Annotated in this window: 54 protein-coding genes (1 of these 54 running past the window's edge); 29 read left to right on the plus strand and 25 right to left on the minus strand. The window is 46.0% G+C overall.

Annotated elements, in window-relative coordinates:
- Positions 1 to 294: 294 nt before the first annotated feature.
- The 6 genes from ABU165_RS23165 (at position 295) to ABU165_RS23190 (ending at position 4,265) form a co-directional block, all read left to right on the plus strand.
- Positions 295 to 426, plus strand: coding sequence for an FbpB family small basic protein (locus tag ABU165_RS23165; RefSeq protein ID WP_022543828.1), 132 nt, complete (start codon positions 295 to 297; stop codon positions 424 to 426).
- Between the two features lie 56 nt (positions 427 to 482).
- Complete coding sequence (locus ABU165_RS23170) at positions 483 to 626, plus strand: acid-soluble spore protein N (RefSeq protein ID WP_009790921.1); 144 nt, start codon at positions 483 to 485, stop codon at positions 624 to 626.
- Between the two features lie 172 nt (positions 627 to 798).
- Positions 799 to 1,035, plus strand: a complete 237-nt coding sequence (gene tlp / locus ABU165_RS23175; protein ID WP_009790922.1) for a small acid-soluble spore protein Tlp — start codon at positions 799 to 801, stop codon at positions 1,033 to 1,035.
- Positions 1,036 to 1,193: 158 nt separating this feature from the next.
- Complete coding sequence (locus ABU165_RS23180) at positions 1,194 to 3,557, plus strand: AAA family ATPase (protein WP_318060624.1); 2,364 nt, start codon at positions 1,194 to 1,196, stop codon at positions 3,555 to 3,557.
- Positions 3,532 to 3,966 carry an acyl-CoA thioesterase gene (locus tag ABU165_RS23185; RefSeq protein WP_009790924.1) on the plus strand — a complete coding sequence of 145 codons (435 nt, stop codon included), beginning with the start codon at positions 3,532 to 3,534 and terminating at the stop codon, positions 3,964 to 3,966. Before ABU165_RS23180 ends, ABU165_RS23185 begins: the two co-directional genes overlap by 26 nt.
- A gap of 8 nt (positions 3,967 to 3,974) precedes the next feature.
- On the plus strand, positions 3,975 to 4,265 hold the full coding sequence (locus tag ABU165_RS23190; protein WP_009790925.1) for a hypothetical protein: 291 nt from the start codon (positions 3,975 to 3,977) through the stop codon (positions 4,263 to 4,265).
- A gap of 40 nt (positions 4,266 to 4,305) precedes the next feature.
- Here the strand turns inward: ABU165_RS23190 and ABU165_RS23195 are convergent, their stop codons facing one another.
- A complete protein-coding gene (locus tag ABU165_RS23195; RefSeq protein ID WP_318060565.1) occupies positions 4,306 to 4,596 on the minus strand; it encodes a HesB/YadR/YfhF family protein in 291 nt (96 codons plus the stop codon).
- Between the two features lie 236 nt (positions 4,597 to 4,832).
- On the opposite strand from ABU165_RS23195, the gene ABU165_RS23200 reads away from it, so the two are divergent.
- On the plus strand, positions 4,833 to 5,093 hold the full coding sequence (locus ABU165_RS23200) for a hypothetical protein (RefSeq protein ID WP_035400921.1): 261 nt from the start codon (positions 4,833 to 4,835) through the stop codon (positions 5,091 to 5,093).
- Between the two features lie 479 nt (positions 5,094 to 5,572).
- On the opposite strand, the gene ABU165_RS23205 is transcribed toward ABU165_RS23200, so the two are convergent.
- Positions 5,573 to 6,709, minus strand: a complete 1,137-nt coding sequence (locus tag ABU165_RS23205) for a two-component system sensor histidine kinase NtrB (protein ID WP_318060564.1) — start codon at positions 6,707 to 6,709, stop codon at positions 5,573 to 5,575.
- A 321-nt stretch (positions 6,710 to 7,030) separates the two neighbouring features.
- Positions 7,031 to 7,618, minus strand: coding sequence for a glycerol-3-phosphate 1-O-acyltransferase PlsY (gene plsY / locus ABU165_RS23210; protein ID WP_009790933.1), 588 nt, complete (start codon positions 7,616 to 7,618; stop codon positions 7,031 to 7,033).
- A 259-nt stretch (positions 7,619 to 7,877) separates the two neighbouring features.
- Between plsY and ABU165_RS23215 the strand changes: the two genes are divergently transcribed.
- Positions 7,878 to 8,135, plus strand: coding sequence for a type B 50S ribosomal protein L31 (locus tag ABU165_RS23215; RefSeq protein WP_094769241.1), 258 nt, complete (start codon positions 7,878 to 7,880; stop codon positions 8,133 to 8,135).
- A gap of 54 nt (positions 8,136 to 8,189) precedes the next feature.
- Here the strand turns inward: ABU165_RS23215 and ABU165_RS23220 are convergent, their stop codons facing one another.
- The gene (locus ABU165_RS23220; protein ID WP_022543831.1) at positions 8,190 to 8,669 is read right to left on the minus strand and encodes a DinB family protein; all 480 of its coding nucleotides are present in this window, start codon (positions 8,667 to 8,669) and stop codon (positions 8,190 to 8,192) included.
- A 198-nt stretch (positions 8,670 to 8,867) separates the two neighbouring features.
- Here ABU165_RS23220 and ABU165_RS23225 point away from each other — a divergent pair, with 198 nt between their 5' ends.
- The 11 genes from ABU165_RS23225 to ABU165_RS23275 all read left to right on the plus strand — a co-directional run bounded on the left by ABU165_RS23225 (position 8,868) and on the right by ABU165_RS23275 (position 23,709).
- Positions 8,868 to 9,188 (plus strand): DUF3243 domain-containing protein, encoded by a 321-nt coding sequence (locus ABU165_RS23225; protein WP_009790936.1) that lies wholly within the window; start codon positions 8,868 to 8,870, stop codon positions 9,186 to 9,188.
- 134 nt (positions 9,189 to 9,322) lie between these two features.
- Positions 9,323 to 10,759, plus strand: a complete 1,437-nt coding sequence (locus ABU165_RS23230; RefSeq protein WP_318060563.1) for a phospholipase D family protein — start codon at positions 9,323 to 9,325, stop codon at positions 10,757 to 10,759.
- A gap of 214 nt (positions 10,760 to 10,973) precedes the next feature.
- Positions 10,974 to 12,692 carry a glycosyl hydrolase family 18 protein gene (locus ABU165_RS23235; RefSeq protein WP_318060562.1) on the plus strand — a complete coding sequence of 573 codons (1,719 nt, stop codon included), beginning with the start codon at positions 10,974 to 10,976 and terminating at the stop codon, positions 12,690 to 12,692.
- Between the two features lie 96 nt (positions 12,693 to 12,788).
- Positions 12,789 to 14,090, plus strand: a complete 1,302-nt coding sequence (locus tag ABU165_RS23240) for a purine/pyrimidine permease (RefSeq protein WP_009790939.1) — start codon at positions 12,789 to 12,791, stop codon at positions 14,088 to 14,090.
- Positions 14,091 to 14,198: 108 nt separating this feature from the next.
- The gene (locus ABU165_RS23245; protein WP_318060561.1) at positions 14,199 to 15,062 is read left to right on the plus strand and encodes a GNAT family N-acetyltransferase; all 864 of its coding nucleotides are present in this window, start codon (positions 14,199 to 14,201) and stop codon (positions 15,060 to 15,062) included.
- 195 nt (positions 15,063 to 15,257) lie between these two features.
- On the plus strand, positions 15,258 to 15,671 hold the full coding sequence (locus ABU165_RS23250) for a CoA-binding protein (protein WP_094769245.1): 414 nt from the start codon (positions 15,258 to 15,260) through the stop codon (positions 15,669 to 15,671).
- A gap of 349 nt (positions 15,672 to 16,020) precedes the next feature.
- Positions 16,021 to 18,000: a DNA topoisomerase IV subunit B gene (parE, locus tag ABU165_RS23255; protein WP_022543834.1), complete on the plus strand. Its 1,980-nt coding sequence runs from the start codon at positions 16,021 to 16,023 to the stop codon at positions 17,998 to 18,000.
- Positions 17,997 to 20,429, plus strand: coding sequence for a DNA topoisomerase IV subunit A (gene parC, locus ABU165_RS23260; protein WP_129612239.1), 2,433 nt, complete (start codon positions 17,997 to 17,999; stop codon positions 20,427 to 20,429). Before parE ends, parC begins: the two co-directional genes overlap by 4 nt.
- Before the next feature lie 242 nt (positions 20,430 to 20,671).
- Positions 20,672 to 22,117, plus strand: coding sequence for an alanine/glycine:cation symporter family protein (locus ABU165_RS23265; protein ID WP_009793910.1), 1,446 nt, complete (start codon positions 20,672 to 20,674; stop codon positions 22,115 to 22,117).
- Positions 22,118 to 22,384: 267 nt separating this feature from the next.
- On the plus strand, positions 22,385 to 23,155 hold the full coding sequence (locus ABU165_RS23270) for a hypothetical protein (protein WP_318060560.1): 771 nt from the start codon (positions 22,385 to 22,387) through the stop codon (positions 23,153 to 23,155).
- A 77-nt stretch (positions 23,156 to 23,232) separates the two neighbouring features.
- Positions 23,233 to 23,709, plus strand: a complete 477-nt coding sequence (locus ABU165_RS23275) for a staygreen family protein (protein ID WP_318060559.1) — start codon at positions 23,233 to 23,235, stop codon at positions 23,707 to 23,709.
- Between the two features lie 535 nt (positions 23,710 to 24,244).
- On the opposite strand, the gene ABU165_RS23280 is transcribed toward ABU165_RS23275, so the two are convergent.
- Positions 24,245 to 24,616 (minus strand): rRNA methyltransferase, encoded by a 372-nt coding sequence (locus ABU165_RS23280; protein ID WP_336989608.1) that lies wholly within the window; start codon positions 24,614 to 24,616, stop codon positions 24,245 to 24,247.
- Positions 24,617 to 24,863: 247 nt separating this feature from the next.
- Here ABU165_RS23280 and ABU165_RS23285 point away from each other — a divergent pair, with 247 nt between their 5' ends.
- A complete protein-coding gene (locus ABU165_RS23285) occupies positions 24,864 to 25,316 on the plus strand; it encodes a nucleoside deaminase (RefSeq protein WP_035402596.1) in 453 nt (150 codons plus the stop codon).
- A gap of 33 nt (positions 25,317 to 25,349) precedes the next feature.
- The gene (ade, locus tag ABU165_RS23290) at positions 25,350 to 27,110 is read left to right on the plus strand and encodes an adenine deaminase (protein ID WP_318060558.1); all 1,761 of its coding nucleotides are present in this window, start codon (positions 25,350 to 25,352) and stop codon (positions 27,108 to 27,110) included.
- A gap of 68 nt (positions 27,111 to 27,178) precedes the next feature.
- On the opposite strand, the gene ABU165_RS23295 is transcribed toward ade, so the two are convergent.
- Positions 27,179 to 28,066 (minus strand): vanadium-dependent haloperoxidase, encoded by an 888-nt coding sequence (locus tag ABU165_RS23295; RefSeq protein ID WP_318060557.1) that lies wholly within the window; start codon positions 28,064 to 28,066, stop codon positions 27,179 to 27,181.
- Between the two features lie 151 nt (positions 28,067 to 28,217).
- Entirely contained in the window at positions 28,218 to 30,089 is a 1,872-nt protein-coding gene (htpG, locus tag ABU165_RS23300) for a molecular chaperone HtpG (protein ID WP_318060556.1), read from the minus strand.
- 247 nt (positions 30,090 to 30,336) lie between these two features.
- Between htpG and ABU165_RS23305 the strand changes: the two genes are divergently transcribed.
- The 6 genes from ABU165_RS23305 to ABU165_RS23330 all read left to right on the plus strand — a co-directional run bounded on the left by ABU165_RS23305 (position 30,337) and on the right by ABU165_RS23330 (position 35,666).
- Entirely contained in the window at positions 30,337 to 31,332 is a 996-nt protein-coding gene (locus ABU165_RS23305; protein WP_353762692.1) for a glycosyltransferase, read from the plus strand.
- Between the two features lie 46 nt (positions 31,333 to 31,378).
- Positions 31,379 to 32,428 carry a selenide, water dikinase SelD gene (gene selD / locus ABU165_RS23310; protein ID WP_083783106.1) on the plus strand — a complete coding sequence of 350 codons (1,050 nt, stop codon included), beginning with the start codon at positions 31,379 to 31,381 and terminating at the stop codon, positions 32,426 to 32,428.
- Positions 32,429 to 32,542: 114 nt separating this feature from the next.
- The gene (gene phnD / locus ABU165_RS23315) at positions 32,543 to 33,445 is read left to right on the plus strand and encodes a phosphate/phosphite/phosphonate ABC transporter substrate-binding protein (protein ID WP_148949488.1); all 903 of its coding nucleotides are present in this window, start codon (positions 32,543 to 32,545) and stop codon (positions 33,443 to 33,445) included.
- An 11-nt stretch (positions 33,446 to 33,456) separates the two neighbouring features.
- The gene (phnE, locus tag ABU165_RS23320; RefSeq protein ID WP_101547728.1) at positions 33,457 to 34,212 is read left to right on the plus strand and encodes a phosphonate ABC transporter, permease protein PhnE; all 756 of its coding nucleotides are present in this window, start codon (positions 33,457 to 33,459) and stop codon (positions 34,210 to 34,212) included.
- Positions 34,213 to 34,227: 15 nt separating this feature from the next.
- A complete protein-coding gene (gene phnC, locus ABU165_RS23325) occupies positions 34,228 to 34,980 on the plus strand; it encodes a phosphonate ABC transporter ATP-binding protein (RefSeq protein WP_318060554.1) in 753 nt (250 codons plus the stop codon).
- An 83-nt stretch (positions 34,981 to 35,063) separates the two neighbouring features.
- On the plus strand, positions 35,064 to 35,666 hold the full coding sequence (locus tag ABU165_RS23330) for a polysaccharide deacetylase family protein (protein ID WP_050767302.1): 603 nt from the start codon (positions 35,064 to 35,066) through the stop codon (positions 35,664 to 35,666).
- A gap of 21 nt (positions 35,667 to 35,687) precedes the next feature.
- Here ABU165_RS23330 and ABU165_RS23335 read toward each other — a convergent pair whose 3' ends face one another.
- From ABU165_RS23335 to ABU165_RS23365, 7 genes are all read right to left on the minus strand, one after another.
- Entirely contained in the window at positions 35,688 to 36,203 is a 516-nt protein-coding gene (locus ABU165_RS23335; RefSeq protein ID WP_009793892.1) for an NUDIX hydrolase, read from the minus strand.
- 98 nt (positions 36,204 to 36,301) lie between these two features.
- Positions 36,302 to 37,348, minus strand: a complete 1,047-nt coding sequence (gene mnmH, locus ABU165_RS23340) for a tRNA 2-selenouridine(34) synthase MnmH (protein WP_009793891.1) — start codon at positions 37,346 to 37,348, stop codon at positions 36,302 to 36,304.
- 218 nt (positions 37,349 to 37,566) lie between these two features.
- A complete protein-coding gene (locus tag ABU165_RS23345) occupies positions 37,567 to 38,991 on the minus strand; it encodes an FAD-binding domain-containing protein (protein ID WP_224951965.1) in 1,425 nt (474 codons plus the stop codon).
- A 169-nt stretch (positions 38,992 to 39,160) separates the two neighbouring features.
- Positions 39,161 to 40,255, minus strand: a complete 1,095-nt coding sequence (locus ABU165_RS23350) for a branched-chain amino acid aminotransferase (protein ID WP_318060553.1) — start codon at positions 40,253 to 40,255, stop codon at positions 39,161 to 39,163.
- Positions 40,256 to 40,441: 186 nt separating this feature from the next.
- The gene (locus tag ABU165_RS23355; protein ID WP_009793888.1) at positions 40,442 to 41,038 is read right to left on the minus strand and encodes a hypothetical protein; all 597 of its coding nucleotides are present in this window, start codon (positions 41,036 to 41,038) and stop codon (positions 40,442 to 40,444) included.
- Between the two features lie 135 nt (positions 41,039 to 41,173).
- The gene (locus ABU165_RS23360; RefSeq protein WP_318060552.1) at positions 41,174 to 42,586 is read right to left on the minus strand and encodes a flavin monoamine oxidase family protein; all 1,413 of its coding nucleotides are present in this window, start codon (positions 42,584 to 42,586) and stop codon (positions 41,174 to 41,176) included.
- 161 nt (positions 42,587 to 42,747) lie between these two features.
- Entirely contained in the window at positions 42,748 to 43,374 is a 627-nt protein-coding gene (locus ABU165_RS23365) for a flavodoxin family protein (protein ID WP_094769261.1), read from the minus strand.
- A gap of 226 nt (positions 43,375 to 43,600) precedes the next feature.
- Between ABU165_RS23365 and ABU165_RS23370 the strand changes: the two genes are divergently transcribed.
- Positions 43,601 to 44,137, plus strand: a complete 537-nt coding sequence (locus ABU165_RS23370; protein ID WP_318060551.1) for a ribonuclease H-like YkuK family protein — start codon at positions 43,601 to 43,603, stop codon at positions 44,135 to 44,137.
- Positions 44,138 to 44,142: 5 nt separating this feature from the next.
- Here ABU165_RS23370 and ABU165_RS23375 read toward each other — a convergent pair whose 3' ends face one another.
- The 11 genes from ABU165_RS23375 to ABU165_RS23425 all read right to left on the minus strand — a co-directional run bounded on the left by ABU165_RS23375 (position 44,143) and on the right by ABU165_RS23425 (position 57,053).
- On the minus strand, positions 44,143 to 44,607 hold the full coding sequence (locus tag ABU165_RS23375) for an SRPBCC family protein (protein ID WP_318060550.1): 465 nt from the start codon (positions 44,605 to 44,607) through the stop codon (positions 44,143 to 44,145).
- A gap of 90 nt (positions 44,608 to 44,697) precedes the next feature.
- Positions 44,698 to 46,053, minus strand: coding sequence for an aspartate aminotransferase family protein (locus ABU165_RS23380; RefSeq protein WP_009793882.1), 1,356 nt, complete (start codon positions 46,051 to 46,053; stop codon positions 44,698 to 44,700).
- Positions 46,054 to 46,084: 31 nt separating this feature from the next.
- A complete protein-coding gene (locus ABU165_RS23385) occupies positions 46,085 to 47,557 on the minus strand; it encodes a CoA-acylating methylmalonate-semialdehyde dehydrogenase (protein WP_374703146.1) in 1,473 nt (490 codons plus the stop codon).
- 116 nt (positions 47,558 to 47,673) lie between these two features.
- Positions 47,674 to 47,901, minus strand: a complete 228-nt coding sequence (locus ABU165_RS23390; RefSeq protein ID WP_009793880.1) for a hypothetical protein — start codon at positions 47,899 to 47,901, stop codon at positions 47,674 to 47,676.
- 21 nt (positions 47,902 to 47,922) lie between these two features.
- On the minus strand, positions 47,923 to 49,377 hold the full coding sequence (locus tag ABU165_RS23395; protein WP_101547735.1) for an NCS1 family transporter: 1,455 nt from the start codon (positions 49,375 to 49,377) through the stop codon (positions 47,923 to 47,925).
- Positions 49,378 to 49,518: 141 nt separating this feature from the next.
- Positions 49,519 to 50,934: a dihydropyrimidinase gene (hydA, locus tag ABU165_RS23400; protein WP_318060549.1), complete on the minus strand. Its 1,416-nt coding sequence runs from the start codon at positions 50,932 to 50,934 to the stop codon at positions 49,519 to 49,521.
- 13 nt (positions 50,935 to 50,947) lie between these two features.
- The gene (gene preA, locus ABU165_RS23405) at positions 50,948 to 52,237 is read right to left on the minus strand and encodes an NAD-dependent dihydropyrimidine dehydrogenase subunit PreA (protein WP_094769266.1); all 1,290 of its coding nucleotides are present in this window, start codon (positions 52,235 to 52,237) and stop codon (positions 50,948 to 50,950) included.
- Positions 52,230 to 53,609 carry an NAD(P)-dependent oxidoreductase gene (locus ABU165_RS23410; RefSeq protein WP_009793876.1) on the minus strand — a complete coding sequence of 460 codons (1,380 nt, stop codon included), beginning with the start codon at positions 53,607 to 53,609 and terminating at the stop codon, positions 52,230 to 52,232. The genes preA and ABU165_RS23410 overlap by 8 nt, the downstream gene beginning before the upstream one ends.
- Positions 53,610 to 53,676: 67 nt before the next feature.
- Entirely contained in the window at positions 53,677 to 54,567 is an 891-nt protein-coding gene (locus ABU165_RS23415) for a nitrilase-related carbon-nitrogen hydrolase (protein WP_022543843.1), read from the minus strand.
- Between the two features lie 270 nt (positions 54,568 to 54,837).
- Positions 54,838 to 55,653 (minus strand): adenosylmethionine decarboxylase, encoded by an 816-nt coding sequence (gene speD / locus ABU165_RS23420; RefSeq protein WP_009793874.1) that lies wholly within the window; start codon positions 55,651 to 55,653, stop codon positions 54,838 to 54,840.
- Positions 55,654 to 55,874: 221 nt separating this feature from the next.
- Positions 55,875 to 57,053 carry a M20 family metallopeptidase gene (locus tag ABU165_RS23425; RefSeq protein ID WP_148949480.1) on the minus strand — a complete coding sequence of 393 codons (1,179 nt, stop codon included), beginning with the start codon at positions 57,051 to 57,053 and terminating at the stop codon, positions 55,875 to 55,877.
- Between the two features lie 155 nt (positions 57,054 to 57,208).
- Between ABU165_RS23425 and ABU165_RS23430 the strand changes: the two genes are divergently transcribed.
- Positions 57,209 to 57,671 carry the 5' portion of an aldehyde dehydrogenase gene (locus ABU165_RS23430; RefSeq protein ID WP_396349984.1) on the plus strand. 947 nt of this gene lie beyond the right edge of the window, so only the first 463 of its 1,410 coding nucleotides appear in the window; the start codon lies at positions 57,209 to 57,211; the stop codon falls past the right edge of the window.

Below are 57,671 nucleotides of genomic sequence, written 5' to 3' on the forward strand. Positions count from 1 at the left end.
AGTACACGAAATGGCCGCAAGAAGGCCAGTCATGTATGCCAACAGTTTCCCGAAGTACACGAAATGGCTGTGAAAAAGCCAGTCATGCATCTAAACAGGTCCCCGGGATACATGGCATTGCCGCGAGAAGCTAGTCATGTAACCCACTTCTAAAAAATTCCTAAATAACCACAAGTCTTAAGCAAATATCCTACAACTACTCCCTTTTACTTTAAATTTTCAAAAAGTTGTAATAATTACAGGATTTTTTGGGCATATTAACTGTTAGAATAGGAAATAAGGAAGGTGAAAGAAATGAGAAAACCTAGAAAACAGACATTTGCAGAGCTTGTCCTTGAAAACAAGCGCCAGCTTCTGAAAGATCAGGCTGCCATAGATCGCATTGAAGTAAGGCTTGAAGAAAAACGTATGGGCAAAGCTGAATAAATTCCCATTCGTAACTCCCCCTCTTAAGGAGATATTAAAAGGGAGGAGGGATAAGCATGGGCAATCCGAAAAAAGACAGCAGCCAGTTTGTGCCGAACCATATAGGAACCAAATCAAGAGGATTCGGCGGCAACAAAGGCAAGAAGATGCAGGATACATCAGGAAAGCACGCACAGGTCATTCAAACTAAAGGCGAATAGATGATAAATCACAGCCGTCCCTAATCAAGGGCGGCTGTTTGTATGATCACTTATTTATCTTTAAGTGCATGTTTATGCCTCCCCTTTTACCCACTCATTTCCTACATGAAAAAACAACATATTCCGTAAACTAATCAGGCAACAATCCACTACCGCCAAGGAGGGTTACGTAATGGCACATAACAGGCCAAATCCCGATGACAGAAGCGATAACGTTGAGAAGCTGCAATCAATGATCGTCCATACAATTGAGAATATGCAGGAAGCAGAGGCTTCTATGGAGTTCGCAAACGAAGAAGACAAAAAGCGCATCGAAGCTAAGAACGAGCGCCGCCGGGACAGCCTGGATGCTTTCCGGTCAGAGGTAAAGGACGAATATCGGGCGCAGCAGGAAAACGGATTAGAATAGTAAAGCCATCGGCCCGGGATATCCACCAGAACCCGGGCCCTTTCCATATCCGTAACAGCACGGCAGAATGCTTAGTACATACAAAAATATATGGTAAAATAATAGCGGACGCGAAAAGCGGAGAGTAAATAATTTTTGTAAAAGAAGATGTGATAGTGATGAACCAAAGGAAACAACATGCTTCCCCAATCTCCGCCCGTATTGCGGAATGGGAAAAAGAGTACAGCGAGAACGGATATATATCCAATGAAGGCAGATTGTTAAGCCTGCTGAAGGAAATAGACACTGATGAAGATTCTGGATCTGTTTCTGCAATCCTTACACTTGCCGCTCTTTCAAGGCTTGGCAGGAATAAAGATGACAGCCTTGCCGCTGCCTGGATGGACAAAGCTTTAGAGCTGGATCCGCAAAATGGACAGGCCCGGAGATTTATGGCCCAGAGGGATTGGAAGAAGCATCGTGAGCTTCTTGACATGCTCGTATTTCCCTCTATCAGGGAAACCGACAACCGGACAGCAAAGCGGAAAATTGCTGAGCAGTATATCAGTATCTGCCGCAGCTTTCTCGATGCATCTGAAGAAGAGAAGGAAAGATTATCAGGCAAAAGGGAAGTGTCAGAGGAACTGACAGACCAGAAGTTCCAAGATATATACGCCAGCCTGATCAGCCTGCTTGAATCGGCTGCTGATGAAACAGCTTTGCTGCTCAAGGCTGCTGAAGAGTATGAAGAATCGATTTCAGGGGTTTTCCATACAGCAACCCATGTTAACGACATGAAAAAGCATATAGACAGAATTGCCGGTCTGAAAGAAGAGTGGCATGCATTATTCCAGACTGAAGAAGAAGTAACTGAAGAAATCAGTGCACTTGAAAGCCTTAATAGTATGATCGGCATGGAAAAAGTAAAAAGCCGGGTGAATGATTTCTATAAATTCCTGAAGTACCAGAAGAAAAGAAAGCAGCTCGGCTTCCAGATCAAAGATGAAATGAGCCTCCATATGATCCTGACGGGCAACCCCGGAACAGGAAAAACGACACTCGCAAGGCTGCTTGCAAAAATTTATCATGAACTTGGCGTCCTGCCGCGGGAAGAAGTGGTAGAAGCAGACCGCTCCCAGCTTGTAGGCGCATATGTCGGGCAGACAGAGGAAAATGTCCGCTCTGCTGTTGAGAGGTCTCTCGGCGGCGTGCTTTTCATCGACGAAGCATACAGCCTGAAACGGGAAGGCCAGACAGGGAATGATTATGGCCAGACAGCGATTGATACTTTGGTCTCGATGATGACTGGGTCAGAGTATGGCGGCAAGTTTGCAGTGATCCTGGCAGGGTATCCGGAAGAAATGCGGCAGTTTCTTGATGCCAATCCCGGGCTCAGAAGCCGCTTCCCTCAATCCAACCAGCTTCATCTTCCAGATTATACAGAAGAAGAGCTGGTGGAAATCGCTGACAGAATAGCAAAGGATAATGATTATATCCTTACTGATGAAGCAAAATCAGAGCTTAAAGGCAGACTTGAGAAGGAAAAGGTGGATGACACTTTCGGAAATGCACGGACAGCCAAAAATATCGTCCTCGACGCCATTTTTGAAAAAGGGGCGCAATCCGAAGCTACTGACCATCTGCTTCCTTATACACTGCTTGAAAAGGATGACTTCATACTTCACCAGGATGATGGCACAAGAAGAAATCCTGAGAAGCAGCTGGAAATGCTTGTCGGCCTAGAAAATATTAAAGAAGAAGTAGAATCGCTGATATCGTTTGTAAAAATGCAGCAGTACCGCCGTGGACAAAATCTCCCGTCAGTGCCTGTACAGCTTCATTCCGTATTCACCGGCAATCCCGGAACAGGTAAAACGACAGTGGCGAAGATTTATGCAGAGCTGCTTCATAAATGCGGGATGCTGAAAAGAGGGCATCTCATCGTTGCCGGCCGTTCCGACCTTGTTGCAGGCTATGTAGGACAAACAGCGATCAAGACAAAGAAGATCATCAGGGAAGCATTGGGCGGCGTACTCTTTATAGACGAAGCGTATGCCCTCTTAAGCGAATCGCCTGGTGACTTTGGGAAAGAAGCAATCGACACTCTGGTTGATGAAATGACAAAGCATAATGAAAACCTGGTTGTCGTACTTGCCGGCTATTCCAATGAAATGGAAAGGCTGCTGCAGAGCAACCCGGGGCTGAAATCCCGCTTTAAGAAGTTCTTTCATTTTAAAGACTATAATACAGAAGAACTTATCCAGATCATCAAGAACTACGCTGCTCAATACAAGTATGATTTGACGGATGGAGCTATCGCTTATCTGGATGAAGCATTGCCTGGCATAAAAGCTGGAGGCAACGGGCGCCTGGCAGCCAATCTGGCTGATGAATCCATTCAGTTCCAGGCCTTCAGGCTCATGGAGGGTGACGAAAGCCAATTGAAGGAGAATGCGTCCCTTCTTGAGAAAGAGGATTTTGAAAAGGCGGTAAAGAAAATCACAAAGGGGAATAAAGATGCTGATATCAACGAAAGAAATTGAAGTCCGATATGCGGAAACCGATCAAATGGGCGTGGTGTACCATGCCAATTATCTGGTCTGGATGGAGCTTGGACGCACCAGGCTGATTGAGGAGCTGGGCTTCAATTATGCAGAGCTTGAAAAAGACGGAATCATTTCTCCTGTTATTGATATTGCCGCTTCCTATAAAAAGCCTGTCAGATATGGTGAAAAAGCAGTCATCAGGACTTGGATCGAAGAGTATGATGGATTCCGTGTCACATACGGATATGAAATATTGACAGAGGGCGGTGAATTGTCTGTAGAAGGCATTTCCAAGCATGTTTGTGTGAAAAAAGAAAACTTCCGCCCCATTTCAATCAAACGGAAATATCCTGACTGGCACGAAGCTTATGAAAAAGCGAAAAAAGCACCTGAAGCTGCTGAGTAGGTGATCCAGTGGCATTTGGAATTGGAAAGAAAGAATTGAGAGAATGGAAAGAAAAAATTGATAAAGGGGAAATTGCCTTTCTGACTCATTACTGGCTGGATGACCGCTTCCCCGGCTGCAAAACAGTGACAAAGGTAGGCTGCAGCGATCTGGATAAGCTGAAAAGGTGGGGGCATTCCCATGGCCTTAAGCCGGAATGGATTGATATTAGAAAGGACGGTTATTCACATTTTGATTTGCTGGGTGACAGGCAAAAACAGATTCTTGCCAAAGAAGGAATCCGCAATCCCCTGGACTGAACTGAAAAAGAAGAAAGCAGCTGCTTAGAAAGGCAGCTGCTTACTCTTCATATTTGAATACAGGCTCATTTGCCTTGTGATTCATTTCTACATACAGATCTTGATCATTAAAAAACCAAAGATCTTTTTCTTCAATAAAAAATGCAATGCCGCCTTTTTCCGTTACTGCACCTGTATTAACAGGCTCTTCATTGGCAACTCCGAGAGAGAAACCCTGCTGAACGGTGCTGCATCCGCCATAGCGGGCAAAGAAACGGAGGTGGTCACCTTTTTCCAGTGAAAGTTCATCTTTGTACCATTGTGCGGCATCGTCATTTATATGTATGTTCATGTGAAGTCTCCTTTCCCGCAATCTGTTTTCCATAATCATTATAAAGGAGTATGCAGTGTAAAGCGAATAATTGAATCAGGCTGCCCAAGTGAAACAGGCCTATTTATACTTTATGTTTTTATTGCAAAAAATAACCCTTATCAGGGTAATTCGCACAAGCACTTTGATCGCACCAAGGCCGTTTGACAGGATGGACGGTCAGGGTAAAGAAAAAATAAAATGAAGGATGTGTCAGTTTGTCTCAATATCGATTAATGAATATGATCGGCATTTTTATTTTCGGAGGAATAGCGCTTCTTGTCGTACTGCAGACAGATAAAGCAGAAAAGGCCATTGAAGCAGGCGCTTTTGCCGCTGTCATGGCTGTCATTTATTTTGTTCTTGCTGCAATTTGCGAGAAAAACCGGAGCATTTTTATACCAGTTATCGGGGTGCTGGCAGTCTTGGCGGTCAGCATGATTTTTCTGCAGGGATTCTTCTTTGGATCGCATCATTAGAAGAAAACTGCCTGCATGCAGTTACAGTAAAAGGGGGTGGGACGATGTTTAAAATGACTGGTGCTGCAGCCGATAAGCTGCTGGATTCTGTTGAAAAGGAAAGAAAGACAGCGGAGGAGAAGCTGTATGTACGCCTTTCAATGGGAATCGGCTGAGGCGGCCCTCAGCTTAAGCTGTCTCTGGAAGAGCAGCCCATTACCGATGATAAAACTTTTGAATTCGGCGATCTGTCTATGTTGATTCATGAGAAGGATTTTGTCTATTTTGACCATACAAAACTTGATTATATAAAAGATGTATTTGGAAATGCCAAGTTCCAATTGATTAAGTTATAGCTTCTAATAGGCAGGTAAGCGGATGTCTCACGCGGGCATCCGCTTTTTTCGTCTCAACCATCATCGAGGCGGGCAATTCATCCGGCTTGTTGTTCGGTGCTTTCCACTGTATTTGAGAGTATTATTTTCAGGAACAGCCTTTTTTTAATTCCTTCTCTCAGGGATTATTTCCGGCTCTGCCAGTTTCTCTGCCTCCTCAGCTTCAATGGGGAGAATAACCTTCACAGCCGTTCCTTCTCCCGGCCTGCTTGATATATCAATGCTCCCGCCCAATTCCTCGACTATTTTCTTGCAGACTGACATGCCAATGCCTGTGCCGGTTTCTTTAGTCGTATAAAACGGCTCATAAATTCTTTGCAGTGTTTCTTCAGACATGCCGCAGCCATTATCCTGTATGGTAATGACAGCATGCTTGCTGCAGCATTCTACCTTTGCCTGTACAGAGCCGGCCATGCTTTGTATGGTCATTGCTTCCATTGCATTTTTGAACAGGTTGGAGAGCACCTGCTTGAGCTCACCGGGAACAGCTGCCATTGTTGGATCATTGGGTGAAGGTTCGAATAAAAGCAGGCTTCCCCTTAAAACGGCTTCGCTTTCGTAAAGCATGACAATCTCTTTGACAATCTGATTGATATGCACTTTTTTCATTTTGTTCTCGGAAGGTTTATTGGCATTCAGAAAACTGCCGATAATTTCGTTTGCCCGGCTGATCTCCCCTAAAGCAATACTGGCATATTCCTCTTTTCCGATTTCCCTGAGCTGCGGCTTGAGCAGCTGAAGGAAGCCTTTGACCGTCGTGAGCGGATTCCGGATTTCGTGAGCGATGCCAGCCGCCAGCTTTCCAAGATTAGCCTGAAATTCATAAGCGACTGCCATTTCCTGTACCTGTTCTGCAGTCTGTATAAGCTTTTCCTTTTTTTTCTTCAATGCTTTGGAAAAAACAGCCGCTTTTTCCTCGAATTCTGCCAGTACTTGCTCAATTTCCGCAGCCAATGGTTCAATCGGGAAGCAGAATATATGGATGGTTTCGTTGTCAGCTCCATCAGCCCGGTAAATGCGGAACCAGCCTTCTATAAAATGAAAATCAACATATTCTGCATTACTTCCAAGAAGGAATGCCTGAAGCTCCTGCGCATTCTGGCCGTCGGCAAGAAGTTCGGAAATATGCTTTTGGCAATGTTGCTGCTGGTTACCTGAGGCCGAGATGATGTATAAATCCCGGGATAAAATAAAATAGGGAAAAGGAAACGATTCTTGAGATAAAGAGTTTACGGGTATCACAATATACCCTCCTTAAAACGAGTAATGTATGCGTAATCCATCTTTTTAAGCCGCTCAGCAGTCAGGGGCCATAGCGTAATATATGAATCTTTTTCAGTATTATGTGCGGAATTTGAAAAAAAAGAAAGTTTTTAGTCGAAATGATGGATAATTATGACTTTTATACTATTATACAAAACTGGTATGTCCACTACAATAACGCACGATATTTTTCTTTTGCAGAACAGCTGTTTTATGGTGTTTTTTGGTTGCTTGATCAGCATTGGCAGAGGGGCTTGGGAGGAAAAAAATAAACGGCCTTCCAGCCGTTTATTTTTTGGTCTAAAGCCAGGAGATCTTTGGCTCTGTTTTATCTTTTATTCGTTTAATATTGGCCCTGTGCCTGTAGATGACAAAGAAGGCAAGGATGGATACAACTACAGTGAGCAGCGGATCCCATTCACCTACGAAAAGGGAATAAACCACAGCTGCCACGGCAGCCAGCATAGATGAAAGGGATACATATTTGGTTATGTATAAGCTGAGGAAAAAGATGGCCACGATTACTGCAAACATAAGCGGTGCACATGCAAGCAGCACTCCTCCGGATGTTGCCACTGCCTTTCCGCCTCTAAATCCGGCAAAAATAGGATACATATGGCCTATTACAGCAAATATGCCTGCTACAAGCCAATTAAAATCCGAGCCCAGGAAATAGGGAAGGAGAGCTGCCAGGGTCCCTTTTAAAATATCCGCAGTGGTAACAATGATGCCTGCCTTGACGCCAAGCGTCCTGAATGTATTTGTTCCGCCAAGATTGCCGCTGCCATGCTGGCGGATATCTGTCCCGTAAAATGCCTTTCCGATCCAGAGCCCGGAAGGAATCGATCCGAGCAAATAAGCCAGTACAATGATAATGCCTGCTGTCATAAATTCTCTCCTTTATTCAAAATCCGCGATTTCCGCCGTTATTTGGCGGGAATCGATTGCTTGTTCTGGTATCAAATCAAAGAGGATTAGCCAGGTCTTTATATTGTACCATGTTAGGCTAACTTAGCACCAGGTACTAATCAATGTTTATAGATATAGTACCCGGGAAAATGATAAATAGGTAAGAGTTGAGCAATAAAGTTGATAATCGTAATCGTTTCGATTACAATTAAATTATCCTATAAAAGAGGTGACTTCAATGAGACAGGATATTCATCCGGAATACAGGCAGGTAGTATTTATGGACGTGAACAGCGGCTATAAATTTTTAAGCGGCTCTACGAAGAAGACGAATGAAAAGATAGAATGGGAAGACGGCAACACTTATCCGCTGTTGAAGGTGGAGGTAAGCTCTGACACTCATCCGTTTTATACCGGCAAACAGAAATTTGCCGATAAAGGCGGCCGTGTAGACCGTTTTATGAAAAAATACAATATGGAAAACAAAGAAAAATAAAAAGCAGCCCGCAGGCTTCCCAGCCTGGCGGGCATTTTTTATGACAGAGAGTTCTCAGACTTGTTCTTTCCTATAGATCTGGTAAATCTTTTTAATTGCTTCCATATGGAGAGCTTCATGGTAAAAGCTGAAGAGAAAGGCTTCCCCTGCTGTATGGAACGTGATGCCGGCCTTATTAGTAAAAGGTTCTGGCAGTATTTCTTCCAGACGGCCAGGCATAAATTGAAGAATCCTTTCCTTTTGGTCTGCTAAGGCATCGGCAATCTCCTTCAGGCTCGGAGGCTCCTGCTCCCAAGAACGGGGGCTGGTTCCCGCGCTAAAAAGCTCTTCATAAGAAGCCGGCAGTCCTGATTTTTCGTTAAGCAGTAAGAATGCAATTTTTTCCTGAATATAGACGATATGGCCGAAGTTCCAGCGGATGCTGTTATTGAAGCCTTCTGGAATAAAATCAGCTGCATTTTCCGGTATGCGCTTGAGCGAACTTTCTGTAATAAGCTTCACCGTCTCCATATGTTTGAAAATGAGATGTTCCATATCCCGCCTCCTATTTTCTTTTTCGGGCAGCAGCCTTAAGAGTTTTTTGTACCGCCGGTCATCTATCAATAAATATACGCTTCTATCACAATATATTTCAAGAATCTTTCAATATGCTTTTCTGTGTTTCGCATAGACCAAATCGGGTATCTATAGAACAGAAGCAACAATTACTATAATTTAAAGGAGAGATGATTAATGGAACATACTAACGGTTCAGCAGAAACAAACAGCAAAGTAGAAAACAAACTGGAAAACATGGGCTCTGAGAAAAAAGACGAAATTCTATCAAGCTTTGAAGGCTTCAAGGATTATTTAGGCGGCAAGGTCTCACTCGGCAAGAAAATGGGGCTGAATGAAGAGCAGCTGGCAAATGCTGCGCAAAAGGTAGGCGACTACCTGGCGAAGAAGGAAGAGCCTCGCAACAGGGAGGAAAAGCTGCTTCAGGAGCTGTGGAAGTCCGGCAACGAAGAAGAGCAGCATGCCCTTTCCCATCTGCTGGTTAAGCTGGTAGGCTAATTATAAAATAAACAGGAGCAAAGCAATCCATGCTTTGCTCTTTTTTTATGGATGGCCGCTTGGTTTCTATTTATGGAAAAACGGTTATTATATAGGCATTCAGCTGCTTGGCAGATAAAATGGGAGGAACGGATATGGGGCCGCTAAAAGAGAAAAAAATATGGGTTCCGGCTGTGGTGCTGCTTTTGATCATATACAGCGTTACAGTCATTTACCATACAAATAAAAAACTGCCTGAAGGGTTGTCTTATGAAGGGAAAGTCCATCAGGTTGGTGATTTGCAGCTGCTGACGGATTTATCATACGAAGACAAGAAAGGAAAGAGGCAGCATGAACAGGAGATTTTTGAAAGGATGCAGGAGGCTATTGAAGAAGCGGAGGAATATATCGTTATGGATATGTTCCTGTACAGCGGCTATTACGACAAAGAGGAAAAGTTTCCTCCGCTTAGCCAGAATATAACCGACAGACTGATCATGAAGAAGAAGCAAAATCCCGAAATGCCAATAATCGTCATTACAGATAAAATCAATACTACATATGGGTCCCATAGAGCACCTGAGCTGGAGGAGCTGAAAAAGAACGGCATAGAGGTGGTTATGACGAAGTTAGAGCCGCTGCGCGATTCCAACCCGCTCTATTCAGGTTTCTGGCGGATGTTTTTGCAGTGGTTTGGACAGGACGGCAAAGGCTGGCTGCCCAATCCGCTTGCCAATACTGCACCTGATGTAACAGCGCGGTCATATCTTGATCTGCTGAACATCAAGGCTAATCACCGCAAAGTCTTCGTGTCCGAGAAGACTGCCATCGTTTCCTCGGGAAACCCCCATGATGCAAGCGGCTATCATTCAAATATTGCTTTTGAAGGAAGCGGCAGCTTCATAGGGGACTTACTTCAAACAGAACAGGCTGTCATTGATTATTCCGGCTATGATATTCAGCTGCCAAAGTACCAGCAGCAGGATGCAAAGGAAGACGGACCTGTCAGCCTTCAGGTCTTGACAGAAGGGAAGATTCTCAAACATATCCTTCAAGAAATAGATGAAAGCCGGAAAGGAGATATCATATGGCTTGGCATGTTCTATCTTGCCGACCGGGATGTTATTGGAGGCCTGGAGGAAGCGGCAGACCGCGGAGTGCAGATCAATCTCGTATTCGACCCGAATCAGAATGCATTTGGCTCGGAAAAGACAGGTCTTCCGAATATTCCGGTTGCTTCTGAGCTTGAAAAACTCGGTAAAGAAAATATCTCCATCCGCTGGTACAATACAGATGAGGAGCAGTACCATCCGAAGCTGATGTTCATCCAAAAGAAAACTGACAGTGTGTTGATTGGCGGTTCAGCCAATTTTACAAAAAGGAATCTGGATGATTTGAATCTCGAAACAGATATGAAGATAGCAGCCCCCAATGACACGCCGGTCATGAAGGATGCTGATGCCTATTTCAAAAGGATATGGGAGAATGAAGATGGCATCTATACGCTCGACTATGCTACCCAGGAAGAGCTTCCTGTGTTCAGATATATCGTTTACAGCCTTCAAAAGATGCTTGGTTTTACCACTTATTAGAAAAATAGCCAGTTCCCTCAAAAAACCTTCCGGCACGCTTAGCCTGGAAGGTTTTTTAATGTGCCATTAGCAAAATGCTTTGAAACTTTTTGCCTTTTCCAATCGTTAAAATTAAAGAGTGCTGCAAGAAAAAACAGGCAGGATATTTTAACAGATTCGTCCTTCCCTTTGCTGCATAGATTCGTTACGATAGTATCCGGGAGGAATTTATTTTATGGCCAATATTCAACTTAATAGAAAGCCGGCAAAGAAAAGGGGCCTCGCTGCAGGAGTTGTTCTCGTGCTGCTGGCTGTTATTTCCGGCATCATATTTTGGCTTTACCCCTTTGCATCACCAGTTAAAGAAGATTATTTCTCAGGGGAGAACCCGATCATCTTCGAAGGAAAACAGGAAGGAAATGCCTGGACTGATAACGGAAATGTCTATCTGCCACTGTCATTACTCCAGGAAAAGCTGGATGATTCCATCGTATTTGATGAGCGCTCTCAATCTATTATCCTGACTACCAAAAATAAAGTCGTCCAAATGCCGACGGATGCCTTGTCTTATTATGTAAACAGCAAGCCGGTCGAACTGCAGCTGCCTGCAGCAATGAATAAGTCAGGCGGCCTGTATATTTCAATCGAAGAAATCAGGCGTTATTACCCTCTTGCTTATACAGTGCTCGAGGACACAGGTGCAATTTGGATACAAAAGGACGGCGAGACGGTGCAGAAGGCAATCATCCGTGATCAGGACATCAGCAAGGAAAGGCTGCGGTTAAGGACAGAACCTGATCTTCAATCACCGTATACAGCTGATGCCGAGGCGAATGAGGAGCTGTATATTGAAGAGACAAAAGGAGAATACTATTTTGCAAGAAAAAGTGACGGAAGAGCAGGATATATAAAAAAAGAGTATGTTATAAAAGGTGAACAAACAGAAGTGTCTGTAAAAGTAGAGGAATACAAACCTGAATTGAAGAAAATCGACGGCCCGATCCATCTGACATGGGAAGCGGTTTATTCGAAAAATCCCGATCATGCTGCCCTTCCCTCTATGCCAGGCGTCAATGTTGTTTCCCCCACGTGGTTCGAGCTTGCAGGTGAGGATGGATCTGTAAAAAATCTGGGCTCAGGAGATTATGTGAAATGGGCTCATGGCCGCGGCTATCAGGTCTGGGGCCTGTTTTCCAATGCTTTTGACGCGGAATTGACCCATCAGACATTCAAGGATTTTGAAACAAGGCAAAAAATCATCCGCTCGCTTCTGCACTACAGCCAAATTTATAAGCTGGACGGCATCAATCTTGATATTGAAAATGTAAACCAGGAAGATGGACCGCTGGTGACCCAGTTTGTCCGGGAAGCGACGCCTTATTTTCATCAGGCAGGACTGACGGTTTCAATGGATATCACCTTCATCTCTTCAAGCGGAAACTGGTCAGCCTTCTACGAAAGAGATAAGCTGGCAGGGATAGTCGATTATTTGGCGGTAATGGCGTACGATGAGCACTGGGCTACTTCTCCGGTTGCCGGAAGTGTTGCAAGCCTTCCTTGGGTGGAAAGCAATCTTCAGGCATTGCTTGAAGTGGTGCCGAAAGAAAAGCTTATACTGGGCGTTCCTCTCTATGCCAGGCTGTGGGAGGAAAAAGATGAAGGGGGCATCTCCTCGGAGGCACTGACTATGGAGCAAGTGAAAGAGTGGCTTACTGAAACGGGAGCCGTACCGGTATATGATGAAGCATCAGGGCAAAACTATGCAGAATATTATTCCGTCAAAGATAAGGCAACCTATAAAATCTGGCTTGAGGATGAAATGTCCTTGAGGAAAAGAGCTGAGATAGCAGATCGCCATGGACTGGCCGGAGTCGGCAGCTGGTCCAGGTATTTTGCGGATCAGTCAGCATGGCTGGCCCTTTCACCTGGTACGGGCCAGGCTGCAAAAAAGTAAGAAGTCTCCAAAAACAGCATTATATACTTTATAATAGGAAATGGCCGAAACAGGGCCATTTCCTTTTTAATTTTATTTACGATTGGAGTCTTTTTCATGAAAGTTGGTTTTTCAGCGCTGCAATGGATGCTATTCATGGTTGCCGGGACGATCGTCGCACCTATAGCCATTGCCGATCTATTCGGATTGAATCCAGCCGAGGCAGCGGGCCTCGTCCAGCGCACTATTTTTGTACTGGGGATATCAAGCCTCCTTCAGGGGTTCTTCGGGCACAGACTGCCTATAAACGAAGGGCCAGCAGGACTCTGGTGGGGAGTGTTTGCCATATACGCAGGGCTAAGCGCCTCATTGTTTTCTTCAGCAGGTGAAACTCTGCAGGCATTGGAGGGAGCGATGCTTGTCTCAGGCGCTGTCTTCATCCTCCTTAGCATCTTTAAACTCATCGACCGGCTTGCGCTGCTGTTTACACCGGTTGTATCAGGAGTCTATCTGCTGCTGCTGATCCTGCAGCTCAGCGGGTCCTTTTTTAATGGCATGCTCGGAATCGGGTATCGCAGGGAAGGCGTCGACCTGCCTGTATTCTTTTTCTGTCTGGCGCTCGTCATCGCTGCGTTTTACTTGTCCAAACACAGAATCAGGGTGGTCAGTCAATATTCCATTCTGATCAGCCTTGTTGGCGGCTGGCTGCTGTTTTCTCTATTCGGACTGTCAAAGGAAGTGTCGTTATCGGGAGGCAGTGTGGTCTCCATGCCGGAACTGTTCGCTTTCGGCCCGCCGAAGTTTGATGCGGGAATGACCGTGACTGCCGTCTTTGTGACACTTCTTTTGCTTACCAATATGATTGCAAGCATCCGCGTCGCTGACGAGGTGCTGAAGAAAGAAGGAGCAATAACCCCTTCTCCTCGGTTCAAGGCTTCAGGCTTTGTGTCAGGGGTCAACCAGCTGCTTGGCGGTGTTTTCTCAGCAATCGGACCTGTGCCGATCTCAGGCTCAGCCGGGTTCATTGCTACGACAAAAATTACTAAGCTCCTCCCATTCATGATTGGGGCGGCAATCATCACGGCAGCAAGCTTTTTTCCTGCCCTGATGTCTTTCTTTGCATCACTCCCGGCTCCTGTAGGCTATTCAGTCACTTTTGTAGTGTTTGCCAATATGGCAGGCATTGCATTCGGAGAGCTGGACAAAGAAACGGAAACCGGCCGGGTCCGGCTTGTGGCGGGCATTGCGCTCCTTGCAGGTGTGGGTGCTATGTTTGTGCCGCCTGAGGCTTTTAAAGGGGTTTCCCCGCTTATTACTTCATTCTTGAATAATGGATTAATATTCGGTTCTGTTATAGCCATAGCAGCCGATCAGCTTACAAAAAGGGTTTACGGCGGGCAGTCTGGGGAAAGCCGCTAAAAGCCCGGTGGCAGGTGCTCTTGGGCACCTGCCATTAATTTAATATCATGGACTTTATTTTTTGAATAATGTTAAAATTATAGCAAATATACATAAGGAATTGATACAATGCAGAAAACGATGCTAACGAAAGAAGACATACTTGAACTTGCTGACTATGCGGCAGCAAAAAACAGCCGCCAGGATTCATTTATTGGCTATCTGGGTACAGAGGCGCAGGATATTGCAGAAGATCTGTCAGACATTTTTAAGGATGCAGATTCCGCCTGCTTTATCCATAGAGAGGATTCCTCAGAAATCACCGGTTTCCTCGGGGTGGATGCCGATTTGGAAAGAGGTGTCGGAGAATTATGGGGGCCATTTGCAGAGCCTCACAGCTGGGAGGACTCTGCTGCATATCTGATGTCATTAGCGGAAGAATATTTTGGGAACACGCTGAACCAATGGCATCTCTTTATTGGCCGGAAAAATGAACGATGCAGATTGTTTGCTGAGAAGAAAGGCTTCAAACTTGCTTCATCTCAGATGTTCATGGAGCTTACTCTCGAAGATGCAGTGGGCGGAGAACCGGCATCTTTTTTGCGGAAGGAGTTCTTTGCCGATTTTACCCTTCTTCATGATTCACTGTTTCCAGCCACCTATTATTCCGGCAGCGAGGTGCTCGAAAAAATCGATGATGAACATCTTATTTTTGCCCTAGCTAAGAACAGCGGATTGTCAGGCTATCTATACGCGGAACTGGACTCAGAAGAAAAGGCTGCGAGCATTGAATTTATGGGCGTTTCCCTTGTTGAGAGAAGAAAAGGCACGGGAGCAAGGCTTATTCTTATGGCAGCAAAGAAGCTGAGGGAAAGCGGGATTGAAAGGATAAAATTGTGCGTCGACAGCGCCAACGAAAAGGCAATTTCACTCTATAAGAAAATGGGCTTTAAAGAAACAAACACCCTTCTGTTTTATAAAAGGCAGTGTTGATTCAGCTCATTACTGAGTAACTCTTGCTCAACACATATTTATAAAAAGCAACAAATCCTTGATGAAACAAAGCCGGAAGCATATCCTGCATTTTCACTTCGTAAAGACCTGACAGGTTTCGGACTCATCCCTTCAGGTTATAGGAATACTGGCGAACATAAAAGGAATATGAAATAATAAGGAGTGGTGAAAAGAATGGCAATTGAAAATCCGAGCCGGGAAGAAATCGGCAAAATACTTAAAAAAGCGAAGAAGGTGGCTGTTGTCGGCCTGAGCGGGAATCCGGACAGGACTTCTTATATGGTGTCGAAAGCAATGCAGGATGCAGGGTATACCATTATTCCGGTCAATCCGGGCGAAGAAGAAATCCTTGGTGAAAAGGCTGTCGGTTCACTGAAGGAAATAGAGGGGCATATTGATATCGTAAATATTTTCAGGCGTTCAGAATATCTGCCTGATCTTGCAAGGGAATTTGATGAAATAGATGCGGATGTTTTTTGGGCCCAGCTGGGTGTTGCTAATCAGGAAGCCTATGACTTTTTGAAGGACAAAGGCTACACAGTCATTATGGATCGCTGTATCAAAGTAGAGCATGCTATGACAAAATGACGAAAATTGGAACCTAAAGCACACTAATACATCTGCTATTAGTGTGCTTTCATTTGCGGGGAAAGTAGGCTCGAAAGGATTCGTCTGCTCTTTGGCAGCATCTGTGTCATCAATTCTTAATCTAAAAAAATCCAGAACTCATTTGCCAAAACCAAATAAATAGATACAATTAAGCATAGACGTCTTTTGAAAATATGGTAAACTTAAACATAGAACACTTGTTCCTATACCGGTATTTCTGTGCCGGGGACAAGGATTATCATGTGAAAAGGCGAATACTTATAGTGATGTTCGACAACATAGATACAAAGGCAAGACGGTTGTGTGCAGCAATGAAAGGGGTATGTTTGTGGCAACAAATCAGCAGGCATTTGATTATAATGATGATGCCATACAGGTACTAGAAGGGCTGGAAGCAGTTAGAAAACGCCCTGGGATGTACATTGGAAGCACCGATGCGAGAGGTTTGCACCATCTCGTATATGAAATAGTAGATAACTCAGTGGATGAAGCACTTGCAGGCTATGGAGACCACATTATCGTCAAAATACATAAAGATAACTCCATCAGCGTGCAGGATAAAGGCCGGGGCATGCCAACAGGTATGCATAAGCTCGGCAAACCTACACCTGAAATCATTTTGACTGTGCTCCATGCAGGAGGCAAGTTCGGCCAGGGAGGATATAAGACGAGCGGCGGGCTCCACGGCGTCGGCGCCTCAGTCGTGAACGCGCTCTCAGAATGGCTCGTCGTCAAAATCCGCAGGAATGGGTTCGTATATGAGCAGCGGTTCGAAAATGGCGGCAAGCCCGCGACTACGCTCGAGAAGGTCGGAAAAACGAATCAGTCGGGAACAGTGATCCATTTTAAGCCTGATCCAGCGATTTTTTCGACAACTGTCTATAACTACGAGACTCTTTGCGAACGCCTCCGGGAGTCCGCATTCCTGATGAAAGGCATGAAAATTGAACTGATTGATGAAAGGCACGATGCCCGTGACCTGTTCCATTTCGAAACAGGCATCGAAGCTTTTGTTGAATATCTGAACGAGGAAAAAGACGTTCTGCATCCTGTTGTCAGCTTTGAAGGAGAGCATAATCAGATCGAAGTCGATTTTGCTTTCCAATTTAATGACGGATATTCTGAGAATGTCCTTTCCTTTGTCAATAATGTCCGTACAAAGGACGGCGGAACACACGAAGCCGGAAGCAAAACAGCAATGACCAGGGTCTTCAATGAGTACGCACGCAAAGTTGGACTGCTGAAGGAAAAAGATAAAAATCTTGACGGCTCTGATATCAGGGAAGGCTTTTCTGCAATCATTTCTGTAAGGGTTCCGGAAGAGCTCCTTCAGTTTGAAGGACAGACAAAAGGGAAGCTGGGCACCAGTGAAGCCCGTTCTGCCGTTGATGCTGTCGTGAGTGAGCATCTGTCCTATTTCCTTGAAGAGAACCCTAATATCAGCTCTCTGCTCATAAAAAAAGCCATCAAAGCCTATCAGGCAAGAGAAGCGGCGCGCAAGGCAAGAGAAGAAGCGCGCGGCGGCAAGAAAAGGAAGCGCTCGGAAGCGGTCCTTTCCGGAAAGCTGACGCCGGCGCAATCCCGCAATCCCCAGAAGAATGAATTGTACCTTGTAGAGGGAGACTCTGCCGGCGGTTCAGCAAAGCAAGGCCGGGACAGACGCTTCCAGGCGGTCCTGCCGCTCAGGGGTAAAGTCATCAATACTGAAAAAGCTAAGCTTCAGGACATTTTTAAGAACGAGGAAATCAACACGATCATCCATGCCATCGGTGCAGGGGTGGGGGCGGATTTCAATGTGGAAGATGTCAACTATGAGAAAGTTGTAATCATGACTGATGCCGATACAGACGGCGCGCATATTCAAGTGCTGCTGCTTACATTCTTCTATCGGTATATGAAGCCTCTCATCGAAGCAGGCAAGGTGTTCATTGCCCTGCCTCCGCTGTACAAAGTGAGCAAAGGGATCGGAAAAAAAGAAAAGATCGAGTATGCCTGGAGCGACGATGAGCTGCAGGGTGCCATGAAAAAGATCGGCAAAGGCTATATGATCCAGCGCTACAAAGGTCTTGGCGAAATGAATGCCGACCAGCTGTGGGAAACGACCATGGATCCGGAATCAAGGACGCTGATCAGGGTCAGGATCGATGATGCTGCAAGAGCGGAAAGAAGGGTTACGACCTTGATGGGAGATAAGGTCGAGCCGAGAAGAAAATGGATTGAAACAAATGTTGCCTTTGGCCTTGAAGAAGACGGCAGCATTCTTGAAAATGAAAATATCTCGGTTGCAGAGGAGGCGGCTGATCTATGAGTTCAGCGGAAAAATTCCGGGATCTACCCCTCGAGGATGTTCTCGGCGACCGATTTGGGCGTTATAGTAAATATATTATCCAGGACAGGGCCCTCCCGGATGTCAGGGACGGGCTGAAGCCGGTACAGCGGCGCATCCTGTATGCGATGCATGTAGAAGGCAATACAAATGAAAAAGGGTTCCGGAAATCTGCCAAAACGGTAGGGAATGTGATCGGCAACTACCATCCGCACGGAGATTCTTCAGTATATGATGCTATGGTGCGGATGAGCCAGGACTGGAAGGTAAGAAATTTCCTTGTTGAAATGCATGGGAATAACGGAAGCATCGACGGAGACCCACCAGCAGCCATGCGTTATACAGAAGCAAGGCTGTCGGCAATTTCATCAGAGCTTCTGCGGGATATTGAAAAGCATACAGTCGACTTCATCCCCAACTTTGATGATACTTCCAGTGAACCGACTGTACTTCCAGCCATGTTCCCGAACCTGCTGGTCAATGGATCGACCGGAATTTCAGCTGGTTATGCAACGGAAATCCCCCCGCATCATCTAGGGGAAATTATTGACGGCGTCATCATGCGCATGGACAAACCGGATTGTACAGTTGATGAGCTTATGGAGGTTATCAAAGGGCCTGATTTCCCGACCGGGGGAACCATCCAGGGTGCTGAAGGCATCAAGAAGGCCTATGAGACCGGGAAAGGCAAAATCATCATCCGCGGCAAATCAGAGGTTGAAGACATCCGCGGCGGCAGGCAGCAGATAGTCATCACAGAAATTCCGTTCGAAGTTAACAAAGCAAATCTGGTCAAGAAGATTGATGAGCTTAAAATGGACAGGAAAGTGGAAGGCATCAGCGAAGTCAGGGATGAAACCGACCGGACAGGCTTGAGGATCGTTATTGAGCTTAAGAAGGATGCAGACGCTGCAGGTGTCTTAAACTATCTTTATAAAAATACGGATCTTCAAATTCCATACAACTTCAATATGGTCGCGATTTCAAACCGCCATCCAAAGCTGCTCGGGCTGCGGGAAATGCTTGATGCTTATATCGGGCATCAGAAAGAAGTGGTTACGCGGAGGTCCCAGTACGAGCTGAAAAAGGCACAGGACCGCCAGCATATCGTGGAAGGCCTTATGAAGGCACTGTCGATTCTTGATGAAGTCATCGCCGCTATCCGTGCTTCAAAGGATAAACGCGATGCAAAGGATAACCTGATCAGCCAGTTCGGTTTCACAGAGCCTCAGGCTGAAGCGATTGTATCCCTTCAGCTGTACCGGTTGACGAATACAGACATTACTGCACTGCGGGCGGAAGCGGAAGAGCTTGCCCAAAAGGTAGCAGAGCTGCTTAGCATCCTTCAGAGCGAGAAAAAGCTTCTGAGCGTGATTAAAAAGGATCTCAAAGATGTGAAGAAAAGATTTGCGGACGCGCGGCGTTCTGTAATCGAAGCTGAAATCGAAGAGATTAAAATCAATCTCGAAGTGCTTATCGCAAGTGAAGATGTCATCGTTACCGTTACAAACGAAGGCTATGTCAAAAGGACAAGCCAGCGATCCTTTGCCGCATCAAACGGACAGGATTTCGGCATGAAGGATTCTGACAGGCTTATGTCAAAACTTGATATGAACACTACAGATGTCCTTCTTGTCTTTACGGACAAAGGAAGCTATATGTATCTGCCTGTCCATGAACTTCCGGATATACGCTGGAAAGATCTTGGGCAGCATGTTGCCAATCTGGTGCCGATTGACCGGACTGAATCCATCATCGGGGCTATTCCGGTTAAAGATTTTGAGGCCGAAGCCTATTTGATGTTTATCACGAAGAATGGCATGGTGAAGAAATCGGAGCTGAAAAATTATAAAGCACAGCGATATTCAAAGCCGCTTGTAGCCGTTAATCTTAAAAATGATGATGTCGTGACTGATGTTTTCCTTACTGACGGCAAGCAGGATCTAATGCTTGCAACTTCTATGGGATATGCACTTTGGTTCCCTGAAGAGGAAGTCAGCGTCGTAGGGGCGCGTGCCGCCGGTGTGAAGGGAATCAATCTGAAGGACGGCGATTATGTGGTAAGCGGAAAGCTTGTCAGCAATGTCAAAGAGGAAGCTGTTGTCATTGCAACCCAGCGCGGTGCCATCAAAAAGATGAAGCTTGCTGAGTTTGAAAGAACTTCCCGTGCCAAACGAGGACTAGTGATGCTGCGGGAACTAAAAGCAAACCCTCACAGAGTTGTCGGAATGGTGCTGGCAAAAAATCATGACAAGATTTTTATTGAATCAGAAAAAGGCGTTATCGAGCAAGTGTCAGCCTCTGACCTCCGCTTTAATGACCGCTATTCGAACGGATCATTCATTCTTGACGAATCTGACAGCGGAAAAGCGAAAAAGATGTGGCAAGAAGCAGCTGATACTAACGGATGATTGATGAAAAGCCCCTGTTAAACAGACAGGGGCTTTTTGCTTAGAAAAAAGATAAAAGCAGGTAAGAAGACCTGTTTTGTTATTTTACTATAAGGGTATAGATATTACGTTTACATAAATTATTCTGTCAGCAAGGACATGAAAGCATTTTCATCTTGTCCGCCAGCAAAACTTCTGATAGATTTAAGGGAGTTACTATTTTAAGATAACAATTTTCTGACAGACAGCCAAGGGGGAAACGAATGGAGACTTTTGTGAACGAGTTCCAGGAATATGTTGGCCTGGTAAATGATTTTGTATGGACATATATTTTGATAGCAGGTTTGATTCTGCTGGGATTGTATTTCAGCTTCAAGACTAAATTTGTGCAGCTGAGATACTTCAAGGAAATGTTCAGGATTCTCGGCGATAAGTCGATGGTTTCTGCAGAAGGCAAGAGGGGAATCTCTTCATTCCAGGCTTTCAGCATAAGTGCTGCTTCACGCATTGGCACGGGCAATATGGCCGGCGTCGCTACAGCCATTGCAGGGGGAGGCCCGGGTGCGGTATTCTGGATGTGGCTTATCGCCTTTCTTGGAGCGGCTTCCAGCTTTGTAGAGAGCACGCTTGCCCAGATTTATAAAGTAAAAGATAAAGACGGATTCCGCGGAGGTCCGGCCTACTATATGGAAAAAGGCTTAAACAAGCGCTGGATGGGTATATTGTTCGCGGTTATCATCACCTTCTGTTTTGGACTGGTATTCAACTCTGTTCAGTCCAATACCATCTCGCTTGCATTTAATCAGTCCTTCGGGATCAGCAGATTGTGGATCGGCATCGTGCTGGCAGTGTTTACGGCTGTCATCATCTTTGGAGGGGTCAAACGGATTGCCCATGTATCACAAGTGCTTGTACCGGTCATGGCTGTACTCTACCTGATTCTTGCGATTGTGATCCTGATGATGAATGTTACTGAAATACCGGCTATGTTCGGTTTGATCATTGAAAGTGCATTCGGCTTCAGGGAAGCAGCCGGGGGTGCCATGGGTGCTGCCGTCATGATGGGCATCAAGCGGGGGCTCTTCTCCAATGAAGCGGGTATGGGGAGCGCGCCGAATGCTGCTGCCACAGCAGCTGTTACCCATCCGGCAAAACAGGGTCTTATCCAGACTCTTGGGGTATTCGTGGATACAATCCTGATTTGTTCAGCAACTGCTTTTATCATCCTTTTGTCAGGCGATTATACAGGAACGAACCTGACTGGGATTGAGCTTACACAATCAGCCCTGGCAACGCATATAGGCTCATGGGCAAGCTATTTTGTGGCAATCGCGATCCTATTGTTCGCATTCAGCTCTGTTATCGGCAACTATTATTATGGTGAAACGAATATTGAATTCATTAAAGAAAGCAAGACTGCTCTCTTTGTCTACCGCCTGGCTGTGATCGGAATGGTCATTTTCGGTGCAGCAGTCGATCTTGAAGTTGTATGGGGACTTGCCGACCTGTTCATGGGCATCATGGCCATCATCAACCTGATTGCCATCACCATGCTTGGCAAAATAGCATTTGCTGCACTGAAGGACTACAAAACTCAGCGCAGGGAAGGAAAAGATCCTGTCTTCTATTCTGACAGCATCCCGGGATTAAAGAACATAGAATACTGGGAAACGAAAGAGCAGGCTTTAAAGAAGAAAAAACTGAACTAATGAAAATGGCTTCCCTGAGCAGGGAGGCCATTTTTTTATAGGCAGAGAAGGATTTTGCCGTATTGAGGAATAATCTTTGCCTCTACGTTTGATAAAGCTGAATCAAATCCGTTAGGGTAAATAGCGACGCCACATGGAAGCGAAGTGCCTGGAGTACAGATCAACAGCCTCAATTAAAAAGCATAAAAAAATCGTCTTTGAACGGGTACATAGATTTCCCAAATCTGGACATAATACGAATAAAATTGTTCGGAAAGGGCGGTTTTTATGAGAAGGGAACTATTGTTCGCATTCGCTGCGTTTTTCTTCATGTCAGTTTCAGCTATAACAGGTGCTTATGCAGTTGAACAGGCTGACAAGGCAGAAACGGTCGAGAAGAAGAAGGAAGATATAACCGGGGATGGAGAAAAAGATACTATTTATATAAAAGGAATTCCATATGAAGAAGGGGCTGCTTTTTTAAAGGAAGTCTATGTGATCATTGAGGCTTCAAATGGCCAGACATACCGGATTGATTTAGAAGGCGGATATGAACCTTCTGTAAAGTTCAGCGATTTGAACCATGACGGAGTAAAGGATCTGTTCGCAACAGTTCCTACTGGGGGCAGCGGCGGGCTCTCCAACTACTATTTGTATACGTTAAAAGACTTCAAGCTCGAGGATTTGACTGTTCCTGAACCTTTGGCTATCGAGAGTGAATTCAAGGATGGCTATAAAGCCTCAATTACCATTCCTGCGACAGGCCAATCTTATACTTTTGATTTAACAGAGAGAAAAGACGACTATGAACTCCTGGGACTCTACCATAACGGCAAATTGAATGAGCCGGCAGAACTGATGGTCGATCCTTTTGGGACACTTATCCCAATCATGCTTGATAATGGTAAGCATGGCTTAAAGGGTGTGCAGCAAATCAGCGGGGCGTATCACGCTGATTCGATAGCATTTGCTGAATCCTCATGGATATATGAAAATGGCAGCTGGAAATTGCTTGAAACCAAGCTGTATGAGACAGGCAGGGGGCATAAAAAGAGATAGGCTTTTGTCACCCTTGTGAGACTAACTTCATATGTTATAGCAAGAATAACTTCTTTCCGAAGGGAGAGCAGCTTGCTATGAGTCAATTTAATCCTCAGAAACTAAGTGTCAGGTATCTGGCTCCGGCAACAGAGCAGAAGCCTGTCGATGCTAGGAAATATACACTTACACATTCAGATCAGACTGGTGAACTGTTTCTTAGCATCGGTTGCGTTTATGATTACAGCAGCGTAAATAAAAAATTCAGGGATGAAGTTCTGGCTGAGTGGCTGCCGCAGATGGGGCAATATGTTCTTAAGGCAGCAGTATATGTGAGCGGGGGAGAGTTTGACGAAAAAACTTCGAAGATGCGGTATATGATATTCCAGCGGGAAATGGATTTAGCGCTGAAAGCAATCATTTACGGAGACAGGAGCTTTTTCACAAGCTATCCATGGCTGCTGGATTCACCAATTTATGTGCAGTTTGAGTCCGTATTTCCGCAGTTCAGCAAGATCATTTACTATGGAACGCCAAGGCAGTATTTAAATAGTTTACAGCAGCCGGTTATCTGAAAAATGACACGGGAACAAGCTCCAGGCATTGACCGGGGCTTGTTTTGCATATACGGAGGCAGAGCATGGGATTGAGTGGAATATAAAAATATTATGTAAACTAATTGAGTTTTCCGAGAAGCGTTGCTTTAAAAAGAACCAGCTAAATAAGTTCATAAATCAAGAGAAACCAATAATGAGGAATAAATATATAACATATCAATAAAAGCTGCTGTAAGCATCCAGAAGCCCATCTGTGAGATTGTAAGTATGCTGGAAGCCAGCAGCAGAAAGATTGAGATTGAATAATATATTAGATTAAATCAGAGTGAATCTGGAATTCATAAATTAATAAGCAAGAGATTTAAAAAAATATTAATCACTGCAATTTGGCCAAAAACACATTTAGAGTCAATTTCCTGTAAAATTTCTATTTCGTCTCACTATCTTAAGTATACTTAACTATTGAGACCTGATATTCGTTCGTTTATATGACTTCCTATAATATATATTATGTTCGGGGCGTAGTTTTAACAAACAGGACAGCTTAAGCTGCCTACTCTATCCTGTGCTTATAACCGCTGTCTTTTGCTGACTTTATATCAATGTATCCTGCGCTGTACTCAATCACATCATTGATAAAAACATCATGTTTCTTGGCGAAGGTTTTTACCTGTTCAATCAGGCTGCTGTCATATGTAGTTTTGTACTGGATTCTGTCTTTAGGCCGATTTTTCTTATTGAAATCAATATAATCCTGCTCAAGGACTTTTTCGAGTCCTGTTTCGAGTAAATAATTCACATGGGTATCATGTTCATAAGCCAGTTCATTCAGGTTTTCAATCAACGCTTTGCTGATATTAGTCCTGAATTTTACCCTTGATTCATCTGTTCTTTGAATCAGTTTTCCGTCAACCTTTTTCCACATATTCATTCACCTTCCTGATAAGAAACTCTATATCAATCATTATAGCATGTGCTGTTTTTAGCGAAAAGAACATATGTTCTATGTCAGTAAAATTGTTCACTTTGTCATCTTTCTTCCATTTTTTAAGCCCTTTATATAAATTTCCTGTCAGATTTCCTCCCAAACCGAATGCTTTTTTATCCCTATCACTCCAATAATATATAAAATACCTTAAATTGGAGTGATTCTGTTGACGAACCTTTATTTTATGGAAAATGCAGTAGAGGCTGCTTTGGAGAATGCTGCTGCCCATCTGGGAGGTCCTTTTGGAGCGGTTGTTGTGAAGGATGGTACGGTGATCGGCACAGGCACAAACCGGGTCACTTCGCTTAATGATCCTACAGCACATGCAGAAATACAGGCGATCCGTGCTGCCTGCCTGCATCTTCAGGATTTCCAGCTGAGCGGCTGTGAAATCTATACCAGCTGTGAGCCATGCCCAATGTGCTTTGGCGCTATCTACTGGGCTCGCCCAAAAGCAGTATATTTTGCCTGTACAAAAGAAGATGCAGCCGCTGCAGGATTTGATGATCAGTTTATTTATGAGCAGCTCTCCCTCCCGCTTGAACAGCGCAGCATAGAAATGCGGCAGGTTAAAATGGATGAAGCTTTAATGCCGTTTAAATTGTGGGAGAAGTCTTTTTCTAAGATTGATTATTGAGATATAAAGTACTTCCTTTTTAGGAGGATAAAAATGATAAAAGAACGATTGATACGCCGGATTGCAGTGGCTGCCGGCAGAGAGCCAGCTGACTTGGTCATTAAAAATGGAAAGATCATAGATGTTTTTAACGGTGAGGTCATTTATGGGGATATTGCCATTGCAGACGGGTATATCGCGGGCATTGGCGAGTATGAGGGCCATAAGATTGCCGATGCAAAAGGAAGCTATATTTCTCCTGGATTCATTGACGGCCATGTCCATATTGAATCCTCCCTTCTGACCCCCGGGGAATTTGCCAGGGTGCTGCTGACTCATGGTGTGACTGCTGCTGTGGCAGACCCGCATGAAATTGCGAATGTATCAGGCATTTCCGGTCTGCAGTACATGCTGGATGCTTCTGAAGGACTGCCTTTTGATTTTTATTTTATGCTGCCTTCCTCAGTTCCTGCTGCTGATTTTGAATATGCCGGTGCAAGGCTGGATTCTCTTGATCTAAAGCCATTCTTTAGCCATCCCAGAGTTCTTGGGCTTGGAGAAGTCATGAACTACCCTGCTGTATTGAATGCACATACTGACATGATCGAGAAAATCATTGCAGCAGAATCTGCCGGGAAAAAAATCGATGGCCATGCTGCAGGCTTAGGCGCATCCGGGTTAAATGTGTATAGTGCTGCGGGCATCCGCACCGATCATGAAGCAATAACCGCTGAAGAAGCAAAGGAAAGATTGCGTAAAGGGATGTATTTGATGATCCGCGAAGGAACTGCAGCAAAGGATCTTGAGAAACTGCTGCCTGCAGTCAATCAGCAGAACAGCCGCAGATGTCTGTTTGTCACAGATGACAAGCATTTGGATGACCTGCTTGAGGAAGGAAGCATTGACCACCATATCAGGCTGGCAGTGAAGTCAGGCCTCCCTCCTATAACTGCCATTCAAATGGCGACCCTGAATGCAGCAGAGTGTTTTGGTTTGAAGGATCAGGGAGCGCTGGCCCCTGGGTATAAAGCTGATATGGTTTTCCTTGAATCGCTTGAAGAGCTGATCATTGAGCGGGTATTTAAAGAAGGCGTTGAAGTCGTTTCCGCTGGTAAACTTTTGCCAAAAGGCTGTTTTAGAGGCGTGCCTCCTGCTGCTATGCTCAAAAATACGGTTAAAATAAGCATTACCCGCCAGGAAGATTTAAAAATCAGAATGACAGGAAATAAAGCCAACGTCATAGAGATTATCCCTGGAAGCCTGGTTACCAGGCATATAATTGAGGAAATTGATCTGGACAGCCAAAACAGCTTTCTTCCCTCCACATCAAGGGATCTTTTGAACCTGGCCGTCATTGAACGCCACCGTGCAGCTGGGCATATCGGATTGGGAATTGTTAAAGGGCTCGGCCTTCAATCCGGAGCGATTGCCTCTACGGTAGCCCATGATTCACACAACCACATCATTGCAGGCACAAATGATAAAGATATGTTAGCTGCTCTAAGGGCTCTGGAGGATATGCAGGGCGGCCTTGCTGTCATTAAGGAAGGCGAAATGCTTGCCTCGCTGAAGCTGCCTGTTTCGGGACTTATGTCCGATCAGTCTTATGAAGAAGCAGCGTCTATGCTGGCAGACGTCAATAACGCCCTGAAACATCTAGGTGCAAATAAAGATGTTAACCCTTTTTTGGCATTATCCTTCCTGGCTCTTCCTGTTATCCCGGAAATTAAATTAACTGCCTCCGGATTATTCAGTGTTTCTCAATCTGCTTTTATTCCAATTGAAGCAAACCACAAGCCGGGATTGACTTTTTAATGCGGTAAATGATTTTCAAAATGAAAAGCTGGACTAAAATCCAGCTTTTGGTCGGGCGTAATTAGTTTTTAAAATTTCAAGTATGGTTTAGCAGCTTCAGTATTCTTTTTAACTACAACATCAGCATCCCTTGTAAGCGACAGGCATCTTTCATTAAAGTCAAACGGGATAGCCTGCTGGTAATCCTCTGAAAGGATGTTTGCGTTCCGGTACTTGCTGTCAGATAAATCCAGAATTTGCCCCCGCTCGTCTGACTGGCGTTTCAGGTGGCTGACAATCACTTTTCCAATATGTCTTCCAAGCCTCAGCCCTTCATCATTATCCGAAGGGAAGTGGACTCCTGCATATAGCCGGCTAATGGCGTCTTCTTTTGAGATCCTTTTAATCTTTCCTGCTTCTTTAGGGAAAAAATAGGTCAGCATGACTTCTGCACAGCCTGACATGACTGCATGCCCTGAAGGATAGGCAGGGAACCTCGGGGTGCACAGCAATGTTTCAAGTGTCTGGTCATATTGATTGGGCCTTGCTGCATCCCAAAGGTATTTTAAATGCCAGGTAACCACCATACTGTCATTTATAGCACCTTGAACAACAGCAAGAATCCTTGCCGCTTGGGTTGGACCGACACCATACGTATCGATCAGCTTGTCAATGACTGGTGTCCATTGCTTTGTCGGAACACCTGTACCATAATAAATGCCGATCTTCTTTTGCTGAGGTGTCAGGTTGTTCAATGTCCGCTGAACGATTTTTAATTCACGATGAAAATCGATATAGTGAGGATCTTTAATTGGTAAAACGATTTTTTTGTAATTGGGATCAAGAAAATGGCCGTCACTGTCCCTTTTTAAAAAGATCAGCGGCCAGGAACCGGCATATGGCGTAACACCTTCTGATGGCGGTTTTCTTTCTCCAGCATAAGGATGCTCAGACCATCGCAAATAGTTTTCTTTCATTATTTTCACCTCCTTGCCTGATGTAACAGCTTATGAAATCGGTTTGCTTTGTGGATAGGCGTAATAGCAGAATTCTGAAAAAATAACAAAAAAGACGAACTTTCATGGTCTATGAAAGTTCGTCTTTCTCATTATTATGCAGGATCAAAGGTCAATTCATAACCTTGCATATATCATTCGTAAACTCCACAGGATCGCTGATCGGCAATCCTTCAATCAGCAAAGCCTGGTTGTATAATAGATTGGTGTATAGTGCCAGCTTCTCTTTGTCATTTGCAAACGCATTCTGCAGTGAAGCAAAAACCTCATGATTGGGATTGATTTCCAGAATTTTCTCAGCTTGTACATTTTGGCTGTCAGGCATGCTGTTCAGAATCTTTTCCATTTCAATGGTCAGATCCCCTTCTGCTGCCAGGCAGACAGGATGGCTTTTCAGTCTCCTGGAAGCACGGACTTCCTTTACCTTCCCTGCCAGCAGATCCTTCATGCTTGTGAACATTTCCTGATAGGCTTTTTCTTCGCTTTTATCATTTTCCTCAGCTTCAATCCCCAAATCTGAGCTGGATACAGACTTGAATTCCTTCTCTTTGTAGTTCAACAGCATCTTGATGGCAAATTCATCGATATCTTCGGTAAAGTACAATATTTCATAACCTTTGTCGGCGACAAGCTCTGTCTGCGGGAGCTTTTCAATCCGGCTGATGGATTCCCCGGCAGCATAATAAATATACTTCTGGTCCTCAGGCATTCTAGAAATATATTCATCCAGTGTGACCAGCTTGTTTTCTTTTGAAGAATGGAACATCAGCAGATCCTGGAGCATATCCTTGTTGCTGCCGAAATCGCTGTATACCCCGTATTTCAGCTGCCTGCCGAAAGACTCGTAAAATGCTTCGTATTTCTCCCGATCATTCTTCAGCATAGACTGCAGTTCGCTTTTAATCTTTTTCCCGAGATTCTTTGCAATAAGCTTCAGCTGGCGGTCCTGCTGGAGGATTTCGCGCGAGATATTCAGGGACAGATCCTCTGAATCAACAATTCCTTTCACAAAGCTGAAATAATCAGGAAGCAGCTCGGCACACTTGTTCATAATCAGAACGCCATTTGAATACAGCTCAAGCCCCTTTTCGTATTCTTTGGAATAATAATCGAACGGAATTTTCTCTGGAATAAAGAGCACCGCATTATAGCGGATGGTACCGTCAACATTGATATGAATGGACTTCAGCGGCTTATCAAAACCAAAATGCTTTTCTGCATAAAACTTTTCATAGTCTTCTTCCGTCAGCTCACTTTTATTTTTTCTCCAGATCGGCACCATACTGTTGATGGTCTGTTCTTCCGTGTAATCCTCAAATTCACCATCTGAGCCTTCCTTAGGCCGCCTGCCTGGCACATCCATCAGGATAGGATAGCGGATAAAATCGGAATACTTTTTGATGATGCTCTTTAGTGAATACTCTTCAAGAAATTCATCATAATTCTCTTCTTCTGTATTTTCTTTAATTTTCAAGATGATCTCTGTTCCTGTTTCTTCCTTGACGGCAGGCTCGATTGAGAAGCCTTCTGCTCCCTCTGACTCCCATTTGTATGCTTCTGTGCTTCCATGGGCCCTGCTGATGACAGTAACGGAGTCTGCAGCCATGAAGGCTGCATAAAAGCCGACCCCGAATTGGCCGATGATATCATAGCCGTCTTTTAGCTCAGTATTGGTTTTGAAATTCAATGAGCCGCTCTTGGCGATAACGCCCAGGTTATCCTCAAGTTCTTCCTTTGTCATCCCGATCCCGGTATCTTTAATGACAAGAGTGCGGCTTTCTTTGTCAGGGGTAATTTTTATGTAATAGTTTTCTTTGTTGAAGCTGATTGAATCATCTGTCAGTGCTTTGTAATACAGCTTGTCAATGGCATCGCTGCTGTTTGAGATCAGCTCTCTTAAAAATACTTCTTTTTTGGAATAGATGGAATGGATCATCATCTCCAGCAGTCTTTTTGATTCTGCTTTGAATTGCTGCTTTACCATTTTATTTCTCCCTCCCTGAATATGTTGAAGTTACATTAGCACTCTTTGAAGCTGAGTGCTAATTTTTTAATATCATATAACCTTTTGCTCTGTCAACTATCCCTTGGATAACTGTGCATTTCTCTTGATTTCAAGAGGTATTCCGGTATAATTTTGAGGGTATGTATATACTACTGATTGTGTATGCTTTAGCGGCAGGCGGCTGTCAGTTTTTGCAGCAGAGAATCGGCATAAAAGGAGTGACATGATGAAGATTATTTTGGCTTCTCCCAATTTCCATCAGGAACGTGGAAATACAATTACCGTTAAAAGAATATCTGACGGCCTCCGCAGGCTTGGAGCAGATGCAAAAATTGTTTCTTCAACAGAAAGACCCGCATCCCCCCTTCCACAGGGAGATATCGTCCATGGTTTTCATGCTTACCGCTTTTTCCTTTACAAGAAAGAGCTTGGTATGCCGATAGATAACTATGTGATCACAATGACAGGAACCGACCTGAATCAGGATCTTTTTCATCATGAAAGGCGGCAGGATATAATCAGGACGCTTCAGGAAGCAAAAGCCATTACAGTCTTCAATGAACAGGCAAAGCAGCTTCTCATTAGCGAAGTTCCCGATGCTGAAGCAAAGGTCTATGTGATTCCACAAGGAAGAAGTCAGTTTGAAATGATGGAGCCTGTTTTTAAGAAAGAGCAAAATACATTTGTTTTCCTGCTTCCAGCCGGGATCAGGAAAATCAAGAATATCCCGTTCGCAATCGCATCCCTAAAAAAACTGCATGACAGGTATCCCCATATCCGTTTAGTGATTTCAGGTCCTGTCATTGAAGAAGAAGAAGGATCATACGTGAAAAAGCTGGCGGAACAGGAAGATTGGATCGACTATATCGGCCAGATTCCCCACAGTAAAATGGGAAGTCTTTACGAATGTGCAGATGCCCTCCTGAACACTTCTATTTCCGAGGGACAGCCGGCAGCCATCATAGAAGCGATGGATTGCGGATTGCCTGTATTAGTTTCAGCCAATGAAGGAAACATAAGTCTTGTAAAGCACGGAACCACCGGATTTGTTTATCAGAATGAAGTCGAATTTCTTGCTTATGCTGAGCGCTTGATCAATAATTACGAGATAAGAAAAAAACTTGGAGCTGCTGCTGAAAATTACATAGCAGAACACCACTCTAATGTATCTGAGGCCGAAAGTATGCTGAGGATATACAGCAGGGTGCTTGCCCCTTCCTGAACAGCTTGTTTGGGACAGCCCTTGTTTAATGAAAGGAGAGGAATTCATGTCCAGAGAAGAAATCATCAAATTGACTTCGCTATCAACAAAAGGGGGCTGAGGATGCAAAATTGGTCCTGAGGACCTGGCGCAGGTTCTGCGTCATTTGCCCAAAGCTGTACCTGATCCAAATTTGCTTGTCGGGCTTGATACTTCCGATGATGCAGGAGTATATAAAATAAGCGATGATGTTGCTTTAGTGCAGACGCTCGACTTTTTCACACCGATTGTGGATGACCCTTATATGTTCGGCCAGATTGCGGCTGCAAACTCATTAAGCGATGTCTATGCAATGGGCGGAAAACCGATCACAGTTATGAATATCGTCGGATTCCCTATCAGCACTCTTGATAAGAGCATCCTTGCTGACATCCTGGCAGGAGCATCAGACAAAGTCATGGAATCAGGGGCCGCCCTTGTCGGAGGACACTCGATCGATGACCAGGAGCCCAAATTCGGACTCTCAGTCACAGGTGTTGTGCATCCGGATAAAATCAGGGCCAATGCCGGCGCTAAGCCTGGCGACCGTTTGATTTTGACAAAGCCGATCGGTGTCGGCATCCTTACGACAGCGATCAAGCGGGACCTGCTCGAGAAGGAAGATATCGATCTTGTCATGAACGTAATGGCTGCACTTAATAAAGATGCCGCAGAAGCAATGGAAAGCTTCCAGGTGAATGCCTGTACCGATGTGACTGGCTTTGGCCTCCTCGGCCATGCGATCGAGCTTGCTGAAGGCAGCGGAGCCGGAGTTATCATCAACAGCGGTAGTGTACCGGTCCTTCCAAGGACACGTGAGCTCGCAGAACAGAATATCATTCCTGGCGGTTCAAGGAAGAACCACAAATGGCTGTCAGGGCGGATTGAGTACAATCCTGATATTGATGAAACAACCCAGCTGATCCTGTGTGATGCCATCACTTCAGGCGGGCTGCTGATTTCTGTGCCTGAGGCGGAAGCTGAAGCACTGCAAAAGGCCCTTGAAGAAAGAAATGTCACTTCTGCTATCATCGGCGAAGTAACAGATCAATCTCCCGGGAAGATTAAAGTATTGTAAAAGGACTCGATTAGAGTCCTTTTTTAAGGGGTATGGGATGTCAGGCAGATTGGCTTAAAGCTTATGCTGCCTCTCTGCCCATCCCCCCAATTATATTAATGAGGTGTTTTATTGATGAAAAAATGGCTAATGACTGCAGCTGCCTTTACGCTGATCATGATCCTTGCCGCTTGCGGTTCAGAGGAAGGCACAGAACAAAAAGAAAACAGCAATAATAATGAAGAAGCTTTCACAATCGGCGTCATACCGGTACAAACGGAAGGTGCAATGGAAACGGCCATGGACAAGCTTCAGTCGATCCTTGAAAAAGAGCTGGACAGGAAAGTGGATGTTGAGGTTTATCCTGATTATAATGGCGTAGTTGAAGCGATGAACTACGATAAAATCGATATGGCCTATTTTGGACCGCTTACATATGTGGTTGCACACGAAAAAAGCGGCGCTGAAGCAATCATCACCCAGCTGATAGATGGAGAGCCTTTCTACCATTCATATATCGTCACACATAAAGACAGCCCGTACAATAACATGGAAGACCTGGTAGCAGCAGCAGGAGAAATTGATTTTGCTTTTGGCGATATCAATTCAACGTCCGGCTCCCTTATCCCTTCCATTGAACTGCAGGATCAGGGTGTTTATACATCCGAGGATGACAATAAGTTCAAATCAGTCAGATTCACAGGTTCCCATGATGCTACAGCCCTGGCTGTCCAAAACAAGCAGGTGGATGCCGGTGCGATTGACAGCGCCATCTACAATCAGCTTGTAGATTCAGGAAAAATTGATGGAGAGCAGTTCAAGACAATCTGGGAATCCGAGAAACTTTTCCAGTATCCTTGGGCAGTTCATCAAGATACAGATAAAGAAACAATAGAAAAGCTTCAGGAAACATTCCTGGCGATCGATGATAAAGAAGTGCTTGATGCGTTTGGCGCAACAGGTTTTACCGAGGCTTCCAATGAACAGTATGAAAGCATCAGGGAAGCAGCTGTCAAACAGGGAATCATTAACGAATAGAGCTGATTATTGTGTGGTTTAAACAGCGTAGTATTTTTACTGTTCTTCTGCTGGCACTGGCTGTATACGCCAGTGCCCGTCTTACAGAGTTTGATCTGACTAAATTCCGTGATTTCCGGAATATGATCGACTTTTTATCGCAGTGGTTTCCAATGGATTTCTCGCTCCTGCCCCGGATGCTCCAGGACAGCATGGAAACATTGGCGATGGCATTTCTGGGGAGCTTCCTCGGCCTGCTGGCGGCATTGCCGCTCAGTTTCCTGGCTGCAAGGAACACTTCCCCATCGAAAGCAGTCTATCATGTGACAAGGCTAGGCCTCAGTTTCGTCCGCTCAGTGCCGGAGATCGTATTTGGGCTGATCCTTCTTACGGCCTTGGGCCTTGGGCCTTTTCCTGCTGTACTGGCCATTTTGTTCCATAATGCCGGTGTGCTTGGAAAGCTGATATCAGAACTGATAGAGTCCTCAGAGCGCGGACCGCAGGAAGCCATGCGGGCAGTCGGCGCCAAAAGCTGGTTTGCCTCCCTGTTCAGCATCCTGCCGCAAATTTGGCCAAATGTGCTGTCCCAGTTTTTCTACCGGTTCGAGGTAGCGATCCGTACCTCTCTGATTCTTGGTTTTATCGGCGGAGGCGGAATAGGACAGAGATTGTTCAATGATTTCAAGACCTTCCATTATTCTGCCGTTTCTCTCGATGTGCTGATTATTATGGTCATAGTCGTAATCGTCGATTTGTTTGGAAGCTTTGTCAGAAATAAAGTGATTTAAAAGGAGGCTGGGCTTATGATCAAGCTGGAGAATGTTACCGTACGTTATCCGAAGGCTGACTCCCCTGCCCTGCATAACATAAACCTTGAACTGAACCAAGGCGAATTCATATGTGTACTTGGAAAAAGCGGTGCCGGGAAGTCTACACTGATCCGCTGCATGAATGGGCTCCAGAAGCCTTCTGCTGGGGAAGTATACTTTCAGGGCAAGCCGGTATCCGGCAAATCTGCCGAGGAAGAACGGCTTGTACGGAGGGAAATGGGCATGATCTTTCAGCATTATAATCTCATCCCCCGTCTGACAGTCATGCAAAATGTCCTGACAGGAATGTTTGGCTACAGAAACACTTTCAAAAATCTGATAGGCGCTTTTTCCAGAAAAGAAATTGGACTTGCCCGCAGTGTGATGGAAGATGTCGGCCTGAGTGAGTTTGCCGGAAGGAAAGTTGAACATTTGAGCGGCGGACAGAAGCAGCGCGTCGGCATAGCAAGGGCCCTGCTCCAGTCTCCCAAAGTGTTTCTTGGTGATGAACCTGTGGCAAGCCTTGATCCCGGGACATCAGAGAGGATTTTCTCGCTTCTTCAGTCCCTTCACAGAGAGCATGGCCTTCTGACCATCATTAATGTTCACGATGTTTCCCTCGCAAAGCGCTATGCAACACGCATTCTTGCCTTAAAAGATGGCAGCCTCATCTTTGACGGGAAACCAGATGAATTCACAGATGAATTGTATAAACAGACCTATGGGGCTGAATTCATTCCGGTCTGATCCGGGGAAGGAGAATACTTATGACAAAAAGTCCTTGAGTGGTTGATGAGACAAGAGTCGTGTACGACTCAGCAGATAATGAAGTGTTATCAAAATTACAGCCCGGTGAAAAGCCGTCAGTGGTTTTAACCTTTGATGACGGACCTGGCAGGCATTTGCATTCCATTTTGGACAGCCTGGCAGCGGAAAATGCATATGCCGCTTTTTTCTGGCAGACACGGCTTCTGTATCCTGAAAGGCCATGGGAAAGAGTGCTCGATGAAGGGCATATCATTGGAACTCATTCATCCCGCCACAAAAATATGGCTGCTCTCTCCTGTGAGGATCAATATAAGGACCTGGAAACCAGCAAAGAGAAGATCCGCCGGGTTACCGGAAAGGCGCCTGTATTCTTCCGTCCGCCTTTTGGCCAGTATAATGAAGCTACCCTTAAGGCGGCCAATGAACTCGAATTGACCCCTGTAATGTGGCGAATTGCATCCCTTGATTGGGAGCTTAAAGGAAACCCGGAAAAAATCATTTGCAATGTAACTGATCATCTGGAAGATGGAGCCATTATCCTCCTGCATGAACTAAAGCAGACTGCTGATATCCTGCCTGAGTTATTAAAAGAGATCAAACTCAAAGGATATAGCTTTGCCTCCCTCCAGCCAGGAAAGAACAAAAGGAAAGCGCCCGGAGCATAACCCTCCGGGTGCTTTTTGCTTTTAGTGGTTGATTAGCATAACTTTAAGCTCTTCGAGTACAAAATTTTCCCTTTTTAGCCAAGTATGATTTTTTATTTTCCCGATGGCTTTCTTATTTTCTTCTATTGCTTCATCAATGGCCACCCATTTGGGTATGAATCCCAGCTCTGCTTCATATGTATCCAGCTGCTGCGCTGCCAAAGCGAAATCATTTAATTCACAGATATAAAAATGTGAATTCATTTGAAATATGAAGCGGTCATCATATTCGTCGATACGCCTTTCAACGACTTCCCCAGCCTTTTCTTTAACCCTGCAGCTTGTGTAGCCTGTTTCCTCTGCAACTTCCCTGATCAGTGCTTCCGTGCAGGTTTCTCCTTCCTCTACCCCTCCTCCGGGAAATTTATAGCCTCCTGTAATTGTCTGCAGAAGAAGGATCAGATCATCTTGTATAATGATTGCCCTGACCGCTTCCCGTATTTTAATTTGCCTGTCTATGTTTGTATCAGATAAGCCCAAAAGTTTGTAAAAAGCCAATCATACCCCCACCTTATCATCTCATTAGGTTAATTTTACCATTAAAAGCAAAAATAAATAGGGCTGCATGACAGCATGCAGCCCTATTTATACAAGAATTATTGCGCAACCGGAGATTGTGATAGTACGTACTCTTCTATCTTTTGGGCAGCATCCTCGATATTTGCGGCTTGAATAGTCACGATCCTGTCTTCCGGATACATTTTAGCTGTATGCGTATAACGGGGATCATAATAATATTTAAGGAGCAGCGCAACCGCTGACCCATACTCTTCATCAATGAGATTCTGTTCTATTTCGGCAGCAATCGGTGTGTGGATCCTGTTTTTAATATGGCTGAACGCATTAAAGCATGCTTCAGGATGATCCCATGGCTTGTAATCCTCCAGGATATGGCGGACTCTTTCTTCCATCGGCATCTCAATGAACAGCTGGATCCCCTGTTCCTTCTTTTCAATGATGGATTCAGGGAGCACCACCTTCCCGACCCTTTTGCTCTCAGCTTCAAAAAAGACAAAAGGAGAATCCTGCACCTCGAGCACCTTCCTCAGCAGCCTGCTATCGAACATTTTCTGATTGCTCGGTTCAAGGCCGATATGGCCAAAGATGGAACCGCGGTGCCTGGCAAGTCCCTCGAGATCGATCACACTATAGTCCTTTTCTGCCAGCTTCTCTAGAATGGCCGTTTTCCCTGAACCTGTATAGCCGTTCAAGACGAATGCTTTGGGCTTAAGCTTGAGTCCTTCAAGCGTTTCGACAACCCATCTGCGATGCGCTCTGACACCGCCTTCTAGCCGGTATGTGCGTATGCCCATCAGATCAAGGAGGGTGGCAGAGGTTCTGCTCCTCATCCCGCCTCTCCAGCAGAATACGGCTTTGTCGCCTTCAACGGCATTAAATTCCCTGATAAAATCCGGAAGCTTGGCCGAAACGATTTCCAGACCGCGTTCTTTGGCAGCTTCAACACTCACCTGTTTGTAAATTGTGCCGATTTCAGCCCGCTCTTCATCATTGAACAAAGGTATATTGATGCTTCCCGGTATCGTGCTGTCCTTATACTCAGAAGGAGACCTTACATCTACCAGTACAAGCTTTCGTTTATCCTTCAGTTCTAAAAGTTTCTCAATTCCTACATCCTGGAACAATTTTTATTCCGCCTTTCCTGCTGTTGCATTCTAAGCTTATCTTTACTGCTATCATATAGAAAAGCTGATCACTCACGGGGAGGATCAGCTGGAAAAACATCTTCTTCAACCGAGGGACTTCAGCGGATGAACATCCTGCCCTTTACCTATTATAAAACATTTCGCGGCTAAAAGCATATTTTCAGATTTTCCCCCTGAGCCTTTTCCGGTTTTCAGCTTTAATCGAAATCCCAGGTAAGCTGTTCTTCACTTTCAAGAGCTGCTTTTTTACTTTTAAGTATGTCTTTAGGTTTCTGATCTTTCTTCTGGTCCGCTATTTGCCTTTTTGCTTGCTTAATTGCTTTCCGTACATCACAAATGGGAGCTGGGTATCCAAGCTGAAAAAAACCAGGGTACAGCCAGGGTTCGTGTATATATGCCGCATCCACATCCTTCAGCTCCGGAACATACCGGCGGATAAAGCTTCCATCAGTATCAAGCTCTTTTCCCCATTTGACCGGATCGATGATTTTGACGGTTTTTGAGCCGCTTTTACCGGCAAGAATGCCCATCTCTTTCATGTGAACAGCAGGCTCGTGGTCAAGGAACAAAAGGGCGAGCTCCAGTGCAGCCTTCTCCCAATCTAATAGAAGTATATTACAGGCAAAGCCTGCCAGCATCCTTCTGCTGCTGTAATTGAGCCAGCCGGTTTTGCGCAGGCAGCGCATACTCGCATCAACCGAAGGAATTCCGGTATTTCCTGTCCGCCATTTTTCAAGAAGCTCTGCATCATGCGCTCTGGCGGAATTACTATCGGCTGCATTTGCTTGTGTTTCTTTTTCCTGCCACTGCAATGCCTCACTCCGCTCAAGCAGCTTTGATTGAAAAAGGCTTAGCTGCTGCTTCTCAGTTTCTGTACAGTTTTCCGCCTTCTTTGCGGCTTCATGGTAGGCGAGCCTTGGTGAAATATTACCGTATGCCAGGTACGGGGAAAGCCTGCTGGAAGAGAAAGAAGAAGCGAGCGGTTTTTGATAGTTTTTTTCATAGTTGGCGAGCTGTTCCCCTATGAAAAATTCCAGTGTTTCTATTCCCCTTTTTTCCCCGCCATTTTGTCCAAACCTGATGGCCTCTCCTTTAACTTTCATGCCTAATGCCTTCTGAACAGAAAGATTAAGAAAATCCGGCACCTTTTCCGGAACTCTGACCGCAGCCGGAGGATCTGTCAGCTCCTCAAGCATTGACTCCTGCCAAAGCTTTCTGAACCTGCTCTTGCTCTTTGGTTTTTCCAGCTGGCCTGGAGGATGGAAAGGATAGAAAGGCAGTCCTTTAGACCCCATCCACTCCGCAGCCAGTCTGTCAGTATCCGTATCGTATTCCAGGTGGAAAAAAAGGGAGAAATCACCGTATCTTTTCAGTAGCTCTTCGAGTATATCGATGATGGTGCCTTGAGCAGCAAATAATCTTCCTCCAAGACCCCTTAGGCCCTCATCCAGCTGCTCAAGCCCCTCTGCGGCAAATTGGATATGGCGTCTTGAGACTTCCTTCCGGCCTGAAAGCGGTTCTGCTATATATAAAGGGATAACCTCCTCCGCTGAAGCACATGCCTCTGCAAGCGGCCGATGGTCATGAATCCTTAAGTCTTTCCTGAACCATACAATATTCATAAGAAATCACTCCGAAACTAGAATAGCGTCTCTATCCATTATACTGAACTAAGAGAGAAAAAGCTGGGTAAAAGGAAAGCGGAAGCGGATTGACGTAATCAGGAAATGCCAGCAATATAAATAGCCCGGCATTTGCCGGGCTTATTTAAGCATCTTCCAGTATTCAGTCTTACACTTTCGCTGCTGCCGGCTTCTCCACCTTCACCGTCCACCCGAAAGGATCCGCAACTCTGCCATATTGGATGCCAGTCAGTGTATCATACAGCTTCCGGCTCAGCTCCCCGGTTTCTCCATTGTTGATGACAAGCTTTTCATCCTGCCATAGAAATTCGCCGATCGGGGAAATGACTGCTGCAGTCCCTGTGCCAAAAGCTTCTTCGAGCTCCCCATTCCGGTAAGCCTGTGCCAGCTCCTCGATGGAAATCCTTTTTTCCGTAACTTGGTGCCCCCATTCTTCAAGCAGGGCAATGATCGAATTCCTGGTAACCCCTTCAAGAATGCTTCCATTCAAAGCCGGCGTGATGATTTCTCCATTCACTTTGAAAAAGACATTCATGCTCCCAACTTCTTCAATATACTTTTTTTCTTTTCCATCCAGCCATAATACCTGGGCATATCCGCCTTTGCCGGCACCCTGCTGGGCTTTCAGGCTTCCGGCATAGTTGCCTCCTGTCTTGGCATTGCCGGTGCCGCCTGGGACGGCCCTGACGAATTCCCGTTCTACCGCGATTCTGACGGGATTGATCCCTTCCTTGTAATAGGCACCGACAGGGGAAAGGATGATGATGAACTTATAGCTTGCAGAAGGAGCCACTCCCAAATATGGTTCTGTGGAAATGACAAAAGGCCTTATATAGAGGGAAGTGCCTTCAGCAGAAGGAACCCACTCTTCTTCGATCATCAGCAGTTTTTTGAGGGCTTCAAGCGCCAGGTCCTCGTCAATGTGCGGTATGCAAAGCCTGGTGTTGGATCTGTTCAGTCTCTCCAGATTTTTTTCCGGCCTGAATAAAAGGATTTCCTGATCTTTTGTCCGGTATGCTTTAAGCCCTTCAAAGACGCTCTGGCCATAATGAAAAATCATGGCTGCCGGATCCAATGTGAGCGGCTGGTAGGGAATGATGCGGGGATCATGCCAGCCGAACCCTTCCTTATAGTCCATCACGAACATATGGTCAGTGAAATTTCTGCCGAATTCCAGTGCCGCTGCTTCCGGCTTGACCTTTTTTTCGTTCCTTAAAGTTACGCTGATCTGGCAATCTGTCATTTTTGAAAACTCCTTTTCTGCTATTATGCTTTGAAGTGCTGAAGGGAATGGGTGAAAAAGAAGCAAATGATGTGAATGCGGTATCGCACCATATCATTTGCACCCTCCCTTGCTTACTTTTCCAATAAATAACCATTAATAATATTCTTAATATTATGGCAATCCTTTAATTAAATGTCAAGAACTTTATCCTTGCTGACTTTGTGCACCCTCAGCAAGATTAAATAGGAATCCATATACTAGACTGTATGCTTCCCCGACTGACAATCCGCCATGAAAACCAGGAAGAGCATCGAGGGAAAAATTTAAATTCCAGATGCCTTCACCTGAATCAAACATCAGATCATAAGCGTCCCCGCTGCCTTCAAGCCCTTTATCCAGGCTGTCTTTGAGGTATTTCTGATACTTCTTCTGCAGTTTTAATCCAAGCATAATATCGTAGTTGCCGAACACATCATCCACTTCAAGAGAGACAGCATCTGCGCCAATGACATCAAACCATTTGGACTCCATGTATACAAACTCGCGTTTATGCTCACGGAAATAGGAAATGGGCTTTTCCAGAAAATCTGGCGATTCTTCAGCAAGGATTTCTTCTGTTTCCTTATCGCCTCTTTCCAAATAAGCCTCCCGGAAGCGGTCTCCCTCATTGCCGATTGTGAATCCATCAGCTGAATCAGAGTCTGTCATTCCGAGATATTCTTTTTCTTTTTCAAAAATCAGGGCAGTCCCTTTCTCTTTTTGTTCTTTTTCTATGTATGAAGCAAGATTTTCTTTTAGCATGAGTATTCTCCTTTTTTAGCGGTTTGCGAATTTCATCCCGGAATTATAACCGGCTTATAAGCAGTATACCATTCCTTTCTGGCTTCACATAACACTATAATCCGGGGCAGGGCAGAGACCCCGGGGAATATAGCTTTATAGAGTGCCTTTATGATGTTCGTCCAAAAGGTCCATCTGCACTTCAAGTGCTGCCCTGCCCCCGCTCTCTACTGCTCCATTCATATAGCCCTGATAAAGGATGGATGTATGCTCCCCGGCAAAATAGCAGCTTCCTTCCTTCTCCATCTCAACTCCTGCAAAACCGGTGTGCTGGCCGACCTTCCTGAAGGAATAGGAACCTCCAGTCCAGCTGCCGGCAATCCAGTAGGATATCAAATCCCTGCCATTAAAATGGTCTGCTGCACCTGTGAACAGCCGTGACAAATCCTGAAGGAATCTCCGCTTATGCTTTTCCTTGCCTTCTTTCATTAACCGAACGGCTTCCTTTCCGCCTGCATAATGTACAAGGATTCCGGCATCCCCCTTTTGTGCCCGGGTAGCTTCAAAGGCAGATTGGAACATATCATTGGTATAGATTGTTCCGGTGCTGGCAAACTTCTCCCAAAATCTGCTGCTGAATTGAAAATGTGCTTTTAAATTATGACCCATGCCAAGCTCTTCTATTGCTTTTGCTTTTAGAGGGCTGAAGCCGCTCTTTGTGTAATCTGTTTGTTTTAAAACAGTAAAGGGAATGGCCATCACGACTTTGCCTGCATAGACTTCCTTCCTTTTCCCAGCCGATTGAAATCCAAGGTGATATCCGCCCTGCCCGAGGGATCTGATGCTTGTAAGCTGGTGGTCATAAAGGATAGACCCGTCCAGTTTTTGCTTTAATTTCTCAATGATCAGGTCGTTCCCGCCCCGCACCCTGTATCTTTCATCAGAGGTGCCGAATACATTGAAATGCGATCCATTCAGCCCTCCTACAAGGCTGATGAGATTAAGGGCGCTCTGTTCAGCACAATCTGCCCCATATTCGATTGTGTATGCATCGCATAAAAGCTGGCCGAACTCAGAGCCAGTTCCTCCCTCTATATTTTGATTGATCCAGTCCACGATCGACATGCTGTCCAGCTCTTTCGCACGCTTAGAATGCCTGTTATACAACGGAGGGAATTCGCAAAGCCTGTATTCTTCTCTGACAGTGTCAGCTATCCGGCTGTAGAGATCCTCGATCTTTTCTCCGGGGATGCTTTTTCCATTAATAAGATAAAGCGGCTTTCCCCCTTTTTTTTCGAAGCTGGTAAGGTCATCTGTCTGCAAACCGAGTTCAGAGATCAAGCCCAGTATTTCTTTATGGTTTGAATCAATGAACTCTCCTCCGCATTCAGCAAACTGCCCTTCCGCAAAAATAGCCCGGTCTGTCCGGCATCTGCCGCCTGCGTCTGCCTGTGATTCAAATACCACAGCTTCGATTCCTGCCTGCTTCAGCCGGAAAGCACAGGTAAGACCTGCGAGTCCGGCACCGATGATGGCAATAGCATGCTGTTTCATTTCAAACCTGTCCATAATGTCACTCCTGCTGCCAACTTGAAATTGCAAAATATAGCATTCCCTCAATGTCTGTTCTTGAATCCTTATTACTGATGAGATTAAGTGTAAATCCTGCATAGAAAACAAAAAGAAACAGAGCAGCCTGAGGGGAGGTCTGCTCTGTTTCTTCTGTACAGCTATCCTTCAATCACATTGCCTTCTGCTGGGATGGGATGGTTTTTCAGCAGACTGGCAAAGTGGAATAAGTTATAAGCCAGAATTTTAGCGTGCTGTTTAGTAAAGCTGTTTTTATAGCCTTCCGCCTCGATGAATGAAGGGCCCGGGCCTGCTTCCCCTACCCAATAGGCATCCACATTCGGCGGGATGGTAAAGCCGATATGTGATAAACCGTAAATGATGGATTTGGAAGCGTCCTTGGCTCCGTCTTCATTGCCTGTGACAACAGCTCCGCCTACTTTATTATAATAAAGATATTGCCCCTTATCATTTGTCATGCTGCTTGCGCCGTATAGCCTCTCGATTGCCAGTGTGGCAATGCTGCTCTTTTCCCCGAGCCAGATCGGCGTGCCAATGACCAGGATATCCGCTTCTTTGACTTTCTCAAAGATTTCCGGCCATTCATCCCCTTCTCCTTCATCGGCGGAAATCCCATAGGAAATGTTGAAATCTGCAAGCCTGATGGTTTCTGATTCTACTCCAAGGGTATCAAAGTGACCGATTACCTCATCCATCAGCCGCTGGGTATTTGAGGGCTCTGCCCCTGCTTTTAAACTGCAATTCAGGAATAAACTCTTGATTTTCATAACGGTAGCCTCCTTACGTTCTCTCCTGTTATATATCCTCACAGCAATCCGGCAAACATGGAGATGTGCAGAAAAGGCCTTTTAAAAAAAGAACAACATCCTTTGATTACATTAATATAATGTATTACAGCACCTTTAGACACTTGGGTGTACGGTTAAAAAGAACCCAGTATGCCCCGGATGCACGGGTTCTTTCCATAAACCAACTGAAAAGCGGTGATAAAGAGTGAAAACCGATTCGCTTCCTACTTTCAGCTTTCAGAACCTGCAGGAGCATGATCTTACCTTTGAACAGGTTTTTGAACGCATCCTGCGCTTTATGTCCCGGCAGCCTGCAGGCAATTACAGGCTGATGGTCGGTACAGATTCACAGGTTCATCCCGAGTCGACCCGTTTTATAACGGGGATTGTTATTCAGAATGAAGGAAAAGGGGCCTGGGCCTGCATCAGGAAAACGACTGTTCCCCGGAAGATGCAGCAGCTCCATGAAAGGATTTCATTCGAAACCTCCCTGACCGAGGAAGTTGTGGCCCTCTTTGATGATGAGAAAAAGAACAGGATGATTGATTTCGTTCTGCCACATGTCTACAAAGGAGCTACTTTTGCGATAGAAGGGCATATCGATATCGGCGCCGGCCCGCGGAACAAAACAAGGGAGTACGTAAATGAAATGGTTGCAAGGCTGGAGTCTATGGGTCTTGAGCCAAAAATAAAGCCGGAGGCCTTTGTGGCATCCAGCTATGCAAACCGTTTTACTAAATAGGCAATTTATAATGGAGTCTTGATTTTTCTGTTATAATTTTCTTCAGCTTTCCGGGCAACCGCCTCTGTAAGCTCCACCGTGATGGAAGGCAGGGATGAACTCAATATGCTGTTGGCCATCTTTGCCATAAGGCCCTCGGCCCTAATGGTCAGGCAGCCGGTCATGATATTGGTCCGGTTCTCTTTTTTTGCCCAAAAATAGCCTTCACCTGAAATTTTTTCGTTGATTCCCTCAAGATTGAAAGTGACTTTTTCAGGCTCCTGCCAGGTTACGATCTCCACCTTCAGCTGTATCTTCTTCTTCATGATGCCCACATCTGTATAAAAGCTCCATGTCGATTCCCGATCATTGATGATCGTATGGTCAATATATCCCGGCACAAGCGGGGCCCAGCGGTCAATATTGCTGACGAAGTCCCACAAAGATTCTATCGGTATTTTTACTTCTGCCTGGTGGCTGCAGCTGGCCATATATCAAACTCCCTTTTCTAAATAGGTTCTATTCCACATCTTATTCTGAACCATTTTTCCTTATGCCAGAAAAAACCGGGATGAAGCCGTTCACAAAATACTTTCCAGCGCATCCTTAAGGGTCCCGATAACAAGTTCGGCATCTTCTTCTTTTATGTTGAGGGGCGGCGACAGTGCAAGGACGTTATTGTAGCCTGCCACAGTAGCTCCATTTTTCCCGATCAGCACTCCTTTTTCACGGCAGGCGGCTATGACTTTATTGACAAGGGCTGCCTCGAGAGGCTCTTTCGTTTCTTTGCTGCTGACTAGCTCAATTCCGATCAATAGGCCTTTCCCTCTGACATCGCCAACAAAAGGATGATCCGCCAGGCGGGAGGCAAGATTTTCTTTCAACTTTGCACCAAGATCGGCCGAACGTTTATAGAGGTTTTCCTTTTCAAGAATTTCGAGGTTTTTAAGCGCCAGTGCGCAGGCAGCCGGATTGCCGCCGAATGTATTGATATGCCGGAAATAGTCGTATTCCCCGCTTCCCTTGAACGCTTCATAGATCTCTTTCTTCACAGCAGTGGCTGACAGCGGGAGATAGGCGCTCGTGATGCCTTTTGCCATTGTGATGATATCGGGCCTTATACCGTCATGCATAAAGCCAAAAGGCTTCCCTGTCCGGCCAAAGCCGCAGATCACCTCGTCAGAGATCAGCAGGGCTCCGTGCTTTTCGCATACCTCTTTGGCAGCCTTCATATAGCCTTCCTGCGGAGTGATGATTCCCCCTCCGGTGATGATCGGTTCCATAATCATGGCAGCAATCGTTTCGCTCAGTTCCCAAGTCATTGCCTGGTCAAGCGCTTTGACTGCGGGCAGATCAGAAGGGCTGCCGCTGTGGACTTCATCTCTGTAAGAGTCTGGCGGCTGTACATGTATGAATCCCGGGGAGAGCGGCTCATATTTGTATTTTCTTTGTGCCTGCCCTGTCGCGGCGAGCGATCCCATAGTATTGCCATGATAGGACCGGTAGCGGGACACAATTTTATAGCGCCCTGCTTCCCCGCGCTGCTGATGATATTGCCTGGCGATTTTAAAGGCGGTTTCATTTGCTTCCGATCCGCTGTTGGAAAAGAAAATAACATATTCTCCGCCAAGCAGTTCATTCAGCTTCTCAGCAAGCCTGATGGCTGGAGCATGGCTTTGGGTCAGCGGAAAATAAGGCATCTCCTTCAGCTGTACATATGCAGCCTCGGCAAGCTCCTTCCTGCCATATCCCGCATTCACGCACCACAGGCCAGCCATCGCATCTAAATAGCGTTTCCCGTCACTTGCAGTTATCCACGAACCCTCAGCCTTTTCCGCGACGATGGTCGACTGCGGGCTGTAGGGCTTCATTGAATGCCATACATATTGATCATCCTGTTCAAGCAATGATTTATTTCCGTTCACTGACTGTGCCATCCTATCTCCTCCTCGTTGCTGCTAAGTGATTTCAAAGTTCAAAACGAGATGTGACCATTTTCTTTTTTGTATAAAAATTCAAGCCATCTTTGCCATTGACATGAAGGTCCCCATAGAAGGAATCCTTCCAGCCTGAAAAAGGGAAGAATGCCATTGTAGCCGGAACGCCTACATTGATGCCGAGCATTCCGGCATCCGCCTCTTCACGGAATTGCCTGATGCTCCTGGCATCGTTTGTATAGATGGTTGCTCCATTCCCGTATCTTGACCTTCGGATGAAGTCCAGCGCTTCATCAAGGCTTCCTGCCCTGAGCAGGCTCAGTACAGGTGCAAATAGCTCTTCCTTTGCGATCGTCATATCGCATGTCACCCTATCAAAGATCGTTGCACCAAGAAAGTTCCCGGCTGGGTGCCGCTCCATCTCCGTGCGGCCGTCCCGTATCAGCTCAGCCCCTTCTTCTTCTCCTTTTTCAATGAGTCCGAGGACTTTTTCAAGATGCTCCTTGCGGATGACGGGCGTCAGGAGGGTATCTTCTTCCATCCCGCTGCCGACCTTGAGCTCATCGGCTTTTTTCTTAAGCTCATTAATGAAGCTGTCGTTTTCTCCCACCACGACAACGGCACTGCATGCCATGCACCTCTGGCCGGCACTGCCGAATGAGGAACTGATGATATGCTGGGCCGCCTTCTCAGCATCGGCATCAGGCATGACGATATGGTGATTTTTAGCACCCGAGAGTGCCTGTACCCGCTTTCCTTCAGAAGCGGCCCGTTCATACACATATTTTGCAACCCGCTGAGAACCGACAAATGAGATGGCGGCAACCTCTTTATGTTCAAGCAGTGCATTCACAACATCATGTGCGCCGTGTACAATGTTCAGGACTCCAGGAGGGGCGCCCGCTTCGGCAAACAGTTCAGCAAGGCGCGCTGCCAGGATCGGCGTCCTTTCAGACGGCTTCAGCACAAAAGTATTCCCGCAGGCAACAGCAAGAGGGAACATCCACAAAGGGACCATCATCGGGAAGTTAAAAGGAGTGATCCCCCCAACCACGCCAAGCGGGTAACGGAACATCTCAGAATCAATATCCTCAGCGATCCCTGAAAGCGACTCACCCATCATTAAGGTCGGTGCACCTGCGGCAAATTCCACACACTCGATGCCTCTTTGGACCTCGCCGAATGCTTCTTTGAAGGATTTTCCGTTCTCTTTTACAATCAGCTCAGCAAGCTGTTCATGATGCTGTGACAGCAGATTATGATATTTGAAAAGGAGCCTTGCCCTCTTTGGGACAGGCACCTTCCTCCACGAAATAAACGCCCTTCCTGCTGCCTGGACAGCAAGGCTGACATCTTCTGCACTGGAGGCAGGCACCCTCGCGAGCACTTCATCATTGGCAGGGTTGATGACTTCAAATGTATCTGCAGAGGAAGCTTCTACCCAATTGCCATCAATAAAATTTCTCAAAACCTCTGTTTCATGCCTGATCGCCATATGCTCCATCTCCTTCATATGAAATATCCACTTCAGATTTTTATAAGACTTCGATAGAAAGCTGCACATGAAGGCGAAGGATCAGCGGCAAATAATGAAATGCGCAATCCTTCGCTCTATCACAGCTATTTTTGTTCTGCAGAATGCTCTTTCTGCTTGAGCAGAAGCCCGCTGAAATATTTCCGTGCTTCTGCTGTCCCAACATGGATTGTTTCCTGGATCCCGCTGGCCGGATTGGCAAACAAGATGGCCGCTCCATCCAAGCTTTCTTTCACCTGAAGGATTCTGAATCCTTTTTCGATATAAAAATCGATTTTGTCTCTTTCATGCAAAAAGAACTGGTAGTCTGACATACTCTGACCTCCTGAAAATAGTCAAGATTTCATGGAATCAGCGGCTTTTTCCTGATCATCGTCCAAAATCCAGTCGCGCCCCACACTGATTCCGAGATATTTGCTGTCATCCGGATCATTGATTTCGGCCTGCTGATATTTGCGGAACCACCAGTACCGGGCAAGAAGGTAATAAGAGCCTGCTCCTGCCAGGAATCCGGCAAGGAATGAATAGTTGGGAAGCCAGTATGCAACTGCGGCACCAATGACCCAGCTGATGAATCCTGCAAGGTTGATTCCTCCCCAATACCTGAACTGCCCATGGTCCTCGTATAATTCAGGTACATTGACGCGCCTTTTTCTCAGCAGATAATAATCAGCAAAAAGGATGCCGACAATCGCAGACAGGATGCCGCCTACAAACAGGAGGACAGGGATGATGACGCCAAAGAGATTCCATGGCTGGACGACTGTCCCGACAATTCCTGCTGTAATAACGCCAGCCCAGAAAGGAAATTTCGGCCCGCCAACATTAGAAAATATCGTTGCCGCCGGAACGACATTGGCCGCCGTGTTGGTGGACCATTGCGCCAGGATGATCATCAGAAGCAGGACGCATAGGACGAGTCCTCCTGCCGCTTCCTGAAGGGCGATGACAGGATCGTAATTCAGGACGGCAATATAAGCGATCCCTCCTATGATAATCATAAAGGTCTGTGTCAGCGGCATGGCGATCAGGTTGCCGATCAGCGCCCCTTTATTGCGCTTAAACCAGTTTTTTTCATTCACGGGCGCCTTGATGAACCGGGAAATGGAAGGAATATCAGCACTCAAGGTCGCCCAAAAGCCCATATTGCTGAAGATCACAACAAGGAAAGCAGTAAATGCATCGGTTCCCGCTGCCGGATTTTCTGCCCATGTCCAAATATTCCTTCCTGCCTCTTCAGCCGTATCGGATAAAGATAGGTACATCCAGACGGAAATCAGGATAATGACCGGAGCTGCCATGTCAGCAAAACGCTCTATCGCTTTTATCCCAAGGCTGGTATTAATGAGCTGTGCAGCTGCGAAAATAAGAAAACAGATAAACCAGTTATTGAAACCGAATAAAATATCAATGATGCCATTCATGGCAGTGGCACCGAAGTAGGTATTGATTCCAAACCACATAGAGGCGGTGACGCCCCTCGTGATTGAGGGGATATGAGTCCCGATTGTGCCGAAAGGGGCGCGCATATAGACCGGGAAGGATAGGCCATGCTCTATCCCGATGTCTGCAATCAAACTGATGAATAAGCCGATTCCGAGGCAGCCGATCACCGTTGCAATAATGACAAGCGGCAATGGGAGGCTCATAACCCCGGAGCCTCCGATGGCAAAGGTGGCGAGTACCACCACCATGCCCACCCACATAAATGAATAGCCGAGCGAGGTGATATTCCTGTCCTTTTGCTGGATCGGATAAAGGTCAGGGGATTTCAGATGGCTTCTTTTCATACGTACACATCCTGTCCGGTTAATTTTTGTCAGGCCGAGAAGCTGATTGAAACCGAAAAGCCGGGTTAGTGCATGCCATCATCCTGTTCACTGAAACAAAGCCGGGGTAATTCATCTCCGTCCACAGCCAACCCTCTTAATCTAATAAGCAGGAATCACGTTATTATGGGTTTTGTGTTTAAAATATTTTGCTCTTTTTAAATATTGCCCGCTGCCCGCTTTTCCAGTGAACTGGCGGTCTTTAATCACATACTCTCCCCTTACGAGCACAGTGACAGGCTCTCCTTTGACTGATAATCCTTCAAATGCGCTGTAATCAACAGCCAAATGGTGGGTGCCTGCAGAAATGGTTCGTTCCTTTTCAGGGTCAAATAGGACAATATCGGCATCAGAGCCTACAGCAATCGTCCCTTTCTGAGGGTAGAGGCCAAATAGCTTCGCAGCACGGGTCGAAGTGATGTCGACAAATTGGTTGAGGGTGATCCTTCCCTTTGCCGCCCCTTCTGAAAAGAGGATCGAGAACCGGTCTTCAATAGTCGGGCCTCCGTTCGGTATTTTGGTAAAATCCTCCCTGCCGAGATCCTTTTGCCCCTTAAAGTCAAAAGAGCATTGGTCAGAGCCGATCGTCTGGAGCTGTCCGCTTTTGAGGGCATTCCATAAAGTGTCCTGATTCCATTTTTCACGGAGCGGCGGGGACCACACATATTTTGCGCCTTCAAACTCAGGCTTTTCGAGGCTGGTCTGGTCAAGAACAAGATACTGCGGACAGGTTTCCCCCCAGACATCGATGCCCCTGGAGCGGGCTGCGGCAATTTTTTCTGCTGCTTCAGCGCAGGATACATGTACCACATACAGCTGGGAGCCTGCCAGGCCGGTCAGCTCAGCCGCACGCCCCGTTGCTTCCCCTTCCAGCTCAGGAGGTCTTGTAAGCGCATGGTAGATGGGTTCTGTATGTCCTTCTTCCAATGCCTTTTTCGTAAGATAATCGATGACATCCCCGTTTTCTGCATGCACCATGACAAGAGCCCCGAGGTCCCTTGCGGCAACCAGCGTCTTGAAAAGCGTTTCATCATCAGCCTGGAAGACATTTTTATAGGCCATGAAGACTTTGAAAGAAGTAATTCCCTCATAATCTATCACTTTCGGCAGCTCCGCCAGTACTTTATCATTGATTTCCCCGATCATGAGGTGGAAGCTGTAATCGATGGCAGCCTTGTCTTTAGATTTTTGGTGCCATTCATCAATGCTTTCCTGGAGAGGCCTTCCTTTAGATGTCAGGCAAAAGTCTATGATGGTCGTCGTGCCCCCAAAGGCTGCGGCAATCGTGCCTGACTCAAAATCGTCCTTTGTCACAGTCCCGCCGAATGGCATATCCAGGTGGGTGTGCGGGTCTATGCCGCCCGGAAAAACGTAAAGCCCTGCAGCATTGATGATTTCCGCCCCGGTATCTTGCAGATCCCTGCCAATCAGGGCGATTTTTCCTTCTTCTATTAAAATATCAGCCTGAAAAGTATCTGATGCTGTCACTATAGTGCCGTTCTTTATTATTTTCTTCATATTCAGCACCCCTTTACCGTTTAGATAGATCCAATTCGCATGCCTGTGCCCCGGCTATCGCGGCCTGCCGTTCATTCCAGGTCATAGGCGGCTGTGTGTGCGGAAGCTCTACCATTGAAATGGCCCCTTCCTCCGGGCAGACAATAGAACAGAGGTTGCAGCCGACACAGTCTTCTTCGCGGACTTTCAAATATTCTTTTCCGTTTTCATCAACCAGCATATCAATGCATTGATGCGAGGTGTCCTCACAGGCGATATGGCATTTATTGCAATTGATGCAGATATCAGGGTCGATCCTCGCAGCAATATTATAGTTAAGGTCCAGATTGCCCCAGTCCGAATACCTTGGTACAGATTTTCCGATAATGTCCCTGACTGACCGGATGCCTCTCTCGTCCAGATAATTATTCAAACCATCCATTAAATCTTCAATGATGCGGAACCCGTGGTGCATAGCAGCTGTACAAATCTGTACGCCGGAAGCGCCCATCAGCATGAATTCAACCGCATTCTGCCAGTTCGATATCCCGCCCATGCCAGAAATCGGTACAGATATTGCTGGATTCCTGGCGCACTCAGCGACCATGTTCAGTGCAATCGGTTTGACTGCCGGGCCGCAATAGCCTCCATGTGCTCCCTTCCCTCCGACATGCGGAATCGTATTCCAGGTATCAAGGTCCACCCCGGCAAGGCTGTTGATCGTATTGATCATACTGACAGCATCTGCACCGCCTTTTACCGCTGCTTCTGCTGTTGCTGTAATATCCGTTATATTGGGGGTAAGCTTCACGATGACTGGTGTCCGGGCCGCTTCCTTCGCCCAATAAGTTTGTTTTTCCACCAGCTCTGGCACCTGTCCGGATGCAGATCCCATTCCCCTCTCTGCCATCCCGTGCGGGCAGCCGAAGTTAAGCTCAAGTCCATCTACCCCAATCTCTTCGACCCGTTTGACAATTTCATGCCATTTCTCCTGTTTCGGCTCAACCATCAGTGAGGCAATGATCGTGTTGTTGGGAAACTTCTTTTTCGTTTCATAGATTTCCTTCAGATTGACTTCAAGCGGCCTGTCTGTAATCAGCTCAATATTGTTAAAGCCTGCGACCCGCTGTCCATTAAAGCTGACAGCAGCAAATCGGGAAGAAACGTTTAAAATAGGCTCACCCAGCGTTTTCCAAACAGCTCCGCCCCATCCGGCCTCGAAAGCACGCTGAACCTGATAGCCTGAATTGGTAGGTGGTGCAGAGGCAAGCCAGAAAGGATTGGGGGACTTTATGCCCGCCAATTCTATGCTTAAATCAGCCATTTGCTTCTCTCCTTTCTTCCTTCATCATCAGCTTGTGGATCGCATGGGCTGCTTGTTTACCCTGCTGGGCAGCAGTGACGACCATGGCTTCCCCTTTTCCTTTGCCGAAGACAATATCCCCGCAGGCAAACACTTTCGGATTTGAGGTCTGGCATGTCTCAGGATTGATTTCTACAACTCCCCCATCGTGAGCAAGGCCGAATTGATCGATGAGGCTTTCATGCCTTTGCTGCCCGATGGCTTTAATAATGATGTCAGCCGGGAGCAGATGCTCAGATCCTTCAATGGGTACGGGCCTTCTCCGACCATCCGTATCCGGCTCGCCAAGCATCATTTGGATGCACTCCAGTCCTGCTGCTTCCCCGCGGTCATTGCTGATAATCCTTTTGGGTGCCGTCAGCCATCGGAACTCGACTCCATCCTGCTTCGCAAACTCATATTCAAAATCATAGGCAGTCATTTCTTCCTGTGTCCTCCTGTAAAGGATTTTCACATTCCCCGCCCCGAGCCTTGCTGCACAGGTTGCCCCGTCAATTGCTGTGTTGCCGGCGCCGATTACAATTGCTTTCTTGCCTGCCACATCTCTCCTCAGTTCACCGGTTTTTGTCTGCTTCACAAATTCAATCGCATCAAAGACACCTTCCAGATTTTCACCTTCAATTCCAAGGTCCGGCACTTTTGACATGCCTGCAGCAAGAATCACAAAGTCATATCCGTCCAGCAGTTCTCCGGCTGTAACATCCCGGCCGATCTTCGTTTTGGTCCTGATGTCTACATTCATCCGCCTGACCTGTTCTGCTTCCCAATGGGCAATCTCCTTGGGCAGACGGAATGAAACGATACCGTAAGTGTTCAGCCCTCCGGCTTCCTCCTCGGCTTCATAGATGACAGTCTCATAGCCGAGACGGGCCAGCTCCCTGGCAGCCGATAATCCCGCAGGTCCGCTTCCGATGACCGCTGCTTTTTTGCCGTTGGCCGCACCTGGGAAAAATAAGTCCTTCCCGCTTTTTATGGCCCAGTCAGTCGCATGCCTCTGCAGTTTGCCGATCAGAATAGGGCTTTTTGTTGAATTCAATACACACGCCCCTTCACAGAGCTCTTCTGTCGGGCAGACCCTTGAGCAGCTTGCGCCGACAGGATTGGCATCCATGATGGTTTTGGCGGATCCCAGCATATTTCCGCTGCTGATTTTTTTTATGAATGAAGGGATATCTATTCCAGTTGGACATGCTTTAATACAAGGGGCATCATAGCAATACAGGCAGCGGCTGGCTTCATGGGCAGCATCCCTGCTGGACAGCGCAGGCTCCGCTTCCCTGAAGTTCTGTTCCAGGTCGGTGTGTGAGATTCGCTTTGGTTTTGCATCGATCACAGCGTTCCCTCCTATCCTGCCTGTGCCAGGCAGGCAATTGAAAAGCTTATTTTCACATAAAAGCCCCTTACGGAAGAAGGGATGTCATTTCACTGTATGTTTCCGGCCTGCGGTCGCGGTAAAACTGCCAGGTGTCCCTGACCTCCCGGATCAGCTTCTTGTTCATTTCACCTATGATGACTTCATCCTTATCCCGGCTGGCAGAGGCAACGAAGCTTCCTTTAGGATCCACCAGGTATGACTGCCCATAAAATTCTCCCATATTCCATGGACCCTCATAGCCGACGCGGTTGATGGCGCCAACATAATATCCGTTGGCGACTGCATGGGCAGGCTGCTCGAGTTTCCATAAATATTCGGACAGGCCGGCGACCGTGGCCGATGGATTGAAGACGATTTCTGCGCCATTAAGCCCCAGAAGCCTTGCCCCTTCCGGGAAATGCCTGTCATAGCAGATATACACGCCGATTTTGGCATATGCAGTATCAAATACCGGATAGCCCAGGTTCCCTGGTTTAAAATAATATTTTTCCCAGAACCCGCAGCCGTTTCCTCCTGCCGCAACATGCGGAATATGCTGCTTCCGGTACTTTCCCAGATAAGTTCCGTCTGCATCCAGGACAGCAGCTGTATTATAATAGGTAGCTATCCCTTCCCGTTCATAAATCGGAAGGACAATAACAATCCCAAGCTCCCTTGCCAGCTCCTGGAATAGCTTTGTTGTCGGGCCGTCCGGGATTTCTTCTGCAGCGTCATACCATTTCGTATTCTGCTCGGAACAGAAATAAGGACCATAAAAGATCTCCTGCAGGCATACAATCCGGGCGCCCTTTTCTGCCGCTTCCCTAACAAGCTTTATATGCTTTTCGATTGCCTTCTCCTTATGAACTGCAACTGGCTCGCTGCCGTCCACATCATGAGATGCTTGTATCAAGCCGATCTTCACATTGTCTGCCATCTTTACTCCCCCTCTAAAATAAATTGAATCATCCTTTGCAGAACCGGGCTGTTTCGTACCAGGGCAATCCAGCAGCATGGTTCAGAATGTTCCGTTAATCTAACATACGCAGAAAGGGCAAGTTGTAAAACTTAATTTAAAGAGAGTAGAAAGAAAAAGGTCTAGCAAAAAGACAGTGTGAAGGATATCTGCATACAAAAAAGACTGCAAATGGCCCCATAATGAGAGGATCTTTGCAGTCTCATGCTACCTTAATAAAAAGTATAGAAATTAATTTTGCGAGGAAATATTGGTGCCATAAAAGATTTCGTCCATCTCTGTTTTAAGTCGGTCGGTGATTTCTTCCGCTTCTTCTGAATCCAGCTTCTCCTTAGTAAAGCCAAACAGATAATTATTCAGGTCGAATTCCTTCAGTTTGCATTTTGTGTGGAAAATTTTTTCCTGATAGATATTCACATCGATCATATCATACAGGCCTTTTGCTTCATCTGGTATATAGTTCTGTATAGAGTTAATATCATGGTCGATATATAGCTTTTCACCGTTGATGTCCCGTGTAAACCCTCTGACGCGGTAATCAATCGTCATTACATCCGTCTCAAAGGAGTGGATCAAATAATTCAGGGCTTTTAGCGGTGAAATTTCCCCGCACGTGGAAACATCAATATCTGCCCTGAAGGTGCTGATCCCTTCTGTCGGATGGAATTCAGGGTAGGTGTGGACTGTAATATGGCTTTTATCAAGCTGCAGGACCACATTGTCAGGGAGCGGTCCAGGAGATTCCTCCAGTGATTCTTCAGGCACTTCGACAACAGGGCCTTCTGATACGAGCATGGTCACACTGGCTCCCTGCGGTACATAGTCCTGCTGGGCGACATTCAGCACGTGTGCCCCGATGATATCGGACACATTAGTCAGAATGTTGGTGAGCCTCTCAGCACTATACTGTTCATCAATATAATCAATATAAGCTTCCCGTTCTTCTTTTGTTTTTGTATAGCAGATATCATACATATTAAAGCTTAACGTTTTAGTCAGATTATTAAAGCCGTGCAGCTCGATCCGTTGCTCTGGTGTCAGTTTCATGTGCAAAATCCCCTTTAACTCTGTTAGTCTGTTGCCCCTATCACCAGCCCTGGCCACTTCTATGGCGAGCTCTTGAGAGAGTGATTCCAAGCTGGTTAGGCTGATTACTATCTAGAGTACCCTTTATAAAAGGCAAAAAAACGGGTTTTTCCTAATTGTGTCCTGCTGAGGCTGAATCTAAAAAAGCCTATCCGTTTTGGATAAGCTCTTTGAGTACATCATTATGCATTAACGAGTTTATTCTTTTTGAATTCTTCCCTGATGGATTGAAGCAGTTCTTCGCTTGAGAGGATTTCATAACCCGTCAGGGCCATTGCCTTTGCCCCTAAGATCATTGCCTCCTGTGCCTGGCTGCTCATGGCCGCTTCGCGGAACTCATGGGTATGGCAGGCGAAATCTTCGTCGCAAATCTTGATATATGGGTGAATGGAAGGCACAGCCTGGCTGACATTTCCCATATCGAGCGATCCTGATCCATCGCGGTCCTCGTGGATTTCACCTGGATCTATTCCCAGCCCGATCAGCTCGTTAGTGAATGCATCCGATAATTGCTGGTTTGTTTGCATGTCATCATACGAAAATTCATAAAAAGAAGCTTTCATTTCTGCACCAGTCTGAAGCGCAGCACCCTGGGCGCATGCTTTCACTTTTTCAACCAGTTCATTCACATAAGATCGGCTTGATGCTCTTACATAGAACTGGGCAGACGCATAGTCAGGAACTACATTGGCCGCTTTTCCTCCTTCAGGGATGATGCCATGGATTCTTGCATCAGAAGTGATATGCTGTCTGAGGGCATTGATGCTGTTAAAAGTCTGAAGCACAGCATCAAGAGCGTTGATCCCTTTTTCCGGACTCGCAGCCGCATGGGCACTCTTGCCGAAGAATTCAAACTGGATCGCATCCATGGCAAGTGATCTGCCGCTTTTCAAATACTTGGACAAAGGATGGACCATCATCGCAACATCCAGTTCATCGAAGATCCCGTTCTCCGCCATTGTCACTTTCCCGCCTTTTGTTTCTTCAGCGGGAGTTCCGTACACAATCACTTTTCCGCCAGTTTCTCCAACAGCCTTGCTCAGGCCGATCCCTGCAGCAATTGCCATTGTGCCTATGAGGTTGTGCCCGCATGCATGACCTACCTCAGGAAGTGCATCATATTCAGCCATCAGCCCAATGGCTGCTCCCGCAATGCCGCTGTCATAAACAGCACGAAAAGCAGTCGGAAGTCCGCAGGTTCCCTTCTCTACATTAAATCCGTGCTGTTCCAATGTTTCAATCAAAATCGCCGAAGATTTGAACTCCTCATGCCCGAGCTCAGGATTTTCTCCTATGTACGTGCTGATATTGACAAATTCCTGCTTAAGCTTATCTATTTCGTTCTGAATTATCTGTTTCATTGTATAACCATCCTTAGTGGTGAATTTTTATTCCTTTTTATTAGAATAACAAATAATTCGGTATTCGAAAATAATTATTTTTTAGTTCCTGCTGATTGCCTATTCCTGAGGGAAAAGGTATGCTCAATTTAATCATTGAATCAAGCTGAAAGCAGGTGATCGGATTGCAGCAAAACATCTTAACTGAGACGCCAGCAGAAGAAATAAAAAGGCTGCTTGCCGCCCAGAAGAACTTTTTTGCGACCCAGGGAACAAAGCCCGCAGCATTCAGGCTTGCCCGGCTGCAGGAGCTTAAGGATAGTATCAAAAATAATGAACAGCAGCTGATCTCTGCGTTAAAAGAAGATCTTGGAAAGTCTGAACTTGAAGCATATTCAACGGAAATTGGGATTTTATATGAAGAAATCGGCTATACATTGAAGCATCTGAAAAAGTGGATGAAAGCAAAGAAAGTGAAGACGGCCATGACCCATATCGGCTCCAAGGGCTATATTATCCCTGAGCCATACGGAGCGGCCCTCATCATTGCCCCATGGAATTACCCGGTCCAGCTCGCCCTGTCCCCGCTCATTGGGGCAATTGCTGCCGGGAATACGGCTGTCATCAAGCCATCGGAGC

This window comes from Cytobacillus sp. T106, from assembly GCF_040492155.1.
GTDB classification, from domain to species: domain Bacteria; phylum Bacillota; class Bacilli; order Bacillales; family Cytobacillaceae; genus Bacillus_AB; species Bacillus_AB infantis.

Bases quoted from the DNA above. Each gene is read 5' to 3' on its own strand.
- ABU165_RS23395 (WP_101547735.1), bottom strand. From the start codon at position 49,377: ATGAAAAGAAGCCATCTGAAATCCCCTGACCTTTATCCGATCCAGCAA.
- ABU165_RS23235 (WP_318060562.1), top strand. From the start codon at position 10,974: ATGGCCAATATTCAACTTAATAGAAAGCCGGCAAAGAAAAGGGGCCTC.
- htpG (WP_318060556.1), bottom strand. From the start codon at position 30,089: ATGGTAAAGCAGCAATTCAAAGCAGAATCAAAAAGACTGCTGGAGATG.
- ABU165_RS23195 (WP_318060565.1), bottom strand. From the start codon at position 4,596: ATGAACATACATATAAATGACGATGCCGCACAATGGTACAAAGATGAA.
- ABU165_RS23280 (WP_336989608.1), bottom strand. From the start codon at position 24,616: ATGTGGAAAAAGGTTGACGGAAAACTGATTCAAAGAACAGATGAATCA.
- phnD (WP_148949488.1), top strand. From the start codon at position 32,543: ATGAAAAAATGGCTAATGACTGCAGCTGCCTTTACGCTGATCATGATC.
- ABU165_RS23350 (WP_318060553.1), bottom strand. From the start codon at position 40,255: ATGACAGATTGCCAGATCAGCGTAACTTTAAGGAACGAAAAAAAGGTC.
- ABU165_RS23355 (WP_009793888.1), bottom strand. From the start codon at position 41,038: ATGCTAAAAGAAAATCTTGCTTCATACATAGAAAAAGAACAAAAAGAG.
- ABU165_RS23220 (WP_022543831.1), bottom strand. From the start codon at position 8,669: ATGGAACATCTCATTTTCAAACATATGGAGACGGTGAAGCTTATTACA.
- parC (WP_129612239.1), top strand. From the start codon at position 17,997: ATGAGTTCAGCGGAAAAATTCCGGGATCTACCCCTCGAGGATGTTCTC.
- ABU165_RS23385 (WP_374703146.1), bottom strand. From the start codon at position 47,557: ATGGAGCATATGGCGATCAGGCATGAAACAGAGGTTTTGAGAAATTTT.
- ABU165_RS23345 (WP_224951965.1), bottom strand. From the start codon at position 38,991: ATGAATATTGTATGGTTCAGGAAAGACTTAAGGATTCATGACCATCGG.
- ABU165_RS23245 (WP_318060561.1), top strand. From the start codon at position 14,199: ATGCAGAAAACGATGCTAACGAAAGAAGACATACTTGAACTTGCTGAC.
- ABU165_RS23185 (WP_009790924.1), top strand. From the start codon at position 3,532: ATGCTGATATCAACGAAAGAAATTGAAGTCCGATATGCGGAAACCGAT.
- ABU165_RS23270 (WP_318060560.1), top strand. From the start codon at position 22,385: ATGAGAAGGGAACTATTGTTCGCATTCGCTGCGTTTTTCTTCATGTCA.
- ABU165_RS23380 (WP_009793882.1), bottom strand. From the start codon at position 46,053: ATGGCACAGTCAGTGAACGGAAATAAATCATTGCTTGAACAGGATGAT.
- ABU165_RS23305 (WP_353762692.1), top strand. From the start codon at position 30,337: ATGAAGATTATTTTGGCTTCTCCCAATTTCCATCAGGAACGTGGAAAT.
- ABU165_RS23240 (WP_009790939.1), top strand. From the start codon at position 12,789: ATGAAAGTTGGTTTTTCAGCGCTGCAATGGATGCTATTCATGGTTGCC.
- hydA (WP_318060549.1), bottom strand. From the start codon at position 50,934: ATGAAGAAAATAATAAAGAACGGCACTATAGTGACAGCATCAGATACT.
- tlp (WP_009790922.1), top strand. From the start codon at position 799: ATGGCACATAACAGGCCAAATCCCGATGACAGAAGCGATAACGTTGAG.
- speD (WP_009793874.1), bottom strand. From the start codon at position 55,653: ATGAAACTGACACCAGAGCAACGGATCGAGCTGCACGGCTTTAATAAT.
- ABU165_RS23360 (WP_318060552.1), bottom strand. From the start codon at position 42,586: ATGGACAGGTTTGAAATGAAACAGCATGCTATTGCCATCATCGGTGCC.
- ade (WP_318060558.1), top strand. From the start codon at position 25,350: ATGATAAAAGAACGATTGATACGCCGGATTGCAGTGGCTGCCGGCAGA.
- plsY (WP_009790933.1), bottom strand. From the start codon at position 7,618: ATGACAGCAGGCATTATCATTGTACTGGCTTATTTGCTCGGATCGATT.
- ABU165_RS23425 (WP_148949480.1), bottom strand. From the start codon at position 57,053: ATGAAACAGATAATTCAGAACGAAATAGATAAGCTTAAGCAGGAATTT.
- phnC (WP_318060554.1), top strand. From the start codon at position 34,228: ATGATCAAGCTGGAGAATGTTACCGTACGTTATCCGAAGGCTGACTCC.
- ABU165_RS23225 (WP_009790936.1), top strand. From the start codon at position 8,868: ATGGAACATACTAACGGTTCAGCAGAAACAAACAGCAAAGTAGAAAAC.
- ABU165_RS23265 (WP_009793910.1), top strand. From the start codon at position 20,672: ATGGAGACTTTTGTGAACGAGTTCCAGGAATATGTTGGCCTGGTAAAT.
- ABU165_RS23285 (WP_035402596.1), top strand. From the start codon at position 24,864: ATGGAAAATGCAGTAGAGGCTGCTTTGGAGAATGCTGCTGCCCATCTG.
- ABU165_RS23230 (WP_318060563.1), top strand. From the start codon at position 9,323: ATGGGGCCGCTAAAAGAGAAAAAAATATGGGTTCCGGCTGTGGTGCTG.
- ABU165_RS23165 (WP_022543828.1), top strand. From the start codon at position 295: ATGAGAAAACCTAGAAAACAGACATTTGCAGAGCTTGTCCTTGAAAAC.
- ABU165_RS23170 (WP_009790921.1), top strand. From the start codon at position 483: ATGGGCAATCCGAAAAAAGACAGCAGCCAGTTTGTGCCGAACCATATA.
- ABU165_RS23275 (WP_318060559.1), top strand. From the start codon at position 23,233: ATGAGTCAATTTAATCCTCAGAAACTAAGTGTCAGGTATCTGGCTCCG.
- ABU165_RS23365 (WP_094769261.1), bottom strand. From the start codon at position 43,374: ATGAAAATCAAGAGTTTATTCCTGAATTGCAGTTTAAAAGCAGGGGCA.
- ABU165_RS23215 (WP_094769241.1), top strand. From the start codon at position 7,878: ATGAGACAGGATATTCATCCGGAATACAGGCAGGTAGTATTTATGGAC.
- ABU165_RS23180 (WP_318060624.1), top strand. From the start codon at position 1,194: ATGAACCAAAGGAAACAACATGCTTCCCCAATCTCCGCCCGTATTGCG.
- ABU165_RS23295 (WP_318060557.1), bottom strand. From the start codon at position 28,066: ATGAAAGAAAACTATTTGCGATGGTCTGAGCATCCTTATGCTGGAGAA.
- ABU165_RS23390 (WP_009793880.1), bottom strand. From the start codon at position 47,901: ATGTCAGACTACCAGTTCTTTTTGCATGAAAGAGACAAAATCGATTTT.
- ABU165_RS23415 (WP_022543843.1), bottom strand. From the start codon at position 54,567: ATGGCAGACAATGTGAAGATCGGCTTGATACAAGCATCTCATGATGTG.
- ABU165_RS23250 (WP_094769245.1), top strand. From the start codon at position 15,258: ATGGCAATTGAAAATCCGAGCCGGGAAGAAATCGGCAAAATACTTAAA.
- ABU165_RS23375 (WP_318060550.1), bottom strand. From the start codon at position 44,607: ATGGCCAGCTGCAGCCACCAGGCAGAAGTAAAAATACCGATAGAATCT.
- preA (WP_094769266.1), bottom strand. From the start codon at position 52,237: ATGGCTGATTTAAGCATAGAATTGGCGGGCATAAAGTCCCCCAATCCT.